Source organism: Paraburkholderia caledonica NBRC 102488 (genome assembly GCF_000685095.1).
Classification (GTDB): domain Bacteria; phylum Pseudomonadota; class Gammaproteobacteria; order Burkholderiales; family Burkholderiaceae; genus Paraburkholderia; species Paraburkholderia caledonica.
Genome location: NZ_BAYE01000001.1, coordinates 284,720 through 342,390 on the forward strand (window position 1 = coordinate 284,720; position 57,671 = coordinate 342,390).

A 57,671-nucleotide genomic window follows, 5' to 3' on the forward strand; every position below is an offset into this window, starting at 1 on the left:
GCGCATGCTCGCCTCCGCTCGACTGTTGCGTGGGCTGCATGTTCGCCATGTTCAGCCCGTTGCCTGAGGTTGCTGTCCGGCTCAAAACGCGCTACGACTGCCTGCACCCATGCGTGCACTACTGCGATACTACAACCGCGCAGGCGCCCGCCACACGAGCGCTACGCCGCGCGGCTCACTGTTGCTGCTTCTGCTGCTCTTCGAGTTGCTTCTGCTGCTTCAACTGGTCCTGACGTTTCTGCTCCGCTTTTTCGGCTGCCTGCTTCTGGCGCGCTTCGACGTCGGCTTTGTGCTGAGCCGCTTCGGCCTGCTTCTTCTCGAAGCTCTGCTGCTTCTCTACGCGTTCCTGAGCCTTTTGCGCGCCCTGCTGACGAGCTTCGTCGAGCTTGCGTTGAAAGTCGGCCTGCTTCTGATCGTAAGCCTGCTGATTGGCCGCGGCCTTCGACGTGCTGATGCCGCGCTTCGCCTGGTCGATCGCGTGCTGCCGCTGCTTTTCCTCGTAGGCCTGCGCGTTGGCGGCGCGCTGCGGCGCCTCTGCATTGCGCTGCGCCTCGTTCAACTGATGCTGACGCTGTTTCTCTTCATAAGCCTGGGCGTTGCGCGCGTCTTCGGCGGCGCGCTGCGGCGCGCCCGCTTCCTCCTGCGCGCGCTTGAGCTCCGCCTGCTCGTCACGTTTGCGGGCACGTTGCGCGCGCTCTTCGCCGTCCAACGCGAGCTGTTCCTTGCGGATCTGCGCCTGTACCGTGCGCATCTGATCGCGTGCCCTGTTCAAGCAGTGATTGACGAAGAACGTGCTGTAGCAATTATGCTCGGCGACGCCGTAGCGGTAGTTGTTCTCGTCGCTGCGCTGGTTAAGCACCTTCTGCCGCGCGTCGAACTCGCTCTCTCCCGGCACCGCGCTGTCGCCGCCCGCTGTGCTATCAGCTCCGGCATTCACTGAGCCATCCGCTTCGCCACTGACGCCATTGCCTTGATCCGCCGAGCCCGCGGGCTTCACGGCAGGCGCAATAGCGCCGCTTTCAGGCGCCGCCGATTGCGCCGAAGCAGGCGCCGATAATGCGAGCGCGGCAGCCATCAGGCACGCCGCGCACGACACCACGAACGCTTTGCCCGAAACCGGCGCGCTCACTTCGACGCCACGCATCACCCGTCCACGCAACCTGAACGGCCAGCGCACTGCGGACAGCGGCAAATGTGGCGTAAGAGAGACCGGGTTCGAGCCCAGGCAGTTGAAAGAAAAGGAGATTGGCAACGTCGTAGAGGGGCAACGGAACATGCCCGAAATTCTATCACCCCCGGCGGTTGAGCCCTTTGGCATTTGTGGCAAAATGCCCCGCTCTAGCAACCTGGTCGCAGCGCGCACGCACTGCGTGCCCGGCGCCGCAAGGCGCCGCCGGCGCACGGCCCTTGACCGAGTCCGCAGGAAACCCAAGAGCTTATGACGGAAACCGTAGCACTCAAGATCGTACAGCGCATCGCCGCCGAACTGTCCGTACAGCCGCGCCAGGTCGCGGCCGCGGTGCAACTCCTCGACGAAGGAGCGACTGTTCCGTTCATCGCCCGCTACCGTAAGGAAGTGACCGACAATCTCGACGACACGCAGCTGCGTAATCTCGAAGAACGCCTGCTGTATCTGCGCGAACTGGAAGACCGGCGCGCGGCGATCGTCGCGAGCATCGAAGAACAGGGCAAGCTCACCGACGAGCTGCGCAACGCGATCGAAGGCGCCGACAGCAAGCAGGTGCTCGAAGACCTGTATCTGCCATACAAGCCGAAGCGCCGCACTCGCGCGCAGATCGCTCGCGAAGCCGGCCTGCAGCCGCTCGCCGACGCGCTGCTCGGCAATCCGCTGCTCGACCCGCAAACGGAAGCCGCCGCGTACGTGGACGCGGAGAAAGGCGTCGCTGACGTGAAGGCCGCACTCGATGGCGCCCGCGACATCCTCTCCGAGCAATTTGGCGAAACCGCTGATCTGCTCGGCAAGCTGCGCGATTACCTGTTCAATCAGGGCGTGGTGTCGTCGAAAGTGGTCGAAGGCAAGGAAACCGCTGAAGAAGAGAAATTTCGCGACTATTACGACTATGCGGAAACGATTCGCACGGTGCCGTCGCATCGTGCGCTCGCGCTTTTCCGCGGCCGCAATGCGGGCGTGCTGATGATCAAGCTGGGCCTCGGCGAAGAACTCGACGCACAGGTGCCCCATCCGGGCGAAGCGCTGATCGCACGTCACTTCGGTATTGCCAATCAGAACCGTCCGGCCGACAAGTGGCTTTCCGACGTTTGCCGCTGGTGCTGGCGCGTGAAGGTTCAGCCGCACATTGAAAACGAACTGCTGACCAACCTGCGCGACGAAGCCGAGCACGAAGCGATTCGCGTGTTCGCACGCAATCTCAAGGACCTGCTGCTGGCCGCACCCGCGGGACCGAAGGCCGTGATCGGCCTCGATCCGGGCATGCGCACCGGCGTGAAGGTCGCGGTGGTCGATCGGACCGGCAAGGTACTCGTCACCGACGTGATCTATCCGCATGAGCCGCGCCGCGACTGGGACGGCTCCATCGCGAAACTCGCGCGCATCTGCGCGCAGACGCAGGCCGAACTGATCAGCATCGGCAACGGCACGGCGTCGCGGGAAACGGACAAGCTCGCGAGCGAACTCATCGCGCGCCATCCGGAATTCAAGCTGCAGAAAATCGTCGTGTCCGAAGCCGGCGCGTCGGTGTACTCGGCTTCCGAACTGGCCGCGAAGGAATTCCCCGACATGGACGTATCGCTGCGCGGCGCGGTGTCGATCGCGCGGCGTCTGCAAGACCCGCTCGCCGAACTCGTGAAGATCGAACCGAAGGCAATCGGCGTCGGGCAGTATCAGCACGACGTGAATCAGCGCGAACTCGCGCGCTCGCTCGACGCGGTCGTCGAAGACTGCGTGAACGCCGTGGGCGTGGACGCGAACACGGCGTCGGTCGCCCTGCTCGCGCGTGTGTCGGGGCTGAACGCCACGCTGGCTCGGAACATCGTCGACTATCGCGATGCGAATGGCCCGTTCCCGTCGCGCGATCATCTGCGCAAGGTGCCGCGTCTCGGTGACAAGACGTTCGAACAGGCTGCGGGCTTTCTGCGCATCAACAACGGCGAAAACCCGCTCGACCGCTCGTCGGTGCACCCCGAAGCGTACCCGGTCGTTGAACGGATCCTCGCGAAGATCAACAAGCACGTTGGTGAAGTGCTCGGCAATCGGGATGCGCTGCGCGGCTTGTCACCGGGCGAATTCGTCGACGAACGTTTCGGCCTGCCGACCGTGCGCGACATTCTGCTCGAACTCGAAAAGCCGGGCCGCGATCCGCGCCCAGAGTTCAAGACGGCGACGTTCCGCGAAGGCGTCGAAAAAGTCAGCGATCTGACGCCCGGCATGGTGCTCGAGGGCGTCGTCACGAACGTCGCGGCTTTCGGTGCGTTCGTCGACATCGGCGTACATCAGGATGGGCTCGTGCACGTATCGGCAATGTCGACGAAGTTCATCAAGGACCCGCACGAGGTCGTCAAGGCCGGACAGATCGTCAAGGTCAAGGTGCTCGAAGTCGACGTGAAGCGTCAGCGTATCGCGCTCACCATGCGCCTCGACGACGAGTTCGGCGCGGCGGCGGCCCGCAGTGGCGGCGGTGCGCAGCAGGATCGCGGCAACTTTGGCCGCTCGGGTGGGAATGGACGCGGCGCGCCGCAACAGCGCTCACGCGAACCGGAAGCAGGCGGCGCAATGGCTGCCGCATTCGCGAAGTTGAAGCAAAAGTAAAAGTCTGTGTGTTCGGTGGACGAAGCGCTTTTGCACCACTGAACACGCGCCTTTTACCACCCGTCACCCAATAAAAAACCCACGCATTTGCGTGGGTTTTTTGTTTCTGCAGAGACATTCCGCGATGCGCACGGGCAAGGCGCGCCCTGCGCCGTCATATCTCGATCTTCGTACCTAACTCCACTACGCGATTAGCCGGAATACTAAAGAAGTCCGTCGGCTTGGCGGCGTTCTGGTGCATCCATGCGAAAACACGCTCGCGCCACACCGACATGCCTGGCAATTGTGTCGGCACCACCGTTTCGCGCGCGAGGAAAAACGACGTATCCATCAACTCGAAGGTCATGTCGTGCGTACGGCCGATTTCGGTGAGCACTGCTTTCACGTCCGGTGTTTCGTTGAACCCGTATGCGGCCTTGACCAGATACAGACCACCGTCGATGTTCTTCACCGTCACTCGCTCGGCGTCGTTCACATACGGAATGTCGCGCGTGACGAAGGTCAGGAAGATCGTGCGCTCATGCAACACCTTGTTGTGCTTCAGATTGTGCAGCAGGCTGACCGGCACGAGCGAATCGCTGCCCGTCAGGTAGATCGCCGTACCCGATACACGGTGCGGCGGGTGCGCAAGCAGGCCCTGCAGGAACGGCATCAAAGGAATACCGTCGGCGGCCGTGCGCTCTTTCACGATCATCCTGCCCTTGAACCATGTCATCAGCAGGAAGAACAGCAGCGCGCCGATGCCGAGCGGTAGCCAGCCACCCTCTTCCACCTTCAGCAGATTCGCACCGAAAAAGCCTAAGTCAATCGTAATGAACACGGCGATGATCAGCCCGACGAGGAACTTGTTCCAGTTCCACACCTTCACCATCACGACACAAGCGAGGATGGTCGTGATGACCATGGTCGCGGTCACCGCGATGCCGTATGCGGCCGCGAGATTGTCCGAGCTTTTGAACGCAATCACGATGCACAGAATGATGAACAGCAGCATCCAGTTCACCACCGGTACATAGATCTGGCCGATTGCGAGTTCCGATGTGTGCAGGATCTTCATACGCGGCACGTAGCCGAGCTGGATCGCCTGGCTCGTCAGCGAATACGCGCCGGAAATCACCGCCTGCGAAGCGATCACGGTCGCGACCGTCGACAGCACGACCAGCGGCAGCAGCGCCCATTGCGGCGCGAGCAGGAAGAACGGATTCTCGATCGCTTTCGCGTCGTGCATCAGCAACGCGCCCTGGCCGAAATAGTTCAGCACCAGCGACGGCATGACCAGCACGTACCAGCCCATGCGGATGGGCTTGGCCCCGAAGTGGCCCATGTCCGCGTAGAGCGCCTCAGCGCCCGTCAGCACCAGCACCACCGAACCAAGCACGACATACGCTTGCAGCACATGCGCGGCCATGAAGGTGTACGCGTAGTACGGGTTCAGTGCGCGGATCACGTTCGGCGATTGCACGATATGCCACAGCCCGAGCGCAGCTAGCACCACGAACCACACCAGCATGATCGGGCCGAACAACCGGCCAACGGTGGCCGTGCCGTGCCGCTGGATCCAGAACAGCAGCACAAGGATCACTATGGTCAGCGGCAATACCAGATGCGAAAGATGAGGCGCCGCAATCTCCAGCCCCTCGACTGCGGAAATCACCGAAATGGCTGGCGTAATGACTGCGTCGCCATAAAACATGCAGGCGCCGAAGATGCCGAGCATCATCAGCAATCCGGCCATTTTCGATTTCTCGTCGAGCGAACGCAGCGCCAGCGCCATGAGCGCGAGCACGCCACCCTCACCGTTGTTGTCCGCGCGCATCACGAACAGTACGTACTTGATGCCCACCACGATCACGATGGCCCAGAACAGCAGCGAAATCACGCCCAGGATGGATTGATCGGTAAGCGGGATGCCATGCGACGGGCTGAAGGCTTCTTTCAGCGCATACAACGGGCTCGTGCCGATATCGCCGAACACCACCCCGATCGCGGCGATCGCGAGGGAAGGTAGTGGCTGTTTGTGCACGTGATTGTTATCTGTCATAAACGCGAGAAAATCCGTTCCCAGGGCGGAAAAAACGACCGCTATTCTAAACCGCCTGCCTGAAGCCGCCCGGCTTGTTGTGGATACACCACGTGGATGGTCCGCGCAGTGTAGCACTGCGGTATGTGCGCGTCTGCTGTGCGAATCGCTATGCGGCGGATGTCATCGCAGGCTGCGAAGCATAGGCGCCGGTGACCGCGCGCACATAAAAAAACGGAGCCCAATCGGGCTCCGCTTTGGATGCGTTGCATAGCACGGTGCAGCACTGAGTGCCGCTAAACGTTGCGATGCCCGCGGTGCATATGGCACATGCGAGGAACGCGCGCGACACATGCGGCGCATCTCGTCAGTTTCCCGAGGACTCCTGCGCTTGCGCGACGCCGCGCTTGATCCACGCGCCGAGGTTATGCGGACGAACGGTGTCCCACTCCTCGAACGGCTGATGAATCCACGGATTCGTAGGCAGATACTGCACGTGATAATCGGGCTTCACTTTCGAGCAGCCTTTGTACCAGAGCACTGCGGAACGCACCGCCGTGATCGCCGGATAGCGCTCTTTCAGATGCTGCTGCACCCGTGCGAGCGTCACGCCAGAATCGACAAGATCGTCGACGAGCAGCACGTTGCCGTGCAGTTCGCCGCGCGTCATCGTGATGTATTGCGCGATGTCCAGTTCGCCCTGCTCCGTGCCGGCCGCTTCGCGATACGAACTGGTGGCGAGAATAGCCAGCGGCAGATCATAGATACGCGAAAGCTGGTCGCCCACGCGCAAACCGCCACGCGCGAGGCACAGGATCTTGTCGAACTTCCAGCCTGACTCATGCACCGCCATGGCGAGCAATTCGATCAGCCGGTGATATTCGTCCCAGCCGACCCACAGGTTCTTGTCGTCGTTGCGCGGATCTTTCATCGCAATCATGGGGAGACCTTGCACCATCGCTTAAGCCTTGAACGGATGACGAAGCAGAATGGTCTCGTCGCGATCCGGACCCGTGGACACCATGTCGATAGGAATGCCCGCCACTTCCTGAACGCGCGACAGATATGCACGTGCGTTCGCCGGCAGCTTGTCCCATTCCTTGATGCCGACGGTGCTTTCCTTCCAGCCCGCGAAGGTTTCGTACACCGGCTCGCAGCGCGCGACTTCCGACGCGCCGCGCGGCAGCAGATCGACGTTCTTGCCGTCCACTGTGTAGCCGACGCAGAGCTTCACTTCTTCGAGACCGTCGAGCACGTCGAGCTTGGTCATGCACAGGCCCGACACGCCATTGATCTGGATCGAGCGGCGCAGTGCTGCAACGTCGAGCCAGCCGGTGCGGCGCGGACGGCCAGTGACCGAGCCAAATTCCTTGCCGACGGTGGCGAGTTCCAGGCCGATCGCTTCCTGACGCGCGGCGTTGTCCGCGTCGTACAGTTCGCTCGGGAACGGGCCCGAACCGACGCGTGTGCAGTACGCCTTGGTGATGCCGAGAATGTAGTTCAGCTTCTGCGGACCAACGCCCGCACCAGCAGTCGCCGCACCTGCGACGCAATTGCTCGACGTGACGAACGGATAGGTACCGTGGTCGATATCGAGCAGCGTGCCTTGCGCGCCTTCGAACAGCAGGTTGCTGCCGGCGGCGTTCGCGTCGTACAAACGGCGCGACACGTCGGTCACCATTGGCTTCAGACGGTCGGCATAGCCCAGCATCGTGTCGAGCGTTTGCTGGAAATCGACAGCGGCGACGCCCAGGTACTGCGTCAGCACGAAGTTGTGATAGTCCAGATTTTCGCGCAGGCGTTCAGCGAAAGTCTCCGGCTCGAAGAGGTCCTGCACGCGCAAGCCGCGGCGCGCCACCTTGTCTTCGTATGCCGGGCCGATGCCACGGCCGGTGGTGCCGATTTTGCTCGCACCGCGGCGCGCTTCGCGGCCCTGGTCGATAGCAATGTGGTACGGCAGAATCAGCGTGGTGGCTTCGGAAATGAACAGGCGTTTCTGAACGTCGACGCCGGCGGCTTCGAGTTCGCCAATTTCCTTGAACAGCGCTTCCGGCGACAACACGACGCCATTGCCGATGTAGCACGCAACGCCGGGATGCATGATGCCCGACGGAATCAGACGCAAGATGGTTTTCTTGCCGCCGATGATAAGCGTGTGACCGGCATTGTGACCGCCCTGGAAGCGAACGACGCCGTGGGCGTGGTCCGTCAGCCAGTCGACGATCTTGCCCTTGCCTTCATCACCCCACTGGGTCCCCACGACGACGACGTTACGCCCGGGGTTCACATTCACTGCGCTGGCAGACATGTTGTTTCGTAAGCTGGTTAAAAACGTATTCTACCTAGGTTCGCGGAAGCATCCGGAATTTTTCCGTTTCCGCTCAACGGTATGCACGTTATGGTGGGTATTGCGAAGAAGCGCGGTTTCTCACCGCGCCGCGATCGGCGACTCATGCACGTTGCCGTTAGAGGCGCTCTGGCAGGCCAGTAGAAATATTCCTCGAGCGGCTCGTATCAGAGCGGCGCAGGAACACGCTCAGAAGCGCGCTCAGGAACGCGGTTCAACCGTCCATGCGCCGTTGCGCTCGACCAACACGCGGTCGAACGCGAATTCATCCAGGTCGTGCTCGTGGCCAGGCAGTGCCTGAATCACCACTTCGCCGGCATCGCGCAACGCGGCGACGCTCACACGCAGCGCGTCGTCGTGCTGCCACGGCGCGAGAATCGCGCTGCTGCGCGCCTCGACAGGCGAGATGCGCGCCACTTCGCGCAGATCGAGCGAAAAGCCCGTCGCCGCCCGCGCCCGCCCATAAGCCTGCCCGACATGGTCGTAACGGCCGCCGCGCGCGACGGCATTCGGCACGCCGTCCACGTAGGCCGAAAACATGACGCCGCTGTGATACGCGTAGCCGCGCAGATCGGCGAGGTCGATCATGACTTCGGCGCCTTCCACCTGGCTCGCGAGGAAGGCGAGGTCGTCGAGCGCGCGCGCGATAGCGGGCGCATTCGGCAAGCGGGCGCGTGCCTCTTCGAGCACCGAGGCGTCCCCGTAAAGCGAGGGCAGCGAGCGCAACGCATCGCGTGTCACGGCCGTGAGGTTCGCGGTCAATTCGACGAGCCGCGGCACGTCCTTGCCCGCCAGCGCGTCGTACAGCGATTGTCCAAGCTCGGCCGCCGCCGGTTCAGCTTCAATCAATGCGGCAAGCACACCCGCGTGGCACAGGTCGAGACGCACCTTGGCAAGGCCCGCGAGACGCAGCGCATCGAGCATTAGTTGCTGGATTTCCAGATCTGCCTCGAGCCCCGCATGACCGTAGATTTCGGCGCCGATCTGAATCTGCTCGCGCGTCGCGTGCAAGCCGCGCGGCCGCGTGTGCGCGACATTTCCGGCATAACAAAGACGCGTGACGCCCTGGCGATTCAGCAGATGCGCGTCAATACGCGCGACCTGCGGCGTGATGTCGGCGCGCAGCCCGAGCGTGCGTCCGGACAATTGATCGACGAGCTTGAACGTGCGCAGATTGAGGTCGTGCCCGCCGCCCGTCAGCAGCGACTCGATGTATTCGAGCATCGGCGGCATCACCATCTCGTAGCCGTACGAGCGGAAACGGTCCAGCAGATGGCGCCGCAACTCTTCGATCTTGCGGGCTTCCGACGGCAGCACGTCGGCAATGTTCTCGGGAAGTAACCAGGTCGACATCGATACAGTCCTACGACGTTGAACACGGCGGCTGAGTGCGCCGGTAAATGAGTGTATTTGGCGGGCCAGGGCTCGATCCTGGCGAGTTCGGCGGCTTTCCGGATGCGCCCGGCTTGCGTGGGACCGAAAGCGCGGGTTCCACAGCGAGCCGCCACGCGAATGTGCGACCTTGCTGACACCTGAAGCCGCGCCGCACGCGGCATCGCACTAACCGGCCTGCTGGCTCAAGTCACGAAAAACAGCAGAATCAGCCCGAGCAGCATCACGATCAGCCCGCCGACACGAATCTGATGCGCCGGTCGCTCCGCTATTCTACGGAACGTGTCGCGCCAGGCGCTCGGAAAAACGAACGGGAACATCCCCTCGATAATCAGCATCAACGCGATCGCGAGCAGTAACGAGCCGACTATATCCATGCTAAAGAAGGGGGCCGCGATGCGAATGCCGCGGCGTTCCGGGTTATTAGTGTTTGCGCGGGGCCGCGGAAGCGTCCGGGGCGAGGCCGCCGGTCGAACTACGCATGAAGCGGAAGAACTCGTTGCTCGGATCGACCACGATTACGTCGCCTGGCTTGAAGGTCTTCCGGTACGCCTGCATGCTTTGGTAGAACTGATAGAACTCCGGGTCGCTGCCGTACGCTTGCGCGGCGATCTCGGCTGCGTTTGCGTCGCCCTCGCCCTTGATGGTTTGCGCCTGACGGTAACCGTCCGCGAGAATCGCCTGCTGTTGCGCGACCGCGTCCGCCCGGATCTTGTCGGCCTCGGCCGTCCCCTTCGCACGCTCGTCGGCCGCGGCCTGCTCGCGTTCGGCGATCATCCGCTTGTAGACCGAGTCAGCCATGGAGGCCGGAACATCGACCCGCGTCAACTGGACGTCCAGGACCGACACGCCCAGCGACGCCGCAGTCTTTGCCATCGCGGCGCGGGCTTCGTCGGCGAGTGCCTGCTGTTTGGCCAATGCGTCGGGCAACGTGTACTTGCCGAACGCGTCGCCGAGCGCACTGCGTGCAACAAGGGCGATGCGGTCCGGCAGGCTCTGCACGTCGCCCTTCGTTTCGGCCAGCAGCTTCAGCGGATCGGTCACGCGATATTTGACGACAGGGTTCGCGAGCAGATCGTTCTTGTCCGAAGTGACGTAGCGATCTTCGTCCGGCGCGTCGAGCGACTGGATGCGGTTATCGACAAGCGTCACCGTTTGCAACGGCGGCGGCAACTTCAGGTGCAAGCCTGGACCGAGCAAGGTGGGAGCGGCGTCGCCACGCGGGGACAACACTGCCATATGACGCTGGTCGACAACGAATACCATCGACGAAGCGGCAAACAGCACGATGACAACGGCAATGACGAGCGCAATGATCTTGTTCATGATGTGCGCCCCTTATTGAACGTCGTCTTCACGCGTACGGCTGCGGAAGGAGTCGCGTGAGCGCAGCGCGTCGCTGCTGGCCGCCGCCCGGCTGGCGGGTGTGGCGGCTGCGGCAGACGCAGACATTGCAGGCGCTGCCGTCGTCGGTCCGCCTGCGGCGGGCGCATTGGAAGTCGCTGCCTGCGGCGCGCTGGCCGCAGCGCCGCCCGATACAGCCGTGGCGGCCGCAGCAGCATCGGCCACCCGTTGACGAGTCTGCTCGACCAGCTTGTCGAGCGGCAGATACAGCACATTGTTGCCGCTCTTGCTGTCCACAAATACCTTCGTCGTATTCGAATAGATTTGCTGCATGGTTTCCAGATACATGCGCTCGCGAATCACGGCGGGCGCTTTGGAGTACTGCGCATAGACCTGCTTGAACCGTTCGGCGTCGCCTTGCGCCTCGGCCACCGTTTTGTCGCTGTAGGTTTTCGCGTCGTCGATCTGGCGCGCCACATCGGCTTGCGCGCGCGGCAGCAGATCAGCGGCGTACGCCTGCGCGTCGCGCTTCGCACGCTCGTTCTCCTGACGGACCTTGGCAGCGTCGTCAAACGCCGCCTGCACCCTGTCGGGAACCTGCACGCCTTGGATCGTCACACCGGTCACGGCGAGGCCGGACTGATATTCATCGAGCGATTGCTGGATTGCCGCCATTAACTGCTGACGAATTACTTCGCGATCCTGACCAAGAATTTCATCTGTGCTGCGCGCGCCGACAATGCCGCGCACCGCCGCCTGCGCGGCCTGCATCACGCCTTGATCGGGATCGGCGCTGCGAAAGAGGTAATCGGTCGGCTTGCGGATCTGGTACTGCACTGCAAAGCGCACGTCGACGATGTCCGCGTCGTGAGTGAGCATCGACGCGTCTTTTACATTCGCGAGACGCACCACGTTATTGCGGCCGATTTCCACCTGGCGAACCTGGCCGATATTGACGAGCTCATGCGCTTCGAACGGATAAGGCAGCCGCCAGTGCACGCCTTGCCCCGCCGTGTAGCGATATTTGCCGAACTGCATCACAACGCCGGCCTGGCCGTCTTGCACCACGAACACGCCACTGCCGAGATAGATCGCGATCAGCACGCCGATGACGATGCCCACGCCGATGCGTGCGCCACGACCGTTGTCGGGGCGCCCGCCGCCGACACCGCCGCCCTTGCGGCCGAATATGCGGCTCAGACGGCGGTTGAAATCCCGCCACATCTCGTCGAGATCGGGGGGACCTTCACCTTCCTTGGTCTGTGGACGCTTGGGCTCGCCCGGCCGCTGACGCTCGCCATTGCCGTCGCCACGGCCCCAGCGCGGATCGTTCAGTGAAAACATGGCGCGCATGCGCAGCCAGATACTCCGCTCGTTGTAATCGTTCACCTGTGTTCGTTCACCAGAGTAGACAGCGGGTATGCAATTGGAACGGGTCAGTGCCCGAGTTCTGAGACCTTGCGCTCGTCGCGCGGTGCCGCCGACCGGTCTTCTTCCGAGGAGTCATGCGGCGTGTCGGACAGAGCTTCCGCAGTAGCGATCTCAGCGATGGCAGCGCGCAATGTATCCAGCCCCTGCCCCGTGCGCGCGCTCAAAAAGACGCGCGAAATATTACCATACTCGTCCCGCTCGACCGCGTCCCCGCGGGCCGCCAACTCCGGCACTGCGTCGATCTTGTTGAACACGAGCACCTGCCGGATCGTGTCCGCACCGATCGCGTGCAAGACCTCGTTGACCTGGTCGATCTGATCGAGACGCACCGCGCTCGACGCGTCGACGACATGCAGCAGCAGATCGGCGTGGATTGTCTCTTCGAGCGTGGCGCGAAACGCGGCAACCAGTTGGTGGGGCAACTCGCGAATGAAGCCGACGGTGTCGGACACCACCACCTGCCCTGCTTCGTCGCCGAGATAAACGCGACGGGAGGTCGTGTCGAGCGTAGCGAACAGCTGGTCGGCCGCATACGCCTGCGCCTTCGTGAGCGCGTTGAAGAGCGTGGACTTGCCCGCATTCGTATAGCCGACCAGCGACACCGACATGGTCTGATTGCGCGAGCGCTGGCGGCGCTGCGTGCCATGCTGACGGCGCAGTTTTTCGAGCCGCGTCTTGAGCGCCTTGATGCGCTCGCCGATCAGCCGGCGGTCGGTTTCGAGCTGCGTTTCGCCCGGACCGCGCAACCCGATACCGCCTTTTTGCCGCTCGAGGTGGGTCCATGCGCGGATTAGCCGCGTCGACAGATACTGCAATTGCGCGAGTTCCACCTGCAGCTTGCCTTCATGGCTGCGGGCGCGTTGCGCAAAAATATCGAGGATGAGACTCGTGCGGTCGACCACGCGCCGATTAAGCGCTTGCTCCAGATTGCGCTGCTGGGCAGGCGCAAGAGCGTGGTTAAAGATGACGAGTTCGATGTCGTTCGCCTCACACGCGAGACGCAGTTCTTCGGCCTTGCCGCTGCCGACGAACATCTTCGCATCGGGACTTGCCCGGCGCCCGGTGAGGGTGACTAGAGGATTCGCGCCCGCGCTTTGCGCGAGCAGGCTGAGTTCTTCGAGACTGGCTTCGAAATCGATCTTACCGAAGTCGATGCCGACGAGCGCTGCATTGATCAAATTGGAGGGTATCAAAATGAGGCGGCCGGAGGTGATCGCCAACGGGCGACGCTACGCCGGCCGCGACGGGGGTTTAGGACTGTTCAGAATCCGGGTGGAAATTCACCGGACGGGCTGGCACGACAGTCGAGATTGCGTGCTTGTAGACCATCTGGGTGACCGTATTCCGGAGCAACACGACGTACTGGTCGAACGATTCAATGTTCCCTTGAAGCTTGATGCCGTTGACCAGGTAGATCGACACCGGCACATGCTCTTTACGCAGTGCGTTCAAAAACGGGTCTTGTAACAATTGCCCTTTGTTGCTCATAGCAAACTCCGTATTTTTTTGCAGGTTGACTAAATTGACGACGGAAGAAAAAGGTATCCGCCGTCAACCGCTACACTATAGCCGATTTTCGTTTTCGCGCGGGCACCCTGCCCAAGCGGCCAAACCCAACGCACATGCGGGTTTCAGCCTTTGTCCGCGTAAGGGTTGGTCGACGATCTGAACTCTATTCGCAATGGAGTCCCGGTCAGCTTGAAAGTTTCACGGAAGCGGTTTTCAAGGTAGCGTTTGTACGTTTCGGTGATCGCGTCGAGTGCGTTGCCATGAATCACAATGATCGGGGGATTCTGTCCACCTTGGTGCGCGTAACGCAATTTCGGCCGCACCGGACCACGGCGACGCGGCTGCTGGAATTCCACTGCATCGATCAGCGCACGCGTGAGCTTCGGCGTGGGCAGCTTGGCCATTGCCGCGGCGTACGCGTCGTCCACCGACCGCATCAGCGGGCCGATACCTGTTTTTTCCGCCGCAGAAATGAAATGGAACTTGGCGAAGTCGAGGAATTTTAGTTTGCGTTCGAGATCCGCTTTGGTGCGCTCGCGCACATGCGAATCGAGCCCGTCCCACTTGTTTACGCCGACCACCAGCGCACGACCTTGCTCCACCACGAAGCCGGCGATATGCGCGTCCTGTTCCGAAATGTCCTGACGCGCGTCGAGCAGCAGAATCACGACATTCGCGTCCGAAATCGACTGCAGCGTTTTCACCACCGAGAACTTCTCGATCGCTTCGAACACCTTGCCGCGACGGCGCAAGCCGGCCGTATCGATCAGCGTGTACGGCTTGCCCTGGCGTTCAAAGTCGACGTAGATCGAATCGCGCGTAGTACCCGGCATATCGAACGCGATCACGCGCTCTTCGCCGACCAGTGCGTTGATCAACGTCGACTTGCCGACGTTCGGACGGCCGACGATCGCGATCTTCACGCCGCGCGCTTCCTTCTCGTCGTCGCTTTCCTCGGGCTGGCCCGCGTAAGCGACGCCGAGCGCCTCATTGATCATCTCCGTGACGCCGTCGCCGTGTGCAGCCGAAATTGCACGCGGATCGCCGAGACCGAGTTCGTAGAAGTCGGCGGCGACCGTGCTGTACTTCATCCCCTCAGCCTTGTTGACGACGAGGAAGATCGGCCGGCCGGTCTTGCGCAAGTAGTCGGCAATTGACTTGTCTTGCGGCGCAAGCCCATTGCGACCGTCGACGATGAACACGACGATGTCCGATTCCTCCACTGCCTGCCGCGTCTGGCGCGCCATTTCATGGAGAATGCCGTCTTTCGCGACGGGCTCGAAACCGCCAGTGTCGACGACCAGGTACGGCCGCTCGCCTGTACGCCCTTCACCGTAGTGGCGATCGCGTGTGAGGCCGGGCAGATCGGCAACGAGCGCATCACGCGAACGCGTGAGACGATTGAAGAGCGTGGATTTCCCCACATTGGGGCGCCCTACGAGGGCAATAACGGGTTTCATCAGATGTTGTTCACAGTGAAACGCGGATCGGAATCGACCGTCCGCGTTGCGACGCCATTGCGCCGCTAGACGGCAGCGTTTGACGAAAATTATCACGAATTCGGCCAGCCCCGGCTGCACTGTCCATCTGCGCGCCGTGGCGGACGGGGGTTTGACTGTATGCGCAGCGCGGCGAGGCTACGAGGCTTCGTTTTGCTGCGGGCAGTTCGCTCTCAATGGCCGAAGGACGGCGCCGCGAGCGGTGAACAAGCCACATGGGTAGTTTCTGTTGGCCCGTGGGTGCGTCACCTCTGTACGCTGCCGTTGGCCGCCGCTTTTGTTTGCCGCCTTCGCTAAGTGGCTTTCGCAGCTGTTTTTCTCGGTCGGGTTGGTCAGCCGCGGTTTTTCAGCCGCTTCGTTGGCCGTTTTCGTTGGCCGTTTTCGTTGGCTGCTTTCGTTCGCCGTTGCCGTCGGCCGCTTTCATTGGCCACTTCACTCAGCCGTTCTTGTCGGCCCGCCGACCCAGACAGTGCGACGGAATTCCATTTCCATACTTACTTGCGACGCCGCCTTGCGGGACAACACGTGCGCCGAAGAACGCAAAGAACACGGAACCTGCATTCGTCGCTCAAAAGCGCTTGGCCGGTAAAGCCGGCCCGCACGCTTGGGCGGCGTTCCCGCAAGATCAACGCGGACGATAACCGTACAGGTCGCCGTCGCGCGTTTGCACGACGAGCGTCTCGCCGGCCAGCACCGGTGCCGCCGAAATCGCGCTGCCGTCGGTCTTCATGCGTGCGACTAGCGTTCCGTCGTCGCGCGACAGGAAGTGCACATAACCCTGGTAGTCGCCGAGCACGGCCGCGTGGCCGAGGATGAACGGCACGCCCAGTTCGCGATTCTTGAGCTTGTCGTTCTTCCACAGTTGCGTGCCATTCGTGACGTCGAACGCGGATACGACTGACCAGTCGTCCGCTGCGACGACCGCGCGGTCGTCCTGCGCGAGACCGCTCGCGCTCGAGAACGCCTTTTCCCACAGCGCACGTCCAGAGTTCGCATCGAAACAGCCGATCTGCCCTTGGAACGTCACCGCACAGGTTTCCGAGCCGACCAGCGTGGGCGGTCCGGTCACGTCGTTGATGCGCTCTACTTCTGTTACGCCCTTCGGATAAGAGACCGGCGTCTGCCAGTAGTTCTCACCCGTCTGCAGATTGATCGCGGCAAACGCACCGCCGGGGAACCCGGCCAGCACGGCTGCGTCGCCGGCGAAAGTCATCCCCGAGGACACGCGCAGGTTCAACGGCACCGCGCGGTTGCGGTAGTTCCACTTCTGCTCACCGGTTTGCGCATTGAATGCGACGATCTGTCCGTCCACCGTACGCACGACCACCAGACCGTTGCCGACGAGCGGCGGCGAAATGATTTCGCCCGGTGCCTTGGCCGTCCACAATTGCTTGCCGTCCGCGCCGAGCACATAGACGTCGCCCTTCAGGCCACCGACCGCCGCCAGCGTGCCGTCGCTGCCAACACCCGCGGAAATGTCGTCGTGCAGCTTGACTCGCCAGATGTCTTTGCCGGTTTGTGCGTCGATCTTCGCGACCGAGCCGTTTTGGCCGGCCGCATAGACGGCGTCGCCGACCGCAACCGGCGAGAACAGATAACGACCTGCCTTACCGACGCTCGTCTTCCAGGCTTGCTGCACGTCGAGCACGGGTTTGAACTCGGTGAGCGGCGTCGGCACGCGGCGCTCGTCTTTCGTGGATGAGCATGCCGCGAGAGCGAGGACGGTCATCGCACAGACAACGGGCACAGCGTAACGTTTCAGCAGATTCATCGGTGGACGAAGCATTCAGGAAATAGGTTAAAGAAAGACCGGTTGGTCGTTGCACGCGGTGCACCGCACCCGGCGCTTAGCCGCCCAGTGCGTCCAGCTTGAACTGGATCAACTGACGCGCGGAGCTGTCATTCTTCGACAGCGATTCGAGCGCGAGCTTGTAGGCCGCGCGCGCGTCGTCACGCTTGCCCTGAGCCGCGAGCAGATCGCCGCGGCCGTTTGCGACGATGCCTTTGAACGCATCGGACTGCGGCTCGGCGAGCAGTGCGAGGCCCTGGTCGTAAGCCTTTTCGTCGAGCAGCAGCGAAGCAAGCCGGAGCTTGGCGATCTGCTTGAACTCGTCGTCCTTCGCGTGATCGATGGTCCACTGCAGCTGGGCTTTCGCCGCGGCCTCATCGCCTGCGGCATAGAGTGCCTTGGCGGCGCCGAGCGCGGTCATTTGCGCGTAGGCCGTGCGGCTGAACTTGTCTTCCATGTCTGCCGCGACGCGCATGATCTTCGCCTTGTCGCCAGACGCCACGGCCTGCTGCACCTGGTCATACAACACAGCGGCTTCCGCCGCCTGGCGCCGCTGCCAGAAATTCCAGCCGTTCCAGCCTGCCGAGACGACCAGCGCCACCAGCACGATCCATGTGGTTGCATTACCCCATTGCGCCCACCAAGCCTTCAGACCTTCAATCGATTCTTGTTCGTCGTGGTAACTCATTGCCCGGCGATTTCCTCTTTCTTGCTACGTGTGCGTGTCGAGCCTGATTGGTCACCAACCGGCTCGACGACATCGCGATCAGTCGTCGCCGTCTTCGGCGGTTGCAACCATCGCATTGATTAGAAATTCGGTCAAGTCTTCGGCGGGCACGTTATGTTGCTCGTTTTTACCGCCGCTCGCCTGCGTATCTCGCAGCGGTTTGACCCCGACCGTACCGTTCGCGATCTCATCTTCGCCGAGTACCACCGCGAACGCGGCGCCACTTGCGTCGGCGCGCTTCATTTGCGATTTGAAGCTCGCCGACTGGCCGTCAGCGCTGCAATGCAGGATCACGTCGAGGCCGGTGTCGCGCAGCCGCTCGGCGATAATGAAAGCCTGCTCGCGAGCGGCGTCGCCTTGATGGACTACGTAGACGTCGCAACCTTCGTCTTCAGGCACGAGCTGATCTTCCTTCAGCAACTCGAGAATCCGCTCGATGCCCATCGCCCAGCCGCAAGCCGCCGTGGGCTTGCCGCCTAGCTGCTCGATCAGCGGATCGTAACGGCCGCCCGCGGCGACGGTGCCCTGCGCGCCCAGCTTGTCCGTCACCCATTCGAACACGGTCAGATTGTAGTAATCGAGACCGCGCACGAGACGCGGATTGATCTTGAACGGAATGTTGTTCGCTTTGAGAATGCGCTGCAAACCTTCGAAGTGCGCGCGCGATTCCTCGCCGAGAAAATCGATCAGCTTCGGCGCGTTCTGCGCGACTTCCTGCAGCGCCGGATTCTTCGTGTCGAGGACGCGCAGTGGGTTCGTGTAGAGACGGCGCTTCGCGTCTTCGTCGAGCACGTCCATGTGCTTTTCAAGGTAAGCGATCAGTTCGACGCGATGCGCCGCGCGTTCTTCCGCGAGACCGAGCGAATTGATTTCAAGCTTGATGCCGGTCAAGCCCAGGTCGTCCCACAAGCGCTGGCACATCATGATGATTTCAGCGTCCGCGTCCGGACCGGCAAAGCCCAACGCTTCCACGCCGACCTGATGGAACTGGCGATAGCGGCCGCGTTGCGGACGCTCGTGACGGAACATCGGGCCGATGTACCACAACCGCTTCGGGCCGTCGTACAACATGTTGTGCTCGATCGCCGCGCGCACCACCGCCGCCGTATTTTCCGGGCGCATAGTCAGATTTTCACCGTTCAACGCGTCGGTGAAGCTGTACATCTCTTTCTCGACGATGTCGGTCACTTCGCCGATACCGCGCGTGAAGAGCTGCGTATGTTCGACGATCGGCGTACGAATATTCTGGTATCCGTACGAACGCAGCATCGACTTGACGGTGGTTTCGAAAAATTCCCACAGCCCGGCGTCCTGCGGAAGGATGTCGTTCATGCCCTTCACGCCCGACAGCTTTTCGAGCTTTTTCTTCTGTTCAGTCATCTGTATCCGATAGCCGATGTTTAGTTGAGCGCCTCGGCGCGGCCGTACCGGCGCTCGACGTAGTCACTCACGATTTGCTGGAATTCTTGCGCAATGTTTTCGCCGCGCAGTGTCTTCACCTTCTCGCCGTCGATGAACACCGGCGCCGCCGGGTTCTCGCCCGAACCAGGCAGGCTGATACCGATGTTCGCCTGCTTCGACTCACCGGGACCGTTGACGATGCAGCCCATCACCGCGACGTGCATTTTCTCGACGCCAGGATACTGATCACGCCACACCGGCATCTGCGTGCGCAGATACGTCTGGATTTGCGACGCGAGCTCCTGGAACAGCGTGCTCGTCGTGCGACCACAGCCGGGGCACGCGATCACCATCGGTGTGAACGAGCGCAGGCCCATGGTCTGCAGAATTTCCTGGCCGACGATGACTTCGCCAGTACGCGACGCACCCGGCTCCGGGGTCAGCGAGATACGGATCGTGTCGCCGATGCCCTGCTGCAGCAGCACCGACAGCGCCGCCGTGGACGCGACGATGCCCTTGGAGCCCATGCCCGCTTCCGTCAAGCCCAAGTGCAGCGCGAAATCGCAACGGCGCGCGAGTTCGCGGTACACCGCGATCAGGTCCTGCACGCCGCTTACCTTGCACGACAGAATGATCTTGTTGCGTGAAAGGCCGAGTTCAACCGCGCGCTCGGCCGAACCGATCGCCGACTGGATCAGCGCTTCGTACATGACGCTTTGCGCTTCCCACGGCGTCGCGCGGGCAGCGTTTTCGTCCATCATTTTCGCGAGCAGGTCCTGGTCCAGACTGCCCCAGTTGACGCCGATGCGCACCGGCTTGTCGTACTTCACCGCCGCTTCGATCATCTGCGCAAATTGGGTGTCGCGTTTCGCGCCGTGCCCAACGTTGCCAGGATTGATCCGGTATTTCGACAACGACTCTGCGCACGCGGGGTAATCACGCAGCAGCAGGTGGCCGTTGTAGTGGAAATCGCCGACGAGCGGCACCGACACGCCCATGCGGTCGAGCTGCTCGCGCACTGCCGGCACAGCCGCGGCCGCCTCCGGCGTATTGACCGTGATACGTACCAGTTCCGAGCCGGCTTGCGCCAGCTCCTTGATCTGGATGGCCGTGCCAATCGCGTCGGCGGTGTCCGTGTTCGTCATCGACTGGACGCGCACGGGCGCATCGCCCCCGATGGTGACGAGCTGACCACCCCAGCGGACGTCGACCGCATGCGACTTGCGCCGCGCAGCCTGTCCGCCGAACACCGGCTCGTTTGACACGATCTTGCTACTGGATTGGGATTGAGCTTCGGATTGCATCGAAAAACCCATTTACGCCACGCGCGTCACACAAAGATGCGACGCCTCAATTGAAAAAGCGCCGCGGTCCGGTTGGCCGCGGCGCACACCGTCTGTATCAAGGCAGCGCAAAGCGCGCCACATTGCCTTTCGCCGCCGCATATTTCGACGGATCGACCGGCTGACCGTCCAGCGTCAACGACTCAAGACCGGCCTTGTTGCCGACCGTGACCTTGAAAGGCGCCTCGCCCGTCACTTCCTTTGTATCGCCAGCATGCACGAGGCCGGAGAATACTTCTTTGCCGTCCTTGCCGCGCACACTGAACCAGCTATCTTTGGTCACGCGCAGCGCGATGATTGCGGACCCCGCGACCGGCGCTGATGCTGTCGCCGCTACCTTCGTCGAGTCACCGGCGACAACCGCCGGAGCGCTAGCAGCAGGCGCCGCCGTCACGGGCGGCGCGGAAGCCGGCGCGGTGCCGGCCGCGAGCGGCACGGGCATCGGCGTAGCCGACGCCCCGCTCTGGCCGGCAGCCTGCGCCTCGGACTCGGACGCAGCCTCTTGCGAAATTGCTTCTGAACCCGCTGCCGGGCCTTGCGCGACAGTGCCCGACGCGCCCGTGGCGCCACCGGCGCCACCATTCGCGCTCGCCTTCAGGCGCGCGAGCCATGCCGTCGAATCGCCCCCATTGGTGTGCCACATGGCGAGCGAAATCACCGCGACGATCACAGCCGCCACGCCCCATAACCACGAGCGGCTTTTTTGTGCGCCGCCGCCAAGCGACAGCGACACACGGCCGCGCGGCAAGTCTTTGCCGGAAGATGCGGGCATTGATAGATCCGGCGCGGCCACACCCTTCTCGCGGCGCAATGCCTGCGTGAACGGAGCAGGATCGGCGCCGAGCATCTTGGCGTAGCTGCGCACCACGCCGAGAGCGAAAGTGGTGTCCGGCAAGTGGCTGATGTCGCCCGATTCGAGCGCGCGCAACTTGGCAGGCGCCACTTTCAGCCGGGCCGACACGTCTTCGATCGACCAACCCTTCGACTCGCGCAGTTGCGTCAAGCGCGCGCCAACCGCCGCAAGCGAGTCGAGGCCCGGCTGAGCAACAGGCTGTACGACAGGCTGCAGCGCCGCCCGCGGGGCAGATGCCGGGTGGCTCTCATTCGTGTCTGTGTCCTGCGGCTGCGGGTGCTGCGGCTCACTCATCCCAAATCCTTTCGCGTCGATTCTTTTTCACTCGTGCGACCGGACCGGTCCAAACTTCATGTCCGAATCGCAGACCGTTTATAACAAAATGCGCGGCCTCATGTGCCGCTTCCGATCGATTCTGCAAACTTTCTTTTCAATCGCCGGCATGCCTGGCGCCTTAGAGTATTGACGGGCGTCGCGCGCCCTAATACCCGCAGGCGCCGCCCTTGCGACCTATACGGCACGAACTTCAATGATCTTCGCTGCCTTCCCGGTGCGCTCAGCAAGGCGCGTGCGGTCTTTCACCGCACCGGCCAACTGACCGCAGGCAGCGTCGATATCATCGCCGCGTGTTTTGCGCACCGTGGTGACGACGCCCGCGTCCATCAGCACTTGTGCAAACCGCTTGATCTGTTCCTGTTTCGAGCGCACGAGGCCCGACTCGGGGAACGGATTGAACGGAATAAGGTTGAACTTGCATGGCACGTCGCGTGTGAGCGCCAGCAGCTCGCGCGCTTGCGCTTCACTGTCGTTCACGCCGTCGAGCATGCAATATTCGAAAGTAATGAAATCCCGCGGCGCGACTTTCAGATAGCGCTGGCAAGCTGCCATCAATTCGTGCAGCGGATACTTTTTGTTCAGCGGCACCAGCATGTCGCGCAACGGATCGCTCGGCGCATGCAATGAAACAGCCAGCGCAACGGGCAGATCGGCGCCAAGCCGGTCCATCATGGGCACGACGCCCGAGGTCGACAGCGTTACGCGGCGGCGCGACAAGCCGTACGCGTTGTCGTCGAGCATCAGGCGCATGGCAGGCACGACCGCGTCGTAGTTCAGGAGCGGCTCGCCCATGCCCATCATCACGACATTCGTGACGACGCGCTCACCTTTGCCGTCGCCACCCGAGGCGCGACCGCCGCCCCCCCCGCGCGACGCCCGCAGCGCGAACTCGGCCATGCGCAACTGGCCGATGATCTCGCCAGTCGTGAGATTGCGGGAAAAACCCTGCTTGCCAGTCGAACAGAAGCGGCAGTTCACCGCGCACCCCGCTTGCGACGACACGCATAGCGTGCCGCGAGTTTCTTCCGGGATAAAAACGGTTTCGACTGCGTTGCTGTTGCCGACGTCGATCAGCCACTTGCGTGTGCCGTCGGTCGAAATATGGTCGCTGACGATGCCCGGCATCGAGATCGTAGCGCGGCCTTTCAGCTTTTCGCGCAAGGACTTCGCGAGATCGGTCATGCCGTCGAAGTCTGCAGCGTTGTACTGGTGGATCCAGCGCTGCAATTGCTTGGCGCGAAACGGCTTCTCGCCCAGGCCGTCGCAATAGGCGACGAGCCCTTGGGCGTCGAGGTCGAGAAGGTTGACGGTGGAACTGCTCGTCATATCGAATCCTGCCATTTCAGTGCGAGACTGCGTTCATGCAACAAGCTGCATGAACGCAAAGCCGTTCGCGCCCATCCCTGCTGCTTTTACCTTACTACTTTGCCCAGCGATTCGTGTGACTAAACGAAACCGGCTGCACCACCGCCGGGGCAATCCAGCATTAGCGCGAGTAGACGTTCACTTGGGGGAAGAAAAATGCAATTTCAACTGCAGCAGTTTCAGCGGCGTCGGAGCCGTGCACCGCGTTTGCGTCGATGCTGTCGGCGAAGTCAGCGCGAATCGTGCCCTTTTCCGCCTTTTTCGGGTCCGTTGCACCCATCAGGTCACGGTGCTTCAAGATAGCGTTTTCGCCTTCCAGCACCTGAACGACCACCGGGCCCGAAATCATGAATTCGACCAGGTCCTTGAAGAAAGGACGTGCAGCGTGCACCGCGTAGAACTTCTCAGCGTCGGCGCGCGACAGATGAACCATGCGGGAAGCCACGATCTTCAGGCCAGCGTTTTCGAAACGGCTGTAGATCTGGCCGATCACATTCTTGGCCACTGCGTCCGGCTTGATAATCGACAGGGTGCGTTCGATCGCCATAAAAACTCCAAAAAATTAAGAGGTTACAGATTCAAATGAATCCGCTATTGTAGCATGTTCCCGTGTATGATTGCGATTGAACCCTTACAGCATTGAAAGACTCAAAGCAGAGGTTTCGGAATACTGGTAGCGTAGGCCTCGTGAGCTTTTTTAATGCACTCCAAGTTGGGTGACGGCATTGAAACTCCCTGCCACCGCACCGATCTTAGGAACGGGTAGTCCGCAACCGGGGCGAAAAGCTCCGGCAGGGCCCGCTGCAAGAGCGCTGGATAAACCGCTGATACCACCACGCAACACGCTTCTGACGTAAGGAGAGACCATGAACGATCATCCGTATAGCTTTGGCCGCACTGGCGCGGTCAGCACGGTGGAAACGCGTAACCGCGTGCTACGAAACACCTACTGGCTGCTCGCGCTGTCCATGATTCCGACAGTGCTCGGCGCGTGGGTAGGCCTCGCCACCGGGTTCTCGCTGTTCGCCGCTACAAGTCCTGCCATGAGCATGCTGGCGTTCTTCGCGATCGCCTTCGGCTTCATGTTCGCGATCGAGAAAACGAAGGAGAGCGCTGCCGGCGTGTTCGTGCTGCTCGGCTTCACGTTCTTCATGGGCTTGATGCTGTCGCGCATTCTTGGCTTCGTGCTGGGTTTCTCCAACGGCCCGTCGCTCATCATGCTCGCCTTCGGTGGCACTGGTGTGATTTTCGCGTCGATGGCAACCATTGCGACCGTCAGCAAGCGCGACTTCTCCGGTCTCGGCAAGTGGCTCTTCATGGGCGTGATCGTGCTGCTGCTGGCGTCCGTCGCGAACGTGTTCCTGCACCTGCCTGCTTTGATGCTCACGGTTTCCGTCATGGCCATCGTGATTTTCTCGGCGTACATGCTGTTCGACGTCCAACGCGTCGTGAACGGCGGTGAGACGAACTACATCACGGCAGCGCTCGCGATCTATCTCGATCTGTACAACGTGTTCGTGAACCTGCTTGCGCTGCTCGGCATCTTCGGCGGCAACCGCAACTAAGTTCTACGCGTCGAACCAGGCGCAGTATTGCTTGGCCCCGCTAGCCGCCGCGCCGTAGAAAAAGCCCATAACGATTGCTCGTTATGGGCTTTTTTCGTTGGGCAATACGGCAACGCTCACAAATCCAGCCACTCAAACCCTTCGGCCTGCGAGGCCACAACGACGTCAGTCGGCGCTGCGCCCAGCACGCTTGCCATGGCAGCCCGCGCCAGTTCCGGCAGATTATTCTGCTGACTTAAGTGTGCGGCCACCAGATGGCGCAGTTTGGAGCGATCGAGCGAGGCCAGAATTTCAGCTGCGGCGTCGTTGTTCAAATGCCCATGATTGCCGCCGATGCGCGCCTTCAGCGATTGCGGATAGCGGCTGCCGGCCAGCATCCGCACGTCGTGATTGCATTCGAGCACGAGCGCGTCGCAACCGCTCAACACGGAACTGATATGCGGCGTGGAAGTGCCCACATCCGTCAGTACGCCAAGGCGGCTCGCGCCATTTGAGAACACGTATTGCAACGGCTCGCGGGCGTCGTGAGGAACCGTGTACGGAAGAACGCTCAAGTCGCCGATCGCCACAGCCTCATCGCCCCACAGCACCTGCAGATCGACATTGGCCTCATCGGCGCCCACTGCGCGGGCGGTGCCCCAACTCATGTACAGCGGAATCGACCACTTGCGCGCCAGTGTCAGCGCGCTGCCGATATGGTCGCTGTGTTCGTGAGTGATCAGGATAGCGTCGAGACCTTCGGCGCTACAGCCGAGCCGCGTCAGGCGCCGTTCGACTTCCTTGGCGGAAAAGCCGCAGTCGAGCAGCACGCGCGTGGTGGTCGCGCCGCTTCGCGCTTCCACCAACAATGCGTTGCCCTCACTGCCACTGCCAAGACTTGCGAATCGCACAGCCCGTCAGTTCAGTTGCGCGTGCAGGAGCGTCACGATGCGCTGCGCGTCGGATGAATTGTCGATCTGCCCGTTCGCATCGAGCACTGCCACTTGCGTCACCGTGTCACCCTTCGAGCGCACGTTGACGAGGAACTCCTGCCCCGGTTTTTTCGACGAATTGCCGCTGTAGAACAGCTTGCCGAAAAGCCCTTCTTTCTTCAGTTCCTGCATCGAATCAGCGTAGCGCACGTAGTAAATGCCCTTCGCGCGGTCGCGGTTGTCCACAGTGAAATTCGTGCGGTCAAGCGCGAGGCCGACGCGCAGCCATGCGCGGTCGAACGATTCCTGCAGATCCAGCGTGGAAGTGCCCGCGCTCTTGTCGAGCGTAGCCGGCGCAGTTGCCGGGTGCGCCTCCGTCAGCAGTTGCTTCGACTGTGCTTCGGTCAGGCCGAATTTCTGCATCAGCTTGGTCAGAAACAGCGCTTCCAGCGCCGGATCGCGCGGACGCTCTTCCCAACGCGACGATGTCTTGTCCTGCCCCGTCAACACCTCTTCCATTGCGCTGTGTGTGACGGAAATGTCGGTTGTGTCTGACGGACCACGCGACACGAGCGTGCGGAAACTGTCACGGGTGCCCGACGAATAAGCGAAGTCGATCACCTTGCCCACCGTACGGCGGAACCAGTCGTCGGGAATGTTGGCGCGATTTTCAGCCCAGTCGGTCACCATGATGCCGGTGGCCGGCGCGTCGGTTTTCAGCGCGAAACCGTTCTCCTGCCAGAACTCCTGCAACTGCGGCCAGAGTTGTTCCGGCGAGCGGCCGTCGACCACCAGCCAGCGGCGGTCGCCGTCGCGCTCGATGTGCATGCCATACGGGTCCTGCGCGGTCGGCTGGCCTTCGGTGGAATTGCCGGCAGCCGTAACCGCGCGCTGCGTGGCGCCACCGAGCGCCAGATTAGCCGGAGGTGCAACATAGCGCTGGTCGGTCGGCGTGGTGGTCAGATCGCCGGGCACGGCGAGCGGCGGCGCACTGCCTGCGCCTTTGTAATTCACGCGATCGGAGGCGAACCAGTCGTTCAGGGTGTCACAGCCGGCGAGCGTCACCAGGGCAAGCGTCAGCGCCGCCATGCGGGTTGCGTGGAGGGAAAGTGCGGAACGTTTCATGAGGTCCTTCGTGATGCTGGAACGCGGTGCCTGGTTCTGTGTGCCGGGAACGTGGGCTGGATCGACGTCGGTTAAGGGAATGCCAGTGGACTGGGTGAGCGCCGAGGGTACGCGGACGGGCCGCCTAGCCGAGCAGGCCCGCTTCGCGCAGCGCGCCGCGCACCACTTCATGGTATTGCGCGTCGAGCGGCGTAAGCGGCAGGCGGATTCCGCCCTGCACACGACCCAATTGCTGCAGTGCCCATTTCGCGGGAATCGGATTCGATTCAATGAACAGGTTCTTATGCAGCGACAGGAGCTTCAGATGAATTTCGCGGGCTGTCTTTGCATCCGCAGCCAGCGCGGCCTTGCACAGTTCGCTCATGGCGCGCGGCGCGACGTTCGCGGTAACCGAGATATTGCCGTGACCGCCGAGCAGCATCAACGCGATCGCCGTAGGGTCGTCGCCGCTGTAGATGCCGAAGTGAGCCGGTGCCGACTTGATCAGATGCGCGGCCCGATCGATATTGCCCGTCGCTTCTTTGACACCGATGATGCCCGGCACCTGCGCGCAACGCAGAATCGTCTCGTTGCTCATGTCCGCGACCGTGCGGCCCGGCACGTTGTACAAAATCACCGGAAGGTCTACCGTTTCGGCGATTTTTGCGAAATGGCGATAGATGCCTTCCTGGGTCGGCTTGTTGTAGTACGGCACGACCTGCAGCGTGGCGTCAGCCCCCACTTCCTTCGCCTGGCGCGTGAGTTCGATAGCCTCAGCAGTCGAGTTGCCGCCCGAGCCCGCGATCACCGGAATCCGGCCCGCTGTGTGCTCCACCGCAGTCTTGACCATGAGCACGTGCTCTTCGACCGACAACGTAGCCGACTCGCCGCTCGTGCCGACGACCACGAGCGCATTCGTGCCTTCCGCGACGTGCCAGTCGATCAGTTTGCGAAATGCCGGCAGATCTAGGCTGCCGTCTTCGAGCATCGGGGTGATGATGGCAGGAATGCTGCCGCGAATCTGAACGCCGTCGTTGCCGCGCGGGTTGCCGGATTGATTGCCGTTAGTCATGAAACGCCAAGAATTTGATCAGGTAAACCGCGATTGTAGCGGATTAGCCGGGCAACTCGTAACAAGGCGGGGGCGCCGCCTGTGCGGAGTCGTCAGAGCAATCCGCCTCCAGAATTGCGCAGATGCGCTGGACGTAAGCCGGGCGTGGCTGCGAGACAAACCCGTCCTGAAAGGCCACCACCCGCAACCGGGCGCGCACCACGTCGAGCAACTCGCCAGGCGCGAGCAGGAACGCGGGATTAGAGGGCTTGCCCACTCTTTCGTTTCCTTGCGCGAACGTCTCGTAAATCAGTACGCCGCCGGGCGCGAGCGAGCGCATCAGCTGGGGAAAAAGCGGCCTGTGCAGATAGTTCGTGACGACCACCGCGGCGAACCGTGCGTCCGCTGCCAAAGGCCAAGGCGCGTTTTCGATGTCGGCCATGACCGGCGTAACGAGCGGCTCGTCGGCCAGCGCGTTCAGCGCGGCCGCGTCGCGGTCGATTGCCGTTACCGGATGGCCGAGCGACGCAAAAAAGCGCGCGTGCCGCCCCGCGCCAGAAGCGACGTCGAGCACCGCACCGTGCGCCGCGACCAGATGCGCCCACTGACGCACCCAGCGCGACGGCTCGCCCAATCCATGCAAGACAGCGGTCGTGCTCATCGCTTTGACGCAGTCGTTCAGTTGTACGACAGGCCCATGGCCTCGCGCACGTCGCGCATCGTTTCCGTGGCGAAGCGGCGGGCCTTGTCACAGCCGTCGGCGACGATCGCGCGCAGCAGCGACGGATCGTCCATGTACTTCTGCGCGCGTTCGAGCATCGGCTGCTGTTCGCGCAGGATGCCTTCGATCACCGGCTGCTTGCATTCGAGACAGCCAATGCCCGCCGAGCGGCAACCTTTCTGAACCCACTCGTGCGTGGCTTCGTCGGTATAGACCTGATGCAGTTGCCACACCGGGCACTTGTCCGGATCGCCCGGATCGGTGCGGCGCACGCGCGCCGGATCGGTCGGCATGGTGCGCACTTTCTTCGTGATGGTCTCGGCATCTTCGCGCAGACCGATCGTATTGCCGTACGACTTCGACATCTTCTGACCGTCGAGGCCGGGCATACGCGACGCTTCGGTCAGCATGGCCTGCGGCTCGACCAGGATGATCTTGCGCGAACCTTCCAGGTAGCCGAACAGACGCTCGCGGTCGTTCATCGACAGGCTCTGCGATTCCTGCAACATCGCGCGCGCCTGTTCGAGCGCTTCGTCGTCGCCGTCCTGCTGATAGGCGTTGCGCAGTTCGTGATAGAGCTTCGCGCGCTTGCCGCCGAGCTTCTTCGCGGCTTCGTTGGCCTTCTCTTCGAAGCCCGGTTCGCGGCCGTACAGGTAATTGAAACGACGCGCGATTTCGCGCGTCATTTCGACGTGCGGCACCTGGTCTTCGCCCACCGGCACGAGCGAGCCGCGGTACAGCAGAATGTCCGCCGCCATCAACACCGGATAGCCGAGGAATCCGTACGTGGACAAATCTTTGTCCTTCAGCTTTTCCTGCTGCTCCTTGTAGGTCGGCACACGTTCGAGCCAGCCGAGCGGCGTGCTCATGCCGAGCAGCAGCGCAAGCTCCGCATGCTCCGGCACCTTGCTCTGGATGAACAGCGTGGCCTGCGCCGGATCGATGCCCGAAGCGAGCCAGTCGATCAGTACGTCCCACACGTTCTTTTCGATCACCTCGGGCGTTTCGTAGTGAGTCGTCAGCGCGTGCCAGTCGACCACACAGAAGAAGCACGGGTACTCGGACTGCAGCCGCACCCAGTTTTTCAGCACGCCGTGATAGTGGCCGAGGTGCAGCGACCCGGTGGGCCGCATGCCGGAGAAGATACGGTCTGGGAACATGGTTATTTAGAAAAGCGAAACAAGTGGAGTCAGGATTGCGGTGATCGCGCTATAACCGAGGGTAACGAGCGGGCCGAGCCAGTAACGCGTCAGCGTGCCCGTCATGACCAGCGCCATGACGATGAAAAAGCCATACGGCTCGAGTCGCGACAACGTGATGGCCTGCCGCGGCGGCAATAGCGCCATCAGCACGCGGCCGCCGTCGAGCGGCGGCAGTGGAAACAGATTGAGCACGCCGAGCACGAGATTGACGCCGACGCCGGCGCCCGCCATGCGCGTGAAAAACGGTTCGTCGACGGCCATCACCGCGAGCGCTACGCCGAAGAGGCCCCAGATGAGCGCCTGCACGAAGTTGCACGCGGGACCGGCGGCGGCGACCCAGAGGCTCCCCCAGCGCGGATTGCGCAGGTTGCCGAAGGCGACGGGTACCGGCTTCGCGTAGCCGAACATGAACGCGCCGCTTGTCGCGAAGTAAAGCAGCAACGGAATCGCAATCGTGCCGAGCGGATCGATGTGCCGCATCGGATTGATGGAAACGCGGCCGAGCACATAGGCCGTGTTGTCGCCGAGCCAGCGCGCGACGTAACCATGCGCGGCCTCGTGCAGCGTGATCGCGAAAATCACCGGCAACGCGTAGACCGCGATGGTTTGTATCAGGGAAGAATCCATAACTCGCTATTGTAACAATGCGATAGCGTGCGTCTGTCCGCTTTCGCTCATGCCGTCTCTTCGAGACCGAATGGCGCGAGAGAACCGCGCCCTGCCCGCACCAGCACCGGCTCCTCGCCGGTCAGATCGATCACCGTGGACGGTTCGCACACGCAGGCGCCGCCGTCGATCACGAGATCCAGTTGCTTTTCCAGCCGCTCGCGAATTTCCTCGGGATCGTTCAGCGGCGCGGATTCCCCCGGCATTATCAGCGTGGAGCCGAGCAGCGGCTGGCCGAGCTCTCCGAGAATCGCGAGCGTGATCGCATGGTCCGGCACGCGCAGGCCGATCGTCTTGCGCGACGGATGCGACAGGCGCCGCGGCACTTCCTTGGTCGCCTGCAGCACGAAAACGTAGGGTCCCGGCGTCACGGATTTGATCAGCCGGTATTGGCGGTTGTCCACCATCGCGAAGTTCGCCAGTTCCGATAGATCGCGCACGAGGAGCGACAGCAGCTGCTTTTCATCCAGCCCGCGAATCCGGCGCAGGCGTTCGACCGCGTCCTTGTCGTCGAGATGACAGGCGAGCGCGTAACTGGAATCGGTCGGCAACGCGACTACGCCGCCGTCGTTGATGATCTGCACCGCCTGTTTGACGAGGCGCGGCTGCGGATTGTCTGGATGAAGCCGAAAGTATTGGGACATGGCGGCTAACGAAGGCTGAGGAGCGACGGCAAATTATGGCGAATCGGCGGGACGCGCGCGCAGACGGCCGGCTCCCGCACGCGACGTGCCGCATGGGCACGGCGCGCGTTCACAGCCAGCGTTCCCAGACGGGTTTGAGATCGGAGGGAAGCGGCGGCAACGTGCCGAGTTCGACGCGGCCCTCACCGGGCGCGTGGAAGTCGGAGCCACGCGACGCCTCGAAGCCGAAGCGGCGGGCCACGTCGGCGTATTCGCGGTATTGATCGGGCGTGTGGCTGCCCGTCACGACTTCGATCGCCTTGCCGCCGAGGTCGATGAATTCGGCGAAAAACGCGTCGAATTCGACCGGCGAGTACGCGTAACGACCCGGATGCGCGATGATCGCCTCGCCGCCCGCGGCCTTGATCCAGCCGACGGCGTCCGCCAGCTTCGCCCAGCGGTGCGATACATAGCCGGGCTTGCCGTCGCCCAGATAGCGGTTGAACACGTCTTGCGTGGAACTGGCGTAGCCGCTTTCGACCATGAAGCGCGCGAAATGGGTCCGCGAGATCATGTCCGGGTTCGACACGTATTTGAGCGCGCCCTGGTAAGCGTCGGGAATGCCGAGCGTGGCCAGTTGCTCGCCGATGGCTTCCGCTCGGGCGGCCCGCCCGTTGCGCGTGCGAGCAAGGCCGTCGATCAGCACGGAACTCGTGGGATCGATGCCGAGCCCGACGATGTGCACCGTACGCGCCGCCCAGGTCACCGAAATTTCGACGCCACTGACATAGCTCATGCCGAGTTCCCCGGCGGCTTCGCGCGCTTCGCGCTGGCCGGCCAGTTCGTCGTGATCGGTCAGCGCCCACAAGGTCACGCCCCCCGCATGCGCACGGCGCGCGACATCGGCCGGCGCAAACTGGCCGTCGGAAACGGTGGAGTGACAGTGGAGGTCGGCGTTCATCATGGTCTGGAGAAGGTTCTGCAGTCCATTTTACTGCAACGCAGTAAGTGGACGCAGGGCAATCTCGCGCCGCCGCTTTCCGCTGGCTTGCCGCGCGCCCCGGTTTGCCTGCGCGCTACGCGCAGAACCCCTCGATCAGCGCCGCCACCTGCTCCGGCTGGTCGTGGTGCACCATGTGCCCCGCCTCGTCGATGATCTTTTCGCGCCAGTCCGGAAACGCCTGGAAGCGCGCCTTGAATTCGTCAAGCGGGATTTCGCCGGCAATCGCGGCGAGCGTCGGCGAATGGGCAGCTTCGACGTGCAGCACTTTCGCGCTCACCTTGCGCCAGATGGCCATGACCTCGTCGAGCCGGTACAGCGTCGGGCCGCGCAGCTTGTGCGCCGGGTCGGCAAGCAGCATGAAACCCCCGTCGCCGTCGGGCTTCGACCAATGCTTCGCAAGAAACTGCGCACGCGCGGCGGCCAGACGTGGATTGGTCTTGACGAGGCGGCCGGCTACTTCATCGATCGACGCATAGCGCGTGAGCTGCGGTGGATCGCGCAACTCGTCGAGCCAGTTTTGCAGACGTTTCGGCGCTTGCGCCGCATGCGAAGGCGCAAGTCCAAAGCCCTCGAGGTCGACCACGCGACGCACTCGCTCCGGCCGCACGCCTGCGTACAGGCAGACGATATTCGCCCCAAGGCTATGCCCAACCAGATTGACCTGGCCGGTCGGCGCATAGTGATCGAGCAATGCGTCGAGATCGGCGAGGTAATCGTGGAACCAGTAGTGACCGCCGCCGCTTTGCGCCACCGGCCAGTCCGACAGGCCGAAGCCGCGCATGTCCGGCGCAATGACCTGCCAGTCGCCGCCCATTGCATCGACAACGAACTGGAATGAGGCCGCCACGTCCATCCAGCCGTGGAGCATGAACAGCGCCGGCGCGTCCGGGTTGCCCCAACGCCGCACGTGCAGACGAACGCCTCGCACGGCGACGAACTCGGAGCGGGAAGTGTTCATGATCGGTCACACAAAAAGAATGGTCGTTCGATTATAACGAGATAAGCGTATGGGGGACCTAAGCCGGGTCGAGGCAAACCTCAGTCTGGGGTTCCCTGATCGGTCTGCGCGCCGCCTGCGTCGATGCCCGACAACGCGGCTAGTTCGGCGAGTTCGGTGTCGTCGAAACCAGCGTCGCGGCGCGCCTCGAAATTGAACGGACCGCGCAATTTCGGCGCGTGATACTGCCCGGCGAGGCGCGTGTAAGTGGCGTGCGGATCCAGACCGGCCTCGTCGCACAGATAACGAAACCACCGGTTGCCGATCAGCACATGACCGATTTCGTCGCGCAGGATCACGTCGAGGATCGACGCCGACGCATGATCCCCCGCCTGCTGCAAGCGCGCGCGGATAGGCGGCGAGGCGTCGAGCCCACGGGCTTCCAGCGTGCGAGGAACCAGCGCCATGCGCGCGAGCACGTCGCCACGGGTGCGCTCACACATGTCCCATAGGCCGTCGTGCGCGGGAAAATCGCCATAGGCATGACCGTACTCGGCGAGCCGCGCCGTCAGCAGCGAAAAGTGATACGCCTCTTCGGCTGCGACCTTCAGCCAGTCCGTGTAGAAAGCGGCGGGCATGCCGGCGAAGCGCCAGACGGCGTCGAGCGCCAGGTTGATCGCGTTGAATTCGATGTGCGCGAGCGCGTGTAGCAGCACCGCTCGCCCTTGCGGCGATTGCATGCTGCGCCGCCCGAGCTTGCGGGGCTCGACGAGTTCAGGCCGGACGGGGCGGCCCGGAAGTCCGGGCGGTTCGTCCAGTTCGAGTTCCGCAGTGCATGGCGCGCTGCCGTCGATCACGGCGGCATACAACGCGCGCGCCGCGGCCGCCTTGGTGACCGGATCTGCTTCGCGCAGGGCGGCGAGCGCGGCGCTGCGCGCACACAGCGGCCGGCTTGTCGAGCCGGGCGCGGGCTCATCCACCGAACGGGACGGCGCAGAGGAAGCTGATGGGATGGCGGAAATCATCAGATGTGAATCGGTGAAGAAATGGCGAATGGTGACGAAGACGTGCTCGCGCAGGCGCGGAACGGTCTGGCGAGGCCTAAGCGTGACAACCACACAACCGTTTACAATACTCGATTCGACAATCGCGAGCGCCAGCCGCAACGACGAAGAGCCAACAGCCACGCATTGGCGCGGCCTCTTTTCGGGGCCGGCGTCCGGCGACCGATCCACGAGGAGACAACGTGACCATTTACAAGCTTGGCGACGCCGCACCGACCATCCATGAAAGCGTATTCGTCGCAGATTCCGCGACCATCATCGGCAATGTGACGCTCGCGGAAAATTCGAGCGTCTGGTTCGGCGCAACGCTACGCGGCGACAATGAGCCGATCACGTTGGGCGCGGGCAGCAACGTTCAGGAAAACGCGGTCCTGCATACCGACCCCGGCTTTCCGCTGACCATCGAGCCGAACGTCACGATCGGCCACCAGGTGATGTTGCACGGCTGCACGATCAAGGAAGGCTCGCTGATCGGAATTCAGGCGGTGGTCTTGAATGGAGCGGTAATCGGCCGCAACTGTCTGGTCGGAGCGGGCGCCATCGTGACCGAAGGCAAGGTATTTCCCGATAATTCGCTGATTCTCGGCGCGCCCGCCAAGGTGGTGCGCGAATTGACCGAGACGGATATCGCCAACATGCAGCGCGGCGCGGCAAGCTATGCCGAGCGCCGCGAGTATTTCAAGGCGCAGCTCGTGCGCATCGGCTGACCCGCCGGGCGCGCAGCGCGCACGGCGCCGGCACGGCATATCGTCGTGGCGCGCCATTCGACTGAGGAAAAGTTGTGAGCGACCAGTTGCAAAAATTCATGTTCAGCGCGGCGCCGGTGCGCGGCGAAATCGTTTCGCTGCGTAATACGTGGCAGGAAGTGCTGACGCGCCGCGAGTACCCGGCACCAGTGCGAACGATTCTCGGCGAGATGATGGCTGCGTGCGCGCTGCTGTCGGCGAATCTGAAATTCGACGGGACGCTGATCATGCAGATTTTCGGCGATGGCCCGGCCAAGATGCTGGTGGTTCAATGCAGCTCCGATCTGTCGATGCGCGCCACCGCCAAGCTTTCCGGCGACGAAGGCACGATCGGCGACAGCGCTTCTCTGGTGGAGCTGCTCAACGCAAGCGGCCACGGTCGCTGCGTGATCACGCTCGACCCGCGCGACAAGAAGCCGGGCCAGCAGCCGTATCAGAGCATCGTGCCGCTGTCGGGCGTCGACGGTCCGCTCAACTCTATGGCGGAAGTGCTCGAGCACTACATGCATCACTCCGAGCAGCTCGACACGCGCCTGTGGCTCGCGGCGAATTCCGAGCGCGCGGTCGGCATGCTGCTGCAAAAGCTGCCGGGCGACGGCGGTATCGTCCCGCATCCGGGCGAACTGGATGCAGACACGTGGGAACGCGTCTGCACGTTGGGCGGCACGCTGTCGCAAGACGAGCTGCTGAAGGAAGAACCGGAAACGGTGTTCCGACGGCTTTTCTGGCAGGAAAACGTTCAGCATTTCGAGCCGGCCGCCGCGCGTTTCGAGTGCACCTGCTCGCGCGAAAAAGTTGGCTCGATGCTGAAGATGCTCGGCCGCGAAGAGGTGGACAGCGTGCTCGAGGAGCGCGGCCACGTCGAAATTCATTGTGAATTCTGCAACCAGCGGTATGAGTTCGACCCGGTCGACGTGGCGCAACTTTTTCTCGTGAACGCACTCTCACAAGGTGTGACGCCGGCTGCTGGGCAACGGCACTGAAGCGACTGGCCAGGCGGGCGCTTTCCGCGCTCGCGGCGGCGTCCCAGGTTGACCTGAGCACGCGTGTCACCGCGGTTTTCATTACCATTGAGTGCGCGCCCCACCCCGGGCTTTTACAGACATAGGCGGCGCGGTATCTTTGACATTGTGAGGCTGCACCCCTCCGTGCCGCCGTACATGTTTTACTTAGGTATCCGACTGATCGAGACCGAACATGAGCATTTCCATCTCGCTGCTACGTCCCGCGCGCACGCGCGCCACCTTGACGGCGCTGGCGGGCGTCACTGCGTTGGCCGGTTGCATGATGGACCCGCCAGGACCCTCGCCCATTTACAGCCGGCTGCCCGCCGACCAGTCGGGCATGGCCAGCACCGCGCAACCGCTCACGCCCGCTGAGCGCGAGCGTTACAACGCAATCGATCAGCAGGTCATGGCCGAGCAAAACCAGGCAATCGCCGCCGAAAACGCCGCGCAGGCGTGGTCGCGCTACTACAGCCCGCCAGTGCCGGTGAGCGTTTACGGTAGCTACTACGGCGGTGGATGGGGGCATGGCTGGGGCACCGGCGTGGGCATTGGCTACGGCCCTTGGGGCTGGTGATTGACCGAGCGCGCTGAGTAGCGGCGGAACGCCGGAACGCCGGCGATCAAAGCGTTCCGGCCGCCGTTCCGACTGTTGAATGCTCGCTGATGTAAAAAAGGCGCGGGTCAATTGACACCGCGCCTTTTTTCGTTTCCCCATTGAAGCGCCGTCATCGCTCAGTGCGCGGGCTTCTTGTCTTTCGCTGGCTTGCCGCCGTGCTTGCGCTCTGGCTTCGCGCGTGACTCCGGATTCGGCACGACATGCAGCGGTGCCGACGAGACTTCGCCGCGAGTCGAGGTGGAAGCCGAAGGCGCGTTGGCCGTCGGCAAAGGTGCATTCGGCGAAACGAATTGCACGAACACTTCGCCGTCTTTGACCATGCCCATTTCGTAGCGGGCGCGCTCTTCGACGGCAGCGGTGCCGTTCTGCAAGTCCTGCACCTCGCCCTGAATTCGCTCGTTACGCAGTTTCGCGTCGGTATTCTTTTGCATCTGCTGCGCGAGCTGCTGCTGCAGTTCGTGCACGCGCAACCAGCCGCCATGGCCCCACCAAAGCGGATACTGGATCAACGCCAGCAGAACGATCAGTACAGCAGTGACGAGCCGCATGAAGTAAGCACAATAAATACGCGCCGCCCTGCGCTAAACGCAGGGCGGCGAGGTCAATCAGACACGAAGAAAAACCGGCTCATCGGTCAGCGCTAGAAACAGTCCAATCACAACGAATTAGCGCAGATTGTAGAACGCCGACTTGCCCGGATAGCTGGCGATATCACCGAGGTCTTCCTCGATGCGCAGCAACTGGTTGTATTTCGAGATGCGGTCCGAGCGCGACAGTGAACCCGTCTTGATCTGGCCGGCGTTCAGGCCCACGGCGATGTCCGCAATCGTCGAATCTTCCGTTTCGCCCGAACGATGCGAGATCACAGCCGTGTAGCCGGCCCGCTTCGCCATCTCGATCGCGGCGAAGGTTTCCGTCAGCGTGCCGATCTGGTTGATCTTGATCAGGATCGAGTTCGCGATGCCTTTCTCGATGCCTTCTTTCAGGATGCGCGTGTTGGTCACGAACAGGTCGTCGCCAACCAGTTGGATTTTCTTGCCGAGCTTGTCGGTCAGGAGCTTCCAGCCTTCCCAGTCGCTTTCGTGCATGCCGTCTTCGATCGAGACGATCGGGAACTTGTCAGCGAGCGTCGCGAGGTAGTCGGTGAATTCCGCCGACGACAGTTGCAGGCCTTCGCCCGCCAACTGGTACTTGCCGTCGTGGTAGAACTCGCTCGCCGCGCAGTCGAGCGCGAGCAGCACGTCTTCACCGGCGCGATAGCCCGCTTTTTCGATCGCTTGCAGGATGGTCGACAGGCATTCGTCGTTGCTGCCGAAGTTCGGCGCGAAGCCGCCTTCGTCGCCCACCGCCGTGCTCATGCCGCGGTCCGAAAGGATCTTCTTCAGCGCGTGGAACACTTCAGCGCCGCAGCGCAGTGCTTCGCGGAAGGTCGGCTGGCTGACCGGCACGATCATGAATTCCTGGATGTCCAGGCTGTTGTTCGCGTGCGCGCCGCCGTTGACGATGTTCATCATCGGCACCGGCAATTGCATCGCGCCCGAGCCGCCGAAGTAACGGTAGAGCGGCAGGCCGGCTTCTTCAGCGGCGGCCTTCGCGACGGCCATGGACACGGCCAGCATCGCGTTCGCGCCGAGGCGCGACTTGTTGTCCGTGCCGTCGAGTTCGAGAAGGGTCTTGTCGAGGAAAGCCTGCTCGGAAGCGTCGAGGCCCATGATCGCTTCGGAGATTTCGGTGTTGATGTGTTCGACTGCCTTCAGCACACCCTTGCCGCCGTAGCGGCCAGTTTCGCCGTCGCGCAGTTCGATCGCCTCGCGCGAACCGGTGGATGCGCCCGACGGCACTGCGGCGCGGCCCATGGTGCCCGACTCGAGCAGCACGTCGCATTCGACGGTGGGGTTGCCTCGCGAATCGAGAATCTCTCGACCGATGATATCTACGATAGCACTCATGGTTTCCTCAAGAAATGACGATGAATTCTTTACTGTGACACTGTATCTCGCAGGTCGATCAGAGTTAGCGGTTTAGCGCTCACCCCGTCCCTTACAGAGCACACGAATGCGGACCTAGCCTCGGCGCTCGTTCCGGTCCATGCGGAGCATGGTCTCCCGACAGACAACCTACGCGCCGATACGTTCGACCACCATTGTGCACGTTCGCCGCGCACTCCCACTTGAATGGGCGGTTCAAGACGCGAGCCAGCATGCGGCGAACGCCTGAATCAGTTGAAATCGCTTTCGAGGAACGGCGCGCGCTTGACGGCCTGATCGAGCGTGACAAGCGTCTCGAGCAGATCTGCCATGCGGTTGAGCGGCACCGCGTTCGGACCGTCCGATTTGGCCTGCGCCGGATTCGGGTGCGTTTCCATGAAGAGACCCGCGACGCCGACCGCGACCGCGGCACGCGCGAGCACTGGCACGAATTCACGCTGCCCGCCCGAACTCGTGCCCTGCCCGCCTGGCAACTGCACAGAATGCGTGGCGTCGAAAACAACCGGCGCATTCGTTTCACGCATGATGGCAAGCGAACGCATGTCGGACACGAGGTTGTTATAGCCGAACGACACGCCGCGCTCGCACGCCATGAAGCGGTCTTCCGACAGACCGGCCTCGCGTGCCGCGTCGCGAGCCTTGTCGATCACGTTTTTCATGTCGTGCGGCGCGAGAAACTGGCCCTTCTTGATATTGACCGGTTTGCCCGAGCGCGCGCACGCGTGAATGAAGTCAGTTTGACGGCACAGGAAAGCCGGCGTTTGCAGAACATCGACCACTGAGGCCACCTGTTCGATCTCGTGCTCCGCGTGAACGTCGGTCAGCACCGGCAGGCCGAGCTGACGCTTCACTTCCGACAGGATGCGCAATCCTTCGTCCATGCCCAGACCGCGAAACGATTTGCCACTACTGCGGTTGGCTTTGTCGTACGACGATTTGTAGATGAACGGAATGTTCAGCTTTGCGCAGATTTCCTTCAGCCGGCCCGCCGTGTCGATCGTCATTTGCTCCGATTCGACGACACAGGTGCCCGCGATCAGGAAAAACGGCTTGTCGAGCCCGATTTCGAAATCGCCCAGTTTCATGCTTTCTCCCCGACTTCGTTCGTGACGCGCGACTGCTGACGTGCGAGCGCAGCTTCGACGAACGACTTGAAAAGCGGATGGCCGTCACGCGGTGTGGACGTGAATTCCGGGTGAAACTGCACGCCGACGAACCACGGGTGCATGCTGCGCGGCAATTCCATCATTTCCGGCAGATCTTCGCTCGGAGTACGGGCACTGATGATGAGACCGCCGGCTTCGAGCTGGGGCACGAAGCGGTTATTGACTTCATAACGATGACGGTGACGCTCGTTCACATCCTTGCCGTAAATCTCTTCGGCCATGGTGCCGGGCTTGATCGGGCAACGCTGCGAACCGAGACGCATGGTGCCGCCGAGATCCGATTCTTCGGTGCGCTTTTCGACGCGGCCTTCGCGGTCGTACCACTCGGTGATCAGCGCGACAACGCGGTTTTCGGTTTCCTGATCGAACTCGGTGCTGTTCGCGTTTTTCAGCCCAACGACGTCGCGCGCAAACTCGATTACGGCCAGTTGCATGCCGAGGCAGATGCCGAGATACGGCACCTTCGCTTCTCGTGCATAGCGGATCGCCGCGATCTTGCCTTCGGTACCGCGACGGCCGAAGCCGCCAGGCACGAGCACCGCGTCGAGATGCTTGAGACTTTCGACGCCCTGCGTCTCGATCTCTTCAGAATCGATGTACTCGATGTTCACGCGCGTTGACGTATGCATGGACGCGTGGCGCAGTGCTTCGATCAGCGACTTGTACGACTCGGTCAGATCGACATATTTGCCGACCATGCCGATGGTGACCTCGTGTTCCGGGTTCTGCAGCTTCTCGACGAGGTCCGCCCACATGGACAGATCGGCGGGCTTCGGCGTGAGCTTCAACTCTTCGCAGATGATCGCGTCGAGACCCTGGTCGTGCAGCATCTGCGGAATCTTGTAGATGCTGTCCGCGTCCCACACCGAGATGACGGCGTCTTCCGGTACGTTGGAGAACATGGAAATTTTCGCGCGCTCGTCGTCCGGAATGCGGCGGTCGGCGCGGCACAGCAGCACGTGCGGAGAAATACCGATTTCGCGCAGCTTTTGCACGCTGTGCTGCGTGGGCTTGGTTTTCAGTTCGCCGGCCGTGGCGACCCAGGGCACCAGCGTGAGATGCACGAAGCACGCGCTGTTGCGGCCCATGCGCAGGCTCATTTGACGCGCGGCTTCGAGGAACGGCAGCGATTCGATGTCGCCCACCGTGCCGCCCACTTCGACGATAGCGACGTCCGGCTCGCCGCAGGTGGCCGACGCCGCGCCACGCTCGATAAACGCCTGGATTTCATTCGTGATGTGCGGAATAACCTGCACCGTCTTGCCGAGATAATCGCCGCGGCGTTCCTTGCGGATCACCGATTCGTAGATCTGGCCGGTGGTAAAGTTATTGGCCTTGCGCATCTTCGTGCTGATGAAGCGCTCGTAGTGGCCGAGATCGAGGTCGGTCTCCGCCCCGTCTTCCGTCACGAACACTTCACCGTGTTGGAACGGACTCATCGTGCCGGGGTCGACGTTGATGTAGGGATCGAGCTTGAGAAGGGTGACTTTAAGACCGCGCGATTCGAGGATCGCGGCGAGGGAAGCGGCGGCAATACCCTTGCCGAGGGAAGATACTACGCCGCCGGTGACGAAAACATATTTGGTCATCGCTGGATGCTCGCGGGAAAAACGGATTATACCGTAAAGCAGGGTCTCAACCCAGCAAAATGCGAGCGGCCCGGGCACGCATGCGCGCCGCGCAAACCACCGGTGACCGGCGCGCGCAGCGTCAGCCGCGCTGCACCAGTTCGCGCAACATCCGCTGCACGGCACGCGCGGTTTCGATCGGCTTTTCCATCGGAAAGAGGTGGCTGCCCTCGATCCATTCCACATGGCCGCCGGTAGCACGGCGCGTGGCGCGCAAGCCGACCTGACGGATTTCTCGCGACCGGGTGCCGGCGATGAATCCGACCGGCACCGGTGCGCCGCGCGCGAGTCGCGCGCCGAGCGTATGCGGCAAAGTCCGGTAGATCTGATATTCGATGCGGCGATCGAACGCGAGGCTGCGCGAGCCGTCGTGCGAAACCTGCGGAATGCCGAACTCGATGTAGTCGGACAGCATGCGCTCGTCCCAGCGCGCGAACGCGGGCTTCGAATGGAAATGGCGCCATGCCTCTTCGCGACTTGCCCAGTGCGTGCGGCGCTTGCGCGTGGCCGCTGCGGGCGACAGCCGCTCGTCGAGCCCGGTCCATTGCGACACGCGCAAAATGCTGCTGCGCCAGCCTGCGACCACGGGAGAATCGAGCATCACGACGCCCCTCACCCACTGCGGTTTCTTCAGCGCCGCCATCAGCGATACATAGCCCCCGAGCGAATGTCCGACGAGCCACACCGGCTGCTCGTAGGTCCGCCCGATGTCGTCGAGCAACTGCTCGACGAGATGCGGCCAGTCCTGAGTCACCGGATAGCGCGGATCGTGCCCGATGCGTTCGATGTGACGCACTTCGTAGTCGTCGGCGAGTTCCGCAAAAATCGTCCGGTATGTCGACGCTGGAAACCCGTTCGCGTGCGAGAAGTGAATGATGTTTTTCAACTGCGGCTATCTCCGTTCTGTTTATTCGCGGCGGGTGAAGCCTGGCGGTGTCTCGCGATGCTGAATGTTGCGGTGTGGCTGTAGCGGTGCGGTGTGGCGCTGTGGCGGTGCTCCGCTGTGAAGCTTGAGTACGATTGCCGTTGAGCGGCTTCGCTTTGCCGCCCGCTCATTGCCTCTCTTCTACGGCGCTCTCCGAGTTGCCTGCAGCGCTTCCTTTGTGGCTCTTTCCATTTGCGTAGCGTCAACCGGCGATCGGTTCAGCGATCCATCCAGTAACGCCGACGGGTGTCGCGATAACGCTCGATGGTCAGCGCGGTATCGCTTGCATGCGCACCTCGCCGCGTGGCGAAATCCGGGTCGACCAGGACGCGCACTGCGCCATCCGCATCGCTGCGTCCAAGTTCGATATGCCGCGCCGAATAGCGCGCCAGCACGCCCGCACTGGGATGATGAAACCGGTTGCGATAGCCTACCTGAAATAGCGCGACGAGCGGGTCGATAGAATCGAGGAACGGTTCAGTCGACGACGTCTTGCTGCCATGATGTGGGACCACCAGCACCTGAGCACGCAGCATCTCGCGATCGCGCGACAACAGCACGCGTTCGGCTGGGGCCTCGATGTCGGCGGTCAGCAGCGCAGCAAGGCTCGTGCGTTGCGCGTGCTCGTCGGGCGCGTCGGCCGACCGGCGATCTGCCGCGCTTTCCGCTCTGCTCTTCAGCGCACGATCCAATCTGCTGTCCGACGCATGCTCCTCCGCGCTGGCCGCTCCGCCGTCCTCCACGCCACTCGCCGCGCCCTTCAATGGCGAAGCTTGTCGCCTTCCCTCTCCCGGGTTCACAACTGCACCCGGCAACGTGCTCACGCGCAGCACACAGCAATGCGCGTTCGGCTTGCCCTGTAGCGGCCCGGCGTCGGGCCAGAGCATCGAAAATTCGACGCCGTCCCATCGCCAGCGCTGTCCCGCTGCACAGGGCAGCGTCTGCGCGCCCCGTTGCCTCGCATTCGCCCATAGCGCATTGGCCGGTGCGAGAGCGGCGACCATCTGGCGGACCTCGATCGCATCCAGCACGGCCGGCGCGCCTCCCGAGTGGTCCGAATCCGCGTGGCTAACAATCAGCGTGTCGAGGACGTTGACCCCGTGCGCCTGAAGATACGGCACGACGACTCGCTCACCGGCGTATGTCGACTCCGGGCCCGGCCCCGTGTCGAACAGCAGCACGTGGTGCGCCGTCTCGACCAGCACCGAAGTGCCCTGCCCAACGTCCAGCGCGGTCAGCCGGAAGCTGCCGTGGGGCGGCCCGGACGGCGCCGGCGCAAGCAGCGGCAACCACGCGAGCGGCGCCGCCCACCGCAGCGGCCAGCCGCGCGGTGCGAGGCACCACAGCACGCCGGCCGCGGCGGCAGCGAGCGTCCATCCGTCCGGCTGCGGCAGCCACCATAGCGCCCACCTGGGTCCGGAAAGCCATTGCAATCCGGCGATCATCACGTCGAGCAGCGCGTGCGCCGTACGCAACGCGTAGGCATCGAGCGGAGCGGGCAACACGACACCTGCCAGCACCGAAGGCGTGACGAGCAGGCTTACCCACGGAATCGCAAACGAGTTCGCGAGCGGCCCGATCAACGGAATCTGAGCAAACCAGTAGACCGTCAACGGCGCGAGCGCGACGGTGACAGCAAGCTGAACCTGCGCGGCGCCGCGCAGCCGTTCACCGAAAGCGCGAATCCGGCGCGCGGCAGCAGCACGCAGGCGCGACAATCGGCTGGGCGCGCCGCCCTGTTCGTCCGTCTCGCGCGTGCGCTGTTCGTGATTGTCCACGCGAGGCCGCCCCGACGTGGCGAAGAGAATCGCCGCCACCGCGCAGAACGACAACCAGAATCCCGCCGAGACAACCGCCCACGGATCGATCAGCAACACGAGCCCGAGCGCAGACGCGAGCACGGCCGAGCGCGGTACATTGCGCCCGCTGAGAGACGCGAGCGCCACGACGCCGGCCATCCACAGCGCGCGCTGCACGGGCACGTTGAAGCCGGCCAACGCAGCATGCAACGCGGCAAAGAGCGCGCCGCCAGTCACCGCGACGAATTGCGCGGGAACGTGCAGCGGCCAGTTGCGGCCGATCAATCCCGAGCGCCGCCAGCAGGCGCCGCAAACCCATGCCGCGAGGCCAGCGGCAAAGCCGATATGCAACCCCGAGATCGCCACCAGATGACTGGTGCCCGTGGCGCGCATCAACTGCCAGTCGGCGGCGCTCACTTCGTCCTGCGCGCCGATTGCCAGCGCGACGACGATGCCGCGATGAGGCGAGTCCGCCAGCACCGCGTCGATGCGCGCACGCAGCGCCGCGCGCCAGCGGTCCACCGTCACGCCGACGCCGCGCGCATCCGGGCGCAACCGCACGGCCTGCGTTGCCGCGCTCACGTACCCGGTGGCCCGCACGTTCCGCGCAAGCAACCCGGCTTCGGCGTCACGCACGCCGAAGTTCGCATTGCCATGCGGCCGTTTCAGACGCACACGCAGACGCCAGCGTTCACCAGGCTCAAGCGGCGGCGGTGGCGCTTCGTCGACGATCCAGGACAGTTGGACGACGCGCGGAAACCTGACCGGTTCGCCCGGTGCCGACTCAACGGCAAGCGCGTCCACCGACTCCACGTCGAAAAGAAAGCGAACGCCTTTATCGTCGCGCGCGGGCAATCCTTTGATGTTGCCGGTCAGCTCGATGTCGCGGCCTTCCCACGCAACCGGCAGGCTCGCCGCAAGCCGTGCTTCCGCACGCCACGCCGCGTAACCGAAGCCGACGCACCATGCCGCGCATGACAGCGCGCCCCAACCGGCGAATGAGCGCACACGTCGAAGCAGCCAACTGGAAAGCTCCCTCTGCTCGCGATCCGCGATGTGCGAACGCCCACGCAAGGCCCACACTGCGGCAGCCGCCGCCGCGCAGCCGAACGACACCAGCGCGCACCAGCCGCCCCAACCGGGCAATGCCGCCTGCCGCTGAAGCCAGACGATGCCCAACCCAAATCCACACCACCATGCGCGCATGCGCCCTCCGCCCGCCACCGGCTGTACGCGGGACGAGAAGACGCAACGCACGGCGCAACGCGCAAGCATGCCGCCGGACGTGTGTCTCGCCCGGCGCAAACCACTCGAGAATCAACCAGACAAATTATGCAGAGGAAAGCGAGAGCCGCGGCAGCGCGGCGAGCGCGTTAGCCGTTGTGCCTAGGGCGGCTTCGTCCACCGCCATGCCACGCAACTGCGCGAGTCCCGCGCCGATGGCCGGAATCTGTTCGGGCGAGTTACGCTGCTTGTAAATCCACGAAGGCGCGATGTCCGGCGCGTCGGTCTCGACCACGAGCGCGTCGAACGGCAACTGCTCGGCAAGGCGGCGAATCTGCCGCGCGCGCTCGAACGTCAGATTGCCGCCGAAGCCCAGATGCATACCCTGGTCGATATACGCCTGCGCCTGCTGGAAGCTGCCGTTGAATGCATGCGCGATGCCGCGGTGGATCTGATGCCGACGCAAGCCTTTGATCACCTGATCCTGCGATTTACGCACATGGCAGATCACCGGCAGATCGAATTCGCGCGCGATCTGTAGTTGACCGTTGTAGAAGAATTGCTGCCGGGTGTCGTCGAGGCCGTCGACGAAATAATCCAGACCGATCTCGCCGATGCCGATGAAGCGCGGATCGTCGAGGCTCGCCTCGATTTCCGCGCGCAGCAGTTCAAGGTCGTGTTCCTGCGCGGATGGCGTAAAGAGCGGATGAATGCCGAGTGCATATGCGCCACCTTCGAAGCGGTGCGCCAACTCGCGCACGGCCGCGAAGTTCTGCCGGCCGATGGCCGGAATGACGATACGCCCCACGCCCGCACTCTTCGCCGCCGCAGCGACGTGCTCGCGGTCGGCGTCGAATTCGGAGGCGTCGAGATGGCAGTGCGTATCGATCCACATGGGTTGCCTCGCTGACAAGTGGATTGAGCAGATTAAGCAGATCAAGCGGCCGGCACGTCGAGCCACTCCAGCTCTATGCCGCCTCGCCACGCTTACACCGGAACCGGCGGCTCCTCATGCAAAATCCCGTCGCGCAGCCGCATGATGCGGTCGCACCGCCCGGCCAGTTCGGGGTCGTGCGTGACGATCACGAAGCTCGTTTCGAGCGTTCGGGACAGTTCGAGCATCAGATTGAAGACCGTGTCCGCAGTGCCGCCGTCCAGATTACCGGTTGGCTCGTCGGCGAGCACGCACGCCGGCCTCGTGACCAGCGCCCGCGCAATTGCCACACGCTGACGCTCGCCGCCCGACAGCTCGCCCGGCCGATGTTTCGCGCGATGCGCCATGCCGACGCGCTCCAGCACCGCGAGCGCTTCGCGGCGCGACGCCTCGGTCGTCATGCGGCGAATCCGCAACGGCATGGCGACGTTATCGAGTGCGGAAAACTCGGGTAGCAGATGATGAAACTGGTACACGAAACCGAGTGCGCGATTGCGCAAGTCGTTGCGTTCGCGTTCGGAGAGCTTCGTGAACGGCTTGCCCATCACCGAGACGTGGCCCGCACTCGGATCGTCAAGGCCGCCGAGCACATGCAGCAGCGTGCTCTTGCCTGAACCGGACGCGCCGACAATCGCAAGCTTCTCGCCGCGCCGCACGTTCAGTTCGGTGTTGTTGAGCACCTGCACGTTCAGACCGCCCTGCACGAACGACTTCGAAATGCCGGTTGCTTCCAGCACGTACGGATGCGGCGTCAGTTCCTGCGCGGCCATGGGTAGAGTTGCGGAACGGTCATTCATAGCGCAGCGCCTCCGCGGGACGAACTTTGGCACCGCGCCAGCTCGGGTAAAGCGTCGCCACCGCCGACATCACGAACGCGATGATGCCGATTCGCGCGACGTCCGCGGGAATCAGTTCGGACGGCAGTTCGCTGATGAAATACACCGACGGCGGCAGGAACTGCACGCCGATCATATGCTCGATCATCGGCACGAGCCATGGAATGCTCCACGCGATCAGGCAGCCCAGCGCAACGCCGGTTGCCGTGCCGATAAAGCCGATCGTCACGCCCTGCACGACGAAAATCTTCATGATCGAACCTGGCTGCGCGCCGAGCGTGCGCAGAATCGCGATGTCGGCCTGCTTGTTGGTCACAGTCATCACGAGCGACGACACGAGATTGAACGCCGCGACCGCAATGATCAGCGTGAGGATGATGAACATCATGCGTTTTTCGATCTGCACCGCTGAGAACCAGGTCTTGTTCTGCTGCGTCCAGTCGCGGATATACAGGTCGCCGGAGAGGCTGCGGGCAAGTTGATGCGCGACTTCCGGCGCGCGCTGCATGTCGGCGAGACGCAACCGCACGCCGGTCGGCGCGGGTAGGCGGAACAGCGCCTGAGCGTCCTTGATATTGATGAGCGCGAGCGTGCTGTCGTACTCGTAATGCCCCGACTCGAAGATGCCCACCACAGTGAACTGCTTCAGACGCGGAAGCATGCCGGCCGGCGTAATGGTGCCTTCGGGCGCGACCAGCGTGATCTTGTCGTTGACGGTCACGCCGAGATTGGTCGCGAGGTCCGCGCCCAGCACGATGCCGAAGTCGCCGGGCACGAGATCGGTGAGCTTGCCGCCTTTCATCTCCTTGCCGATGTCGGATACCTGCGGCTCGAGCGTCGGCTCGACGCCGCGCAACGCCACGCCGCTAACTGCGTCCTGGCGCGTGAGCAACGCCTGCGCTTCCACATAAGGCGCGGCGCCGATCACTTCCTTGTTCCGGCGCGCTTCGTCGGCCGTGAGTTGCCAGTTAGGCATCGAGCCGGTCGGCGAAAAGATTTCGACGTGCGCAAGCACCGACAGCATGCGGTCGCGCACTTCTTTCTGAAAGCCGTTCATGACCGACAAGACCACGATCAGCGCGGCGACGCCAAGCGCGATGCCCGACATCGAAACCAGTGCGATGAAGGAGATAAAGCCGTTGCCGGTCGTGCGTTTGCCGGCGCGGGTGTAGCGCCAGCCGATCTGCCATTCGTAGGGAAATTTCAAGCGAGTCCTTTTCTGCGTTCTTCGGCTACCCGGGCTGTGTGCGGTGTCTTACGTCCGGCGATGCGTCTGGCGATGCGTCCGAGGATAAGCCCGCTGATGCATCTGCCTTCGCGTCGCGAGTCCGACCCGAGTGTCCTGATCATTGGTGTCGCGGCAATCCGGATGGTTCCTGTCCGACGTCGCGGCGCAAACCCGCCCCGGATTGACGATGCCGCCACCGTCAACCAAGCGCGAAGTTTGCCATACAATGCCGCGCCGCCGCATAAAGGGACTGCCGGTGGAGCGGCTGGCGGGGCCGCTATATAGACCTCTGCGGGAGCGCTGCGCGGATAGCTCGACCCAACTGCCGACGCGACGGCGACCCATTGCCGAACCGCGCCGACCCGCGCCAACCCGGCCGCGCCTATCGAAACCGCAGCGCGCTTTGCCCTACAATGCGCAGCATCATGCACGCCGACCGCCTCCATCTTCTGCTTCCTTTCGCGCTGCCCGCCGCAGCCGACGCGTCCACCGCCCTACACGACATCCGCAGCCCTGCACTCGACCGGCTGGTCGCGCGCGCGACGCTCGTCGAGCGTGTGATCGGCGAGGATTTCCAGCGCACGCTGCCGCATGAACGGTGGATCGCGCGTCAGTTCGGCGCGCTATCCAGCGCCTCGACCGCCTCGACGGGCGTGGCGGGCGCGACAGGCACGCCGAGCGGCGGTGGCGCAAGCGGCGCGGCAGCCGCCGACGAAGCCCCGCTCGCGCCCTACATGCTGCGCGCCGACGGCGGCGAACCGGGCGATGCGACGTGGGCCTGCGTGCAGCCGGTGCACGTGCGCATCGCGCATGACCATCTGGTGCTGATCGACCCGGCGTCGCTCGATTTGTCCGATGACGAAGCGAGCGCGCTGCTTGAGGTGGCCCGGCCTCTGATCCAGGAACTCGGCGTGCGCATCGAGGCGCCGAAGCCCGCGCGCTGGTACCTGTCGGGCGACGACTTCGGCACGCTGGCCGGTGCATCGCCGTTGCGCGCGAGCGGCCGTAACATCGAAATCTGGTTGCCGCACGAAGCGCATTCCGGCGAGCGTTCGCGGGCGTGGATGAAGCTGCAGAACGAAGTGCAAATGGCCTGGTTCGAGCACCCCGTGAACGAAGCCCGCGAGGCGCGGGGCCTGCCCGCCGTCAATTCGATCTGGTTTCACGCGCAAGGTGCGGCGCGGCCTGTGCGCAGCCCGTTCTCACGCGTCTTTTCAGACGCCGCAGCGACGCGCGGCCTCGCACTCACAGCCGGCGTGCCAGTTGGCGCACCGTCCGCTTCGTTCGCGGCGCTGTCGTCGCTGGAGGACCGCGGCGGCACCAATGCAGGCGACCAGGCAACCCGTTCGAGCGCGGCCAAGGATGTGCACACCGCAGCACACGCGCGAAACACCACCCTTGTGGAGCTCGACCCGTTCTCGGCGCCGTATATCGAACAGGACTGGGCACGCTGGAACGCGGCCTTCGCGGCGCTCCAGGGCGACTGGTTCGAACCGGCGCTCGAAGCATTGCAGTCGGGGGCGCTCGCCGAACTCGGCCTGACCCTGTGCGGCGACACAGGGTCCGTCACGCTCAGCATCACGCGCGGCGATCTGCGCAAGTTCTGGCGACGGCGCCTGCTCGCCTCGCTTTTCATCGAATGATCGATTGCATGACCGACCCTACGGACGGCCTTTCAGAATGACCCGAATCGTTACGCGCGCCTGTTCTCCCGTCGACGCTGAAATTCTCGTGCGCCACGGCCTGCATCCAGTGCTCGCGCGTCTGTATGCGGCGCGCGGTGTGTGCCTGCCGGATGAAATCGAAACCGGACTTGCGCGCCTCGTGCCGCCCGCCGCGCTGAAAGGCTGCGAAGACGCCGCTGTGCTGCTCGCCGACGCGATCGGGCAAAAGCGCCGCATGCTGGTCGTGGCCGACTACGATTGCGACGGCGCCACCGCCTGCGCGGTCGCGGTGCGCGGGCTGCGCATGTTCGGCGCCCAGATCGACTATCTGGTGCCAAACCGCTTCGAATACGGCTATGGCCTCACGCCCGAAATCGTCGCGCTGGCGGCGCGCAACGCATCGGGCAAGCCGGACCTTCTGCTTACGGTCGACAACGGCATTGCAAGCGTGGACGGCGTCGAGGCGGCCAACGCTCTTGGCATCGACGTGCTCGTGACAGATCACCACCTGCCCGGCGACCAGTTACCCGCTGCCCGCGCGATCGTCAATCCGAACCAGCCGGGCTGCGAGTTTCCCAGCAAGTGCATCGCGGGCGTCGGCGTGATGTTTTACGTGCTGCTCGCGTTGCGCGCCGAATTGCGCCGCCGCGGCGCGTTCGGCGACGACTTCCCGGAGCCGCGCCTGGATGGCCTGCTGGATCTGGTCGCGCTCGGCACCGTCGCGGACGTCGTGAAACTCGACGGCAACAACCGCGTGCTGGTCGCGCAAGGTTTGCAACGCATCCGCAAGGGCAAGATGCAGCCTGGCATCGCCGCCCTCTTTCGCGCCGCCGCGCGCGACGCCCGCAGTGCGTCGGGCTTCGACCTCGGCTTCGCGCTCGGTCCGCGGCTGAATGCGGCGGGACGGCTGTCGGATATGTCGCTCGGCATCGAATGCCTGACGACCGACGACGTCGGCCGCGCGTGGGACCTCGCGCAACAACTCGATGCAATGAACCGCGAGCGCCGCGAAATCGAAGCGGGCATGCAGCAACAGGCGCTCGACGACCTCTCGTCGATCGACCCCGACGGCGCGGCCACCATCACGCTGTTCAATCCGGCCTGGCACCAGGGCGTGATCGGCATCGTGGCCGGACGGCTGAAAGAGAAGTTTCACCGGCCTTCGTTTACGTTCGCGCTCGCCGACGACAGCGGCCAGCTCGTCAAAGGCTCGGGTCGCTCGATCGCGGGCTTCCATCTGCGCGACGCGCTCGATCTGATTTCGAAGCGCGAGCCCGGCATGATCGTCAAATTCGGCGGCCACGCGATGGCGGCGGGCCTGACGCTCGCCGCCGCCGACGTGCCGCGCTTCACGGCCGCGTTCGAAGCGGTCGGCCGCGAGTGGCTCACCGAAGAAGCGCTCTCGCGCACCGTCGAAACCGACGGCGAACTGGAAGACGCATACTTCACGCCGCAGTTCGTCGAAATGCTCGACGCCGCTGTCTGGGGCCAAGGTTTCCCGGCGCCGGTGTTTTCTGGCGAATTCGACGTCGCGTCGCAGGCGCTCGTGAAGGACAAGCACCTGAAGCTGCAACTGATGCGCGGCCGCCAGCGCTTCAACGCAATCTGGTTCAATCACACCGACACGCTGCCCGCACGCACGACGGTCGCGTACCGGCTTGCGAGCGACACGTGGAACGGCGTCTCGCGCGTGCAGCTGATCGTCGAGCACGCGGCGAGCTAGAGCGACTCCACCGGCTTTACCGGCTTCATCGGCGCCGCTGCGCGAACCTGCCGCGGCGCCGAAAATCTCCGCAAAATCAATCCCAAACCCGCGCCGGCTCGCTCGATCGACTCCGGCGCGCGGCGCCGATCGGCTATAATTTCCCCTTTTTACGAAGCTATAAAAGATCGACATGGAAGCGGAACGTCTCAACGCGATCGAAGCCTCTCTGGCGGACCTGCGCACGCGCGCGGCCGACCTACGGGGGTATCTTTGACTACGACGACAAAGCACTGCGTCTAATCGAAGTCAACCGGGAACTCGAAGACCCGGACGTCTGGAACGACTCGAAACACGCCCAGGCACTCGGCCGGGAGAAGAAACTGCTCGACGACACCGTCGGCAAACTCACGTCGCTCGACAACGACTTGCGCGACGCGCAAGACCTGTTCGACATGGCGCGTGAAGAAGGCGACGACGAAACGTTGATCGCCTGCGAAACGGACGCACAAGCGCTCGAACAGCGCGTCGCCGACATGGAATTTCGCCGCATGTTCGCGAATCCGGCCGACCCGAACAACGCGTTCCTGGATATCCAGGCCGGCGCGGGCGGCACCGAGGCGTGCGACTGGGCGTCCATGCTGCTGCGTCAGTACCTGCGCTACTGCGAACGCAAGGGCTTCAAGACCGAAGTACTGGAGCAGACCGACGGCGATGTCGCAGGCATCAAGAACGCCACGATCAAGATCGAAGGCGAATATGCTTACGGCTTTCTGCGCACCGAAACCGGTGTGCACCGCCTCGTGCGCAAGTCGCCGTTCGACTCGTCGGGCGGACGTCATACGTCGTTTTCTTCGGTGTTCGTGTATCCGGAAGTCGACGATTCGATCGAGGTGGACATCAACCCGGCCGATCTGCGGATCGACACGTACCGCGCGTCCGGTGCGGGCGGTCAGCACATCAACAAGACCGACTCCGCGGTGCGTATCACGCACATGCCGTCGGGCATCGTCGTGCAGTGCCAGAACGATCGCTCGCAGCACCGCAACCGCGCTGAAGCGATGGCCATGCTGAAATCGCGTCTGTACGAAGCGGAAATCCGTAAGCGTCAGGCCGAGCAGGACAAGCTCGAAGCGGGCAAGACGGACGTGGGTTGGGGTCACCAGATCCGCTCATACGTGCTGGACAACAGCCGTATCAAGGACCTTCGCACCAACGTCGAAATCAGCAATACGAAGAGCGTGCTCGACGGCGATCTCGATCCGTTCATCAGCGCGAGCCTGAAACAGGGCGTCTGAGTACGACCGGCGCGGCATGCAACGCCGCGCCGTATCTTTTTACCGCCTGAGGTCTGTCACCAACTGGCTGTCCGCAAGCCGGCCACCGATTGCGGACCACCGATTGTGGACCACGAATACCAAACCATCATGAACGAACCGATCCAGCCTAACGCGGCCCAGCCTGATGCGGCCCAGCCTGATGCGGCGCAGCCGAGCGTCGTGCCCGAGATGGACGACAACAAGATCATCGCCGAGCGCCGTGAAAAGCTGCGCGAGGTGCGTGAGCAAGGTGTCGCCTATCCGAACGATTTCCGTCCCACGCATCATGCGGAAGATCTGCAATCGCAGTTCGAGCACACCGACAAGGAAGCGCTCGAGGCAAACCCGCTCGAAGTCGCGATTGCCGGCCGCATGATGCTCAAGCGTGTGATGGGCAAGGCAAGCTTTGCGACCGTGCGCGACGGCTCGGGGCAGATCCAGTTCTTCATCACGCCGGCCGACGTCGGTCAGCAAACGTACGACGCCTTCAAGAAGTGGGACATGGGCGACATCGTCGCGGCGCGCGGCGTGCTGTTTCGCACGAACAAGGGCGAGCTTTCCGTGCGCTGTACGGAACTGCGCCTGCTGTCGAAGTCGCTGCGTCCGCTGCCGGACAAGTTCCACGGCTTGTCGGACCAGGAGATGAAGTATCGCCAGCGCTACGTCGATCTGATCGTCACGCCGGAAACGCGCAAGACGTTCGTCGCGCGTACGAAGGCGATCTCGTCTATCCGCAAATTCATGGCCGACGCCGACTTCATGGAAGTCGAAACGCCAATGCTGCACCCCATTCCCGGCGGTGCGGCGGCCAAGCCGTTCACCACGCACCACAACGCGCTCGACATGCAGATGTTCCTGCGCATCGCGCCTGAGCTGTATCTGAAGCGGCTGGTGGTGGGCGGCTTCGAGCGCGTGTTCGAGATCAACCGTAACTTCCGCAATGAGGGCGTCTCCGTGCGCCACAACCCGGAATTTACGATGATCGAGTTCTACGCGGCGTACACCGATTACAAGTGGGTGATGGATTTCACCGAGCAGTTGATCCGCCAGGCCGCGATCGACGCATTGGGCACGGCGACGATCACGTATCAAGGGCGCGAACTCGATCTGGCGAAGCCGTTCCATCGTTTGACGATCACTCAGGCTATCCAGAAGTACGCACCGCAATACACGAACGAGCAGCTAGCCGACAGCGCGTTCCTTCGCACGGAACTGAAGAAGTTCGGCGTGGACGCGTCGCAGCCGCAGTTCCTGAATGCGGGCGTGGGCTCGCTGCAACTCGCGCTGTTCGAAGAGACCGCCGAGTCGCAACTGTGGGAGCCGACGTACATCATCGACTATCCGATCGAGGTGTCGCCGCTCGCGCGCGCATCGGACAAGGTGGAAGGCATCACCGAGCGTTTCGAGCTGTTCATTACCGGTCGCGAAATCGCCAATGGCTTTTCGGAGTTGAACGATCCGGAAGATCAGGCGGCGCGCTTCAAGAAGCAGGTCGACCAGAAAGACGCCGGCGACGAAGAAGCCATGTTCTACGACGCCGACTATATCCGCGCGCTCGAATATGGCATGCCGCCAGCAGGTGGCTGCGGTATCGGCATTGACCGTCTGGTCATGATGCTCACCGACAGCCCGAGCATCCGCGACGTGATTCTGTTCCCGCATCTGCGTCGCGAAGACTAAGCACTGCGCGATTTGCTTTGAAAACGCCCGGCTCCGATGCCGGGCGTTTTGTTTTGTGCGGAGGCGCAAGGCACTGGCTGAGGCCTTCGGGCGTGTAACCATTGGTAAAAGCGCCCTTGGGGGTACGTAGACGAAAGCGCGATTTTCGTCAAATCGTTACAATTGGAAACGTCAGGTGGATCGATTTCGCGGAGACTTGGTCTCATTACAAGTCACTCTGCCAAAGACGGAGGCGAAAATGGAAAGACCCAACACGCAACCTGCGACACCAGTGGCGCAGAACCCAGCACCGCCGACGTCCCAGCGGCGGCTCCATCCGCTCATCGCGACCGCTGCGGGCGCTGTGATTATTGCGAGCCTCGTGGCGACAGCAGCGATGACGGGCATGTTCCCCAAGGCGTCCAGCACCGGCGAGCCCACCAGCCAGACGCAAGCGGCGCAAGTGCTGCCACAAAGCGGCCAGCCAGCTGTGGTCGATTCGGCGGCACCGGCCAACCCGTCGGCGCAGCAGAGTTCCGGTCAGATCGCGCAGCAGGCCGCGCCGCAGCAACCCGTACCGCAGCCGCAGCGCGCGCCGGCACCTGCTCCCGCGCAGCAACAGTACGCGCAACAGCAACAGGCACAGCCCGCGCCGCAATATGCTCAGCAGCAGCCGACGCAACCGGCCTATTGCGCGAGTTGCGGCACGGTCGTAGCAATTTCCGAAGCGCGTCAGGAAGGTCATGGAACCGGCATTGGTGCGGTCGGCGGCGCGGTGGCGGGCGGCGTGGTCGGCAATCAGTTCGGCAGTGGCAACGGGCGCACCGCAATGACACTGCTCGGCGCCCTCGGCGGCGGCCTTGCAGGCAATTCAGTCGAAAAACATATCCGCAGCACGACGTCCTATTCGGTGCGGGTGCGAATGGAAAACGGCAAGACGCGCTACTTCACGTATCACGAAGCGCCGCCGTTCCAGCAAGGACAGCGCGTTCGCGTGCAGAACGGCACGCTCGTGGCGGACTGACGCTGCGCATCTGATCTGGCGTGCATAAAAAAGGCGATTCCAGTGGAATCGCCTTTGTCTTTACCGCAGCCGCATCAGCGCAAGCCGCTTCGCAAACTCAGTAATCCGCGTCTTCAATCCATGCAGCCTGGATCGCTTCGAGGATCTTTTCGTTCGACCGGTTAGGATCGTCGTCGAATCCTTCCAGTTCGGTGACCCAGCGGTGCAGGTCGGTGAAGCGCACTTGCTGCGGATCGACGTCCTGATGCTTGTCGGTCAGGGCCATCGCGATGTCTTGCGTATCGGTCCACTTCATGGCTGCGTCCTCCTGTTAGTGATTTTCCTTCGCGTGATTGATCGAGTAACGCGGGATTTCGACGACCAGGTCCTGCTCGGCCGGCACAATCGCCTGGCACGACAGACGCGAAGCCGGCTCGAGCCCCCACGCCTTGTCCAACAGATCGTCCTCGTCTTCCTCGGACGGCGTCAAGGCGGCGAAACCCTCACGCACGATCACGTGACAGGTCGTGCACGCGCAAGACTTCTCGCAGGCATGCTCGATTTCGATTCCGTTATCGAGCAGGTTGTCGCAAATGCTCTTGCCGGGCACGGCTTCGATCACCGCGCCTTCCGGGCACAGTTCGACGTGAGGCAGCACAACGATTTGAGGCATACATTTTCCGTTTGGGTCCGAGGCGCGGCCTCAACCAGGTCCGCGCCATTTTACTGGCGACACGCGAAGTTTTTAAGTCCGCGCGACGCGCTTCAGTTCTTGCGGCGACGCCGCTTGCCGACTCTTACCGCCGCTTGCCGACGGTTGCCGGCGCTTTCAAAGCAACCGGCGCGAGCTTCAGATCTCGTCGAGCTTGCGGCCGGCCAGCGCGCGACGAATGCCCTTGTTCATGCGGCGGGCAGCGAATTCATCGGTGCCCTCGGCGAGTTTTTTGGTCGCTGCTTCGATCGCGTCCACGTCGTCGCTCCCGGCGACATTGCGCAAGCCGGTCAGCAGCGCGTCGAGTTCCGCTCGCTCGCTGTCGTCGAGCAGTTCGGCGTCGGCGGCGAGCGCCGCGTCGGTCGCTTCGACGAGACGCCGCGCTTCGACCTGCGCCTCACGCAGCGCGCGGGCGCGCATGTCGACTTCAGCGGTGGAAAAGCTGTCTTCGAGCATTCTGGCGATGTCGTTGTCGGCAAGACCATAGGACGGCTTCACGACCACCGACGCCTCCACGCCCGAGCCCAGTTCGCGTGCAAACACGGACAACAGGCCGTCCGCGTCCACCTGATAGGTCACGCGGATGCGCGCCGCGCCGGCCGCCATCGGCGGAATGCCGCGCAGCTCGAAACGCGCGAGCGAGCGGCAGTCGCTGACGAGCTCGCGCTCGCCTTGCACGACGTGGATCGCCATTGCCGTCTGGCCGTCCTTGAACGTGGTGAAATCCTGCGCGCGCGCGACCGGAATCGTCGAATTACGCGGGATGATCTTCTCGGTCAGACCGCCCATTGTCTCGACGCCGAGCGACAGCGGAATCACGTCGAGCAACAGCCAGTCGTCGCCGTCCGCGCCGCGGTTGCCGGCGAGCAGGTCAGCCTGGATTGCGGCACCCAGCGCGACGACCTGGTCGGGATCGAGATTGGTGAGCGGCGGCTGGCCGAAGAACGATTCGACCGCCCGGCGAATCACCGGCATGCGCGTCGCACCGCCCACCAGGACGACGCCCTTGATCTCTTTGGTCGTGACTTTGGCGTCGCGCAACGCTTTTTTCGTCGGGCCGAGCGTGCGTTGCACGAGCGCCTGAGTGATGGCCTCGAAAGTGGCCTCGTCGATCGTCAGATCGATCCTGGTGCCGCTGGAAAGCGCCACGGCGAGGGTTGCCTCAGGCGCGTCCGACAACGCCTCCTTGGCCGTGCGCACGCTGTCGAGCAGCAGCCGCACGTCTTCGGGCGCGAGCGCTTTCGGCGCGATACCGGCCTGCTCGAGTACATGGCGATACAGCGCGTGGTCGAAATCGTCGCCGCCGAGCGCCGAGTCGCCGCCCGCCGCGAGCACTTCGAATACGCCTTTCGTGAGTTTGAGAATCGACAGGTCGAAGGTGCCGCCGCCGAGATCGTAGACGGCGTACAAGCCTTCCGAGCCGTTGTCGAGGCCGTAGGCAATCGCGGCCGCGGTCGGCTCATTCAATAGGCGCAGCACGTTCAGGCCCGCCAGACGCGCGGCGTCCTTGGTCGCCTGGCGCTGG

General features: G+C 63.1%; 51 protein-coding genes (2 of these 51 running past the window's edge). 10 read left to right on the forward strand and 41 right to left on the reverse strand.

Annotation, left to right across the window (positions count from 1 at the left end; translation table 11 throughout):
• Together BCA01S_RS01375 and BCA01S_RS01380 are read right to left on the reverse strand one after the other, a co-directional pair.
• Positions 1–6, reverse strand: partial view of a DUF465 domain-containing protein gene (locus BCA01S_RS01375; RefSeq protein ID WP_020065556.1) — the start only. Its footprint begins 213 nt before the window's first position; the window shows 6 of its 219 coding nt (coding positions 1–6); the start codon lies at positions 4–6; the stop codon falls past the left edge of the window.
• Between the two features lie 169 nt (positions 7–175).
• Positions 176–1,144, reverse strand: coding sequence for a lipoprotein (locus BCA01S_RS01380; protein ID WP_042317762.1), 969 nt, complete (start codon positions 1,142–1,144; stop codon positions 176–178).
• A gap of 294 nt (positions 1,145–1,438) precedes the next feature.
• Between BCA01S_RS01380 and BCA01S_RS01385 the strand changes: the two genes are divergently transcribed.
• On the forward strand, positions 1,439–3,787 hold the full coding sequence (locus BCA01S_RS01385; protein WP_027775392.1) for a Tex family protein: 2,349 nt from the start codon (positions 1,439–1,441) through the stop codon (positions 3,785–3,787).
• 154 nt (positions 3,788–3,941) lie between these two features.
• Here BCA01S_RS01385 and BCA01S_RS01390 read toward each other — a convergent pair whose 3' ends face one another.
• From BCA01S_RS01390 to ndk, 17 genes are all read right to left on the reverse strand, one after another.
• Entirely contained in the window at positions 3,942–5,828 is a 1,887-nt protein-coding gene (locus BCA01S_RS01390) for a potassium transporter Kup (protein ID WP_027775393.1), read from the reverse strand.
• A 346-nt stretch (positions 5,829–6,174) separates the two neighbouring features.
• Positions 6,175–6,765, reverse strand: coding sequence for a phosphoribosyltransferase (locus BCA01S_RS01400; RefSeq protein WP_020065552.1), 591 nt, complete (start codon positions 6,763–6,765; stop codon positions 6,175–6,177).
• A 3-nt stretch (positions 6,766–6,768) separates the two neighbouring features.
• Entirely contained in the window at positions 6,769–8,115 is a 1,347-nt protein-coding gene (locus tag BCA01S_RS01405) for an adenylosuccinate synthase (RefSeq protein ID WP_020065551.1), read from the reverse strand.
• A 240-nt stretch (positions 8,116–8,355) separates the two neighbouring features.
• A complete protein-coding gene (locus BCA01S_RS01410; protein WP_020065550.1) occupies positions 8,356–9,507 on the reverse strand; it encodes an ATP phosphoribosyltransferase regulatory subunit in 1,152 nt (383 codons plus the stop codon).
• A 224-nt stretch (positions 9,508–9,731) separates the two neighbouring features.
• Positions 9,732–9,923: a DUF2065 domain-containing protein gene (locus tag BCA01S_RS01415; RefSeq protein ID WP_020065549.1), complete on the reverse strand. Its 192-nt coding sequence runs from the start codon at positions 9,921–9,923 to the stop codon at positions 9,732–9,734.
• 46 nt (positions 9,924–9,969) lie between these two features.
• Positions 9,970–10,872 (reverse strand): protease modulator HflC, encoded by a 903-nt coding sequence (gene hflC, locus BCA01S_RS01420; RefSeq protein ID WP_027775395.1) that lies wholly within the window; start codon positions 10,870–10,872, stop codon positions 9,970–9,972.
• Between the two features lie 12 nt (positions 10,873–10,884).
• Positions 10,885–12,279 carry an FtsH protease activity modulator HflK gene (gene hflK / locus BCA01S_RS01425; protein ID WP_027775396.1) on the reverse strand — a complete coding sequence of 465 codons (1,395 nt, stop codon included), beginning with the start codon at positions 12,277–12,279 and terminating at the stop codon, positions 10,885–10,887.
• A 47-nt stretch (positions 12,280–12,326) separates the two neighbouring features.
• Positions 12,327–13,499 (reverse strand): GTPase HflX, encoded by a 1,173-nt coding sequence (gene hflX, locus BCA01S_RS01430; RefSeq protein ID WP_033379419.1) that lies wholly within the window; start codon positions 13,497–13,499, stop codon positions 12,327–12,329.
• Between the two features lie 73 nt (positions 13,500–13,572).
• Positions 13,573–13,809: an RNA chaperone Hfq gene (gene hfq, locus BCA01S_RS01435; RefSeq protein WP_006051315.1), complete on the reverse strand. Its 237-nt coding sequence runs from the start codon at positions 13,807–13,809 to the stop codon at positions 13,573–13,575.
• A gap of 143 nt (positions 13,810–13,952) precedes the next feature.
• Positions 13,953–15,290: a ribosome biogenesis GTPase Der gene (gene der / locus BCA01S_RS01440; RefSeq protein WP_027775398.1), complete on the reverse strand. Its 1,338-nt coding sequence runs from the start codon at positions 15,288–15,290 to the stop codon at positions 13,953–13,955.
• Positions 15,291–15,954: 664 nt separating this feature from the next.
• Positions 15,955–17,100, reverse strand: coding sequence for an outer membrane protein assembly factor BamB (gene bamB, locus BCA01S_RS01445; protein WP_027775399.1), 1,146 nt, complete (start codon positions 17,098–17,100; stop codon positions 15,955–15,957).
• 76 nt (positions 17,101–17,176) lie between these two features.
• A complete protein-coding gene (locus BCA01S_RS01450; protein ID WP_027775400.1) occupies positions 17,177–17,806 on the reverse strand; it encodes a YfgM family protein in 630 nt (209 codons plus the stop codon).
• A gap of 78 nt (positions 17,807–17,884) precedes the next feature.
• Positions 17,885–19,225: a histidine--tRNA ligase gene (hisS, locus tag BCA01S_RS01455; RefSeq protein ID WP_027775401.1), complete on the reverse strand. Its 1,341-nt coding sequence runs from the start codon at positions 19,223–19,225 to the stop codon at positions 17,885–17,887.
• A 20-nt stretch (positions 19,226–19,245) separates the two neighbouring features.
• Positions 19,246–20,562 (reverse strand): flavodoxin-dependent (E)-4-hydroxy-3-methylbut-2-enyl-diphosphate synthase, encoded by a 1,317-nt coding sequence (ispG, locus tag BCA01S_RS01460; RefSeq protein ID WP_027775402.1) that lies wholly within the window; start codon positions 20,560–20,562, stop codon positions 19,246–19,248.
• An 85-nt stretch (positions 20,563–20,647) separates the two neighbouring features.
• The gene (locus tag BCA01S_RS01465; RefSeq protein ID WP_027775403.1) at positions 20,648–21,736 is read right to left on the reverse strand and encodes a helix-turn-helix domain-containing protein; all 1,089 of its coding nucleotides are present in this window, start codon (positions 21,734–21,736) and stop codon (positions 20,648–20,650) included.
• 216 nt (positions 21,737–21,952) lie between these two features.
• Positions 21,953–23,104, reverse strand: coding sequence for a dual-specificity RNA methyltransferase RlmN (gene rlmN / locus BCA01S_RS01470; RefSeq protein ID WP_027775404.1), 1,152 nt, complete (start codon positions 23,102–23,104; stop codon positions 21,953–21,955).
• Positions 23,105–23,264: 160 nt separating this feature from the next.
• Entirely contained in the window at positions 23,265–23,690 is a 426-nt protein-coding gene (ndk, locus tag BCA01S_RS01475) for a nucleoside-diphosphate kinase (RefSeq protein WP_013338797.1), read from the reverse strand.
• Between the two features lie 319 nt (positions 23,691–24,009).
• Between ndk and BCA01S_RS01480 the strand changes: the two genes are divergently transcribed.
• The gene (locus BCA01S_RS01480) at positions 24,010–24,708 is read left to right on the forward strand and encodes a Bax inhibitor-1/YccA family protein (protein ID WP_020065536.1); all 699 of its coding nucleotides are present in this window, start codon (positions 24,010–24,012) and stop codon (positions 24,706–24,708) included.
• Positions 24,709–24,824: 116 nt separating this feature from the next.
• Here BCA01S_RS01480 and BCA01S_RS01485 read toward each other — a convergent pair whose 3' ends face one another.
• The 10 genes from BCA01S_RS01485 to BCA01S_RS34310 form a co-directional block, all read right to left on the reverse strand.
• Positions 24,825–25,598 (reverse strand): MBL fold metallo-hydrolase, encoded by a 774-nt coding sequence (locus BCA01S_RS01485; RefSeq protein ID WP_027775405.1) that lies wholly within the window; start codon positions 25,596–25,598, stop codon positions 24,825–24,827.
• A 6-nt stretch (positions 25,599–25,604) separates the two neighbouring features.
• Positions 25,605–26,744, reverse strand: a complete 1,140-nt coding sequence (gene bamC, locus BCA01S_RS01490; RefSeq protein ID WP_027775406.1) for an NlpB/DapX family lipoprotein — start codon at positions 26,742–26,744, stop codon at positions 25,605–25,607.
• Positions 26,745–26,868: 124 nt separating this feature from the next.
• Entirely contained in the window at positions 26,869–27,795 is a 927-nt protein-coding gene (gene dapA, locus BCA01S_RS01495) for a 4-hydroxy-tetrahydrodipicolinate synthase (protein WP_020065533.1), read from the reverse strand.
• Positions 27,796–27,838: 43 nt separating this feature from the next.
• Entirely contained in the window at positions 27,839–28,435 is a 597-nt protein-coding gene (locus BCA01S_RS01500; RefSeq protein ID WP_027775407.1) for a class I SAM-dependent methyltransferase, read from the reverse strand.
• 17 nt (positions 28,436–28,452) lie between these two features.
• Positions 28,453–29,655 carry a tryptophan--tRNA ligase gene (locus BCA01S_RS01505; RefSeq protein ID WP_027775408.1) on the reverse strand — a complete coding sequence of 401 codons (1,203 nt, stop codon included), beginning with the start codon at positions 29,653–29,655 and terminating at the stop codon, positions 28,453–28,455.
• Positions 29,656–29,661: 6 nt separating this feature from the next.
• A complete protein-coding gene (locus BCA01S_RS01510; protein ID WP_020065530.1) occupies positions 29,662–30,324 on the reverse strand; it encodes a site-2 protease family protein in 663 nt (220 codons plus the stop codon).
• A gap of 47 nt (positions 30,325–30,371) precedes the next feature.
• Positions 30,372–31,007 (reverse strand): L-threonylcarbamoyladenylate synthase, encoded by a 636-nt coding sequence (locus tag BCA01S_RS01515; RefSeq protein ID WP_027775409.1) that lies wholly within the window; start codon positions 31,005–31,007, stop codon positions 30,372–30,374.
• 109 nt (positions 31,008–31,116) lie between these two features.
• Positions 31,117–31,947 carry a 3',5'-nucleoside bisphosphate phosphatase gene (locus BCA01S_RS01520; protein ID WP_027775410.1) on the reverse strand — a complete coding sequence of 277 codons (831 nt, stop codon included), beginning with the start codon at positions 31,945–31,947 and terminating at the stop codon, positions 31,117–31,119.
• Positions 31,948–32,062: 115 nt separating this feature from the next.
• Entirely contained in the window at positions 32,063–32,947 is an 885-nt protein-coding gene (locus BCA01S_RS01525) for an alpha/beta fold hydrolase (RefSeq protein ID WP_027775411.1), read from the reverse strand.
• 80 nt (positions 32,948–33,027) lie between these two features.
• Positions 33,028–33,951, reverse strand: coding sequence for a ferritin-like domain-containing protein (locus BCA01S_RS34310; RefSeq protein WP_042317854.1), 924 nt, complete (start codon positions 33,949–33,951; stop codon positions 33,028–33,030).
• Positions 33,952–34,172: 221 nt separating this feature from the next.
• Between BCA01S_RS34310 and BCA01S_RS01535 the strand changes: the two genes are divergently transcribed.
• From BCA01S_RS01535 to BCA01S_RS01545, 3 genes are all read left to right on the forward strand, one after another.
• Complete coding sequence (locus BCA01S_RS01535; RefSeq protein WP_027775412.1) at positions 34,173–34,697, forward strand: gamma carbonic anhydrase family protein; 525 nt, start codon at positions 34,173–34,175, stop codon at positions 34,695–34,697.
• 74 nt (positions 34,698–34,771) lie between these two features.
• Entirely contained in the window at positions 34,772–35,719 is a 948-nt protein-coding gene (gene hslO / locus BCA01S_RS01540; RefSeq protein WP_027775413.1) for an Hsp33 family molecular chaperone HslO, read from the forward strand.
• A 214-nt stretch (positions 35,720–35,933) separates the two neighbouring features.
• Positions 35,934–36,317: a hypothetical protein gene (locus tag BCA01S_RS01545; RefSeq protein WP_027775414.1), complete on the forward strand. Its 384-nt coding sequence runs from the start codon at positions 35,934–35,936 to the stop codon at positions 36,315–36,317.
• A gap of 158 nt (positions 36,318–36,475) precedes the next feature.
• Here the strand turns inward: BCA01S_RS01545 and ftsB are convergent, their stop codons facing one another.
• From ftsB to BCA01S_RS01590, 9 genes are all read right to left on the reverse strand, one after another.
• Positions 36,476–36,907: a cell division protein FtsB gene (gene ftsB, locus BCA01S_RS01550; RefSeq protein ID WP_027775415.1), complete on the reverse strand. Its 432-nt coding sequence runs from the start codon at positions 36,905–36,907 to the stop codon at positions 36,476–36,478.
• Between the two features lie 117 nt (positions 36,908–37,024).
• Entirely contained in the window at positions 37,025–38,308 is a 1,284-nt protein-coding gene (eno, locus tag BCA01S_RS01555) for a phosphopyruvate hydratase (protein WP_020065521.1), read from the reverse strand.
• A 269-nt stretch (positions 38,309–38,577) separates the two neighbouring features.
• Complete coding sequence (gene kdsA / locus BCA01S_RS01560) at positions 38,578–39,432, reverse strand: 3-deoxy-8-phosphooctulonate synthase (RefSeq protein WP_020065520.1); 855 nt, start codon at positions 39,430–39,432, stop codon at positions 38,578–38,580.
• Positions 39,429–41,102: a CTP synthase gene (gene pyrG, locus BCA01S_RS01565; protein ID WP_027775416.1), complete on the reverse strand. Its 1,674-nt coding sequence runs from the start codon at positions 41,100–41,102 to the stop codon at positions 39,429–39,431. The genes kdsA and pyrG overlap by 4 nt, the downstream gene beginning before the upstream one ends.
• 121 nt (positions 41,103–41,223) lie before the next feature.
• On the reverse strand, positions 41,224–42,027 hold the full coding sequence (locus tag BCA01S_RS01570) for an alpha/beta fold hydrolase (RefSeq protein ID WP_027775417.1): 804 nt from the start codon (positions 42,025–42,027) through the stop codon (positions 41,224–41,226).
• A gap of 257 nt (positions 42,028–42,284) precedes the next feature.
• On the reverse strand, positions 42,285–45,071 hold the full coding sequence (locus BCA01S_RS01575; RefSeq protein WP_027775418.1) for a DNA internalization-related competence protein ComEC/Rec2: 2,787 nt from the start codon (positions 45,069–45,071) through the stop codon (positions 42,285–42,287).
• Between the two features lie 124 nt (positions 45,072–45,195).
• On the reverse strand, positions 45,196–45,984 hold the full coding sequence (locus tag BCA01S_RS01580; RefSeq protein ID WP_027775419.1) for a TatD family hydrolase: 789 nt from the start codon (positions 45,982–45,984) through the stop codon (positions 45,196–45,198).
• Between the two features lie 92 nt (positions 45,985–46,076).
• Positions 46,077–46,820, reverse strand: a complete 744-nt coding sequence (gene lolD, locus BCA01S_RS01585) for a lipoprotein-releasing ABC transporter ATP-binding protein LolD (protein WP_027775420.1) — start codon at positions 46,818–46,820, stop codon at positions 46,077–46,079.
• Positions 46,813–48,066 carry a lipoprotein-releasing ABC transporter permease subunit gene (locus BCA01S_RS01590; protein ID WP_027775421.1) on the reverse strand — a complete coding sequence of 418 codons (1,254 nt, stop codon included), beginning with the start codon at positions 48,064–48,066 and terminating at the stop codon, positions 46,813–46,815. Before BCA01S_RS01590 ends, lolD begins: the two co-directional genes overlap by 8 nt.
• 434 nt (positions 48,067–48,500) lie before the next feature.
• On the opposite strand from BCA01S_RS01590, the gene BCA01S_RS01595 reads away from it, so the two are divergent.
• The 5 genes from BCA01S_RS01595 to BCA01S_RS01615 all read left to right on the forward strand — a co-directional run bounded on the left by BCA01S_RS01595 (position 48,501) and on the right by BCA01S_RS01615 (position 55,455).
• Complete coding sequence (locus BCA01S_RS01595) at positions 48,501–49,730, forward strand: hypothetical protein (protein ID WP_027775422.1); 1,230 nt, start codon at positions 48,501–48,503, stop codon at positions 49,728–49,730.
• A 37-nt stretch (positions 49,731–49,767) separates the two neighbouring features.
• Complete coding sequence (gene recJ, locus BCA01S_RS01600; protein ID WP_027775423.1) at positions 49,768–51,474, forward strand: single-stranded-DNA-specific exonuclease RecJ; 1,707 nt, start codon at positions 49,768–49,770, stop codon at positions 51,472–51,474.
• Between the two features lie 172 nt (positions 51,475–51,646).
• Positions 51,647–52,751 (forward strand): peptide chain release factor 2 gene (prfB, locus tag BCA01S_RS36810; protein WP_110403016.1). Its coding sequence is split into 2 segments (ribosomal slippage): positions 51,647–51,727 and positions 51,729–52,751, totalling 1,104 coding nucleotides; the frame shifts between segments, so codons are not numbered across the junction.
• Between the two features lie 129 nt (positions 52,752–52,880).
• Positions 52,881–54,452 (forward strand): lysine--tRNA ligase, encoded by a 1,572-nt coding sequence (lysS, locus tag BCA01S_RS01610; RefSeq protein WP_042317768.1) that lies wholly within the window; start codon positions 52,881–52,883, stop codon positions 54,450–54,452.
• A 238-nt stretch (positions 54,453–54,690) separates the two neighbouring features.
• Entirely contained in the window at positions 54,691–55,455 is a 765-nt protein-coding gene (locus tag BCA01S_RS01615; protein ID WP_027775426.1) for a glycine zipper 2TM domain-containing protein, read from the forward strand.
• A 97-nt stretch (positions 55,456–55,552) separates the two neighbouring features.
• On the opposite strand, the gene iscX is transcribed toward BCA01S_RS01615, so the two are convergent.
• The 3 genes from iscX to hscA all read right to left on the reverse strand — a co-directional run.
• A complete protein-coding gene (gene iscX / locus BCA01S_RS01620) occupies positions 55,553–55,750 on the reverse strand; it encodes a Fe-S cluster assembly protein IscX (protein ID WP_013588918.1) in 198 nt (65 codons plus the stop codon).
• Positions 55,751–55,765: 15 nt separating this feature from the next.
• Positions 55,766–56,107: an ISC system 2Fe-2S type ferredoxin gene (fdx, locus tag BCA01S_RS01625; protein ID WP_006051275.1), complete on the reverse strand. Its 342-nt coding sequence runs from the start codon at positions 56,105–56,107 to the stop codon at positions 55,766–55,768.
• Positions 56,108–56,284: 177 nt separating this feature from the next.
• On the reverse strand, positions 56,285–57,671 hold the 3' portion of the coding sequence (gene hscA, locus BCA01S_RS01630; protein ID WP_027775427.1) for a Fe-S protein assembly chaperone HscA. 485 nt of this gene lie beyond the right edge of the window; only the last 1,387 of its 1,872 coding nucleotides appear in the window; its start codon lies beyond the right edge, outside the window; the stop codon is at positions 56,285–56,287.

Bases quoted from the DNA above. Each gene is read 5' to 3' on its own strand.
- BCA01S_RS01380 (WP_042317762.1), bottom strand. From the start codon at position 1,144: ATGCGTGGCGTCGAAGTGAGCGCGCCGGTTTCGGGCAAAGCGTTCGTG.
- BCA01S_RS01385 (WP_027775392.1), top strand. From the start codon at position 1,439: ATGACGGAAACCGTAGCACTCAAGATCGTACAGCGCATCGCCGCCGAA.
- BCA01S_RS01390 (WP_027775393.1), bottom strand. From the start codon at position 5,828: ATGACAGATAACAATCACGTGCACAAACAGCCACTACCTTCCCTCGCG.
- BCA01S_RS01400 (WP_020065552.1), bottom strand. From the start codon at position 6,765: ATGGTGCAAGGTCTCCCCATGATTGCGATGAAAGATCCGCGCAACGAC.
- BCA01S_RS01405 (WP_020065551.1), bottom strand. From the start codon at position 8,115: ATGTCTGCCAGCGCAGTGAATGTGAACCCCGGGCGTAACGTCGTCGTC.
- BCA01S_RS01410 (WP_020065550.1), bottom strand. From the start codon at position 9,507: ATGTCGACCTGGTTACTTCCCGAGAACATTGCCGACGTGCTGCCGTCG.
- BCA01S_RS01415 (WP_020065549.1), bottom strand. From the start codon at position 9,923: ATGGATATAGTCGGCTCGTTACTGCTCGCGATCGCGTTGATGCTGATT.
- hflC (WP_027775395.1), bottom strand. From the start codon at position 10,872: ATGAACAAGATCATTGCGCTCGTCATTGCCGTTGTCATCGTGCTGTTT.
- hfq (WP_006051315.1), bottom strand. From the start codon at position 13,809: ATGAGCAACAAAGGGCAATTGTTACAAGACCCGTTTTTGAACGCACTG.
- der (WP_027775398.1), bottom strand. From the start codon at position 15,290: ATGAAACCCGTTATTGCCCTCGTAGGGCGCCCCAATGTGGGGAAATCC.
- bamB (WP_027775399.1), bottom strand. From the start codon at position 17,100: ATGAATCTGCTGAAACGTTACGCTGTGCCCGTTGTCTGTGCGATGACC.
- BCA01S_RS01450 (WP_027775400.1), bottom strand. From the start codon at position 17,806: ATGAGTTACCACGACGAACAAGAATCGATTGAAGGTCTGAAGGCTTGG.
- hisS (WP_027775401.1), bottom strand. From the start codon at position 19,225: ATGACTGAACAGAAGAAAAAGCTCGAAAAGCTGTCGGGCGTGAAGGGC.
- ispG (WP_027775402.1), bottom strand. From the start codon at position 20,562: ATGGGTTTTTCGATGCAATCCGAAGCTCAATCCCAATCCAGTAGCAAG.
- BCA01S_RS01465 (WP_027775403.1), bottom strand. From the start codon at position 21,736: ATGAGTGAGCCGCAGCACCCGCAGCCGCAGGACACAGACACGAATGAG.
- rlmN (WP_027775404.1), bottom strand. From the start codon at position 23,104: ATGACGAGCAGTTCCACCGTCAACCTTCTCGACCTCGACGCCCAAGGG.
- ndk (WP_013338797.1), bottom strand. From the start codon at position 23,690: ATGGCGATCGAACGCACCCTGTCGATTATCAAGCCGGACGCAGTGGCC.
- BCA01S_RS01480 (WP_020065536.1), top strand. From the start codon at position 24,010: ATGAACGATCATCCGTATAGCTTTGGCCGCACTGGCGCGGTCAGCACG.
- bamC (WP_027775406.1), bottom strand. From the start codon at position 26,744: ATGAAACGTTCCGCACTTTCCCTCCACGCAACCCGCATGGCGGCGCTG.
- dapA (WP_020065533.1), bottom strand. From the start codon at position 27,795: ATGACTAACGGCAATCAATCCGGCAACCCGCGCGGCAACGACGGCGTT.
- BCA01S_RS01500 (WP_027775407.1), bottom strand. From the start codon at position 28,435: ATGAGCACGACCGCTGTCTTGCATGGATTGGGCGAGCCGTCGCGCTGG.
- BCA01S_RS01505 (WP_027775408.1), bottom strand. From the start codon at position 29,655: ATGTTCCCAGACCGTATCTTCTCCGGCATGCGGCCCACCGGGTCGCTG.
- BCA01S_RS01510 (WP_020065530.1), bottom strand. From the start codon at position 30,324: ATGGATTCTTCCCTGATACAAACCATCGCGGTCTACGCGTTGCCGGTG.
- BCA01S_RS01515 (WP_027775409.1), bottom strand. From the start codon at position 31,007: ATGTCCCAATACTTTCGGCTTCATCCAGACAATCCGCAGCCGCGCCTC.
- BCA01S_RS01520 (WP_027775410.1), bottom strand. From the start codon at position 31,947: ATGAACGCCGACCTCCACTGTCACTCCACCGTTTCCGACGGCCAGTTT.
- BCA01S_RS01525 (WP_027775411.1), bottom strand. From the start codon at position 32,947: ATGAACACTTCCCGCTCCGAGTTCGTCGCCGTGCGAGGCGTTCGTCTG.
- BCA01S_RS34310 (WP_042317854.1), bottom strand. From the start codon at position 33,951: ATGATTTCCGCCATCCCATCAGCTTCCTCTGCGCCGTCCCGTTCGGTG.
- BCA01S_RS01545 (WP_027775414.1), top strand. From the start codon at position 35,934: ATGAGCATTTCCATCTCGCTGCTACGTCCCGCGCGCACGCGCGCCACC.
- ftsB (WP_027775415.1), bottom strand. From the start codon at position 36,907: ATGCGGCTCGTCACTGCTGTACTGATCGTTCTGCTGGCGTTGATCCAG.
- eno (WP_020065521.1), bottom strand. From the start codon at position 38,308: ATGAGTGCTATCGTAGATATCATCGGTCGAGAGATTCTCGATTCGCGA.
- kdsA (WP_020065520.1), bottom strand. From the start codon at position 39,432: ATGAAACTGGGCGATTTCGAAATCGGGCTCGACAAGCCGTTTTTCCTG.
- pyrG (WP_027775416.1), bottom strand. From the start codon at position 41,102: ATGACCAAATATGTTTTCGTCACCGGCGGCGTAGTATCTTCCCTCGGC.
- BCA01S_RS01575 (WP_027775418.1), bottom strand. From the start codon at position 45,071: ATGCGCGCATGGTGGTGTGGATTTGGGTTGGGCATCGTCTGGCTTCAG.
- BCA01S_RS01580 (WP_027775419.1), bottom strand. From the start codon at position 45,984: ATGTGGATCGATACGCACTGCCATCTCGACGCCTCCGAATTCGACGCC.
- lolD (WP_027775420.1), bottom strand. From the start codon at position 46,820: ATGAATGACCGTTCCGCAACTCTACCCATGGCCGCGCAGGAACTGACG.
- BCA01S_RS01595 (WP_027775422.1), top strand. From the start codon at position 48,501: ATGCGCAGCATCATGCACGCCGACCGCCTCCATCTTCTGCTTCCTTTC.
- recJ (WP_027775423.1), top strand. From the start codon at position 49,768: ATGACCCGAATCGTTACGCGCGCCTGTTCTCCCGTCGACGCTGAAATT.
- lysS (WP_042317768.1), top strand. From the start codon at position 52,881: ATGAACGAACCGATCCAGCCTAACGCGGCCCAGCCTGATGCGGCCCAG.
- BCA01S_RS01615 (WP_027775426.1), top strand. From the start codon at position 54,691: ATGGAAAGACCCAACACGCAACCTGCGACACCAGTGGCGCAGAACCCA.
- iscX (WP_013588918.1), bottom strand. From the start codon at position 55,750: ATGAAGTGGACCGATACGCAAGACATCGCGATGGCCCTGACCGACAAG.
- fdx (WP_006051275.1), bottom strand. From the start codon at position 56,107: ATGCCTCAAATCGTTGTGCTGCCTCACGTCGAACTGTGCCCGGAAGGC.